General features: G+C 66.2%; 51 protein-coding genes (1 of these 51 cut by a window edge). 21 read left to right on the top strand and 30 right to left on the bottom strand.

All coding sequences use genetic code 11. The features are described from left to right. The first annotated feature begins 78 nt into the window (after positions 1-78). Positions 79-597: a hypothetical protein gene (locus ACQR1F_RS15410; protein ID WP_315800512.1), complete on the top strand. Its 519-nt coding sequence runs from the start codon at positions 79-81 to the stop codon at positions 595-597. 3 nt (positions 598-600) lie between these two features. Here the strand turns inward: ACQR1F_RS15410 and ACQR1F_RS15405 are convergent, their stop codons facing one another. Then, the gene (locus ACQR1F_RS15405; RefSeq protein WP_316183128.1) at positions 601-2394 is read right to left on the bottom strand and encodes a potassium/proton antiporter; all 1794 of its coding nucleotides are present in this window, start codon (positions 2392-2394) and stop codon (positions 601-603) included. A 209-nt stretch (positions 2395-2603) separates the two neighbouring features. On the opposite strand from ACQR1F_RS15405, the gene ACQR1F_RS15400 reads away from it, so the two are divergent. From ACQR1F_RS15400 to ACQR1F_RS15390, 3 genes are all read left to right on the top strand, one after another. Next, positions 2604-3923, top strand: coding sequence for a mechanosensitive ion channel family protein (locus ACQR1F_RS15400; protein WP_316183129.1), 1320 nt, complete (start codon positions 2604-2606; stop codon positions 3921-3923). Between the two features lie 97 nt (positions 3924-4020). After that, complete coding sequence (gene map, locus ACQR1F_RS15395; protein WP_315800515.1) at positions 4021-4845, top strand: type I methionyl aminopeptidase; 825 nt, start codon at positions 4021-4023, stop codon at positions 4843-4845. Between the two features lie 97 nt (positions 4846-4942). Further along, positions 4943-5746 (top strand): intradiol ring-cleavage dioxygenase, encoded by an 804-nt coding sequence (locus tag ACQR1F_RS15390; protein ID WP_316216875.1) that lies wholly within the window; start codon positions 4943-4945, stop codon positions 5744-5746. On the opposite strand, the gene ACQR1F_RS15385 is transcribed toward ACQR1F_RS15390, so the two are convergent. Beyond that, a complete protein-coding gene (locus ACQR1F_RS15385; protein WP_434913390.1) occupies positions 5747-6937 on the bottom strand; it encodes an MFS transporter in 1191 nt (396 codons plus the stop codon). Positions 6938-7150: 213 nt separating this feature from the next. Further along, a complete protein-coding gene (mddA, locus tag ACQR1F_RS15380; protein WP_434873446.1) occupies positions 7151-7930 on the bottom strand; it encodes a methanethiol S-methyltransferase in 780 nt (259 codons plus the stop codon). Between the two features lie 147 nt (positions 7931-8077). Between mddA and ACQR1F_RS15375 the strand changes: the two genes are divergently transcribed. From ACQR1F_RS15375 to radC, 3 genes are all read left to right on the top strand, one after another. Then, positions 8078-9628, top strand: coding sequence for an alpha/beta fold hydrolase (locus ACQR1F_RS15375; protein WP_315800518.1), 1551 nt, complete (start codon positions 8078-8080; stop codon positions 9626-9628). 36 nt (positions 9629-9664) lie between these two features. Further along, the gene (locus tag ACQR1F_RS15370) at positions 9665-10228 is read left to right on the top strand and encodes an MAPEG family protein (protein WP_434873445.1); all 564 of its coding nucleotides are present in this window, start codon (positions 9665-9667) and stop codon (positions 10226-10228) included. 70 nt (positions 10229-10298) lie between these two features. Then, positions 10299-11012: a RadC family protein gene (radC, locus tag ACQR1F_RS15365; RefSeq protein ID WP_315800904.1), complete on the top strand. Its 714-nt coding sequence runs from the start codon at positions 10299-10301 to the stop codon at positions 11010-11012. An 89-nt stretch (positions 11013-11101) separates the two neighbouring features. On the opposite strand, the gene ACQR1F_RS15360 is transcribed toward radC, so the two are convergent. Next, the gene (locus ACQR1F_RS15360) at positions 11102-11587 is read right to left on the bottom strand and encodes a Crp/Fnr family transcriptional regulator (protein ID WP_434846502.1); all 486 of its coding nucleotides are present in this window, start codon (positions 11585-11587) and stop codon (positions 11102-11104) included. 560 nt (positions 11588-12147) lie between these two features. Between ACQR1F_RS15360 and ACQR1F_RS15355 the strand changes: the two genes are divergently transcribed. Together ACQR1F_RS15355 and ACQR1F_RS15350 are read left to right on the top strand one after the other, a co-directional pair. Further along, positions 12148-13821 carry a methyl-accepting chemotaxis protein gene (locus ACQR1F_RS15355; RefSeq protein ID WP_315800905.1) on the top strand — a complete coding sequence of 558 codons (1674 nt, stop codon included), beginning with the start codon at positions 12148-12150 and terminating at the stop codon, positions 13819-13821. A 90-nt stretch (positions 13822-13911) separates the two neighbouring features. Then, positions 13912-14625 (top strand): hypothetical protein, encoded by a 714-nt coding sequence (locus ACQR1F_RS15350; RefSeq protein ID WP_434846504.1) that lies wholly within the window; start codon positions 13912-13914, stop codon positions 14623-14625. Positions 14626-14636: 11 nt separating this feature from the next. Here the strand turns inward: ACQR1F_RS15350 and ACQR1F_RS15345 are convergent, their stop codons facing one another. After that, positions 14637-15497, bottom strand: coding sequence for a DMT family transporter (locus ACQR1F_RS15345; protein WP_316183135.1), 861 nt, complete (start codon positions 15495-15497; stop codon positions 14637-14639). 85 nt (positions 15498-15582) lie between these two features. Here ACQR1F_RS15345 and ACQR1F_RS15340 point away from each other — a divergent pair, with 85 nt between their 5' ends. Beyond that, on the top strand, positions 15583-17058 hold the full coding sequence (locus ACQR1F_RS15340) for a PLP-dependent aminotransferase family protein (protein WP_434873444.1): 1476 nt from the start codon (positions 15583-15585) through the stop codon (positions 17056-17058). Positions 17059-17061: 3 nt separating this feature from the next. On the opposite strand, the gene ACQR1F_RS15335 is transcribed toward ACQR1F_RS15340, so the two are convergent. The 7 genes from ACQR1F_RS15335 to ACQR1F_RS15305 form a co-directional block, all read right to left on the bottom strand. Then, on the bottom strand, positions 17062-17391 hold the full coding sequence (locus tag ACQR1F_RS15335) for a hypothetical protein (protein WP_316183137.1): 330 nt from the start codon (positions 17389-17391) through the stop codon (positions 17062-17064). Between the two features lie 106 nt (positions 17392-17497). Beyond that, a complete protein-coding gene (locus ACQR1F_RS15330; RefSeq protein ID WP_434913389.1) occupies positions 17498-19150 on the bottom strand; it encodes a PAS-domain containing protein in 1653 nt (550 codons plus the stop codon). A 155-nt stretch (positions 19151-19305) separates the two neighbouring features. Then, positions 19306-19902: an AprI/Inh family metalloprotease inhibitor gene (locus tag ACQR1F_RS15325; RefSeq protein ID WP_315800906.1), complete on the bottom strand. Its 597-nt coding sequence runs from the start codon at positions 19900-19902 to the stop codon at positions 19306-19308. Positions 19903-19988: 86 nt separating this feature from the next. Next, on the bottom strand, positions 19989-20975 hold the full coding sequence (locus ACQR1F_RS15320) for a 2-hydroxyacid dehydrogenase (protein ID WP_315800526.1): 987 nt from the start codon (positions 20973-20975) through the stop codon (positions 19989-19991). After that, the gene (locus ACQR1F_RS15315) at positions 20975-21781 is read right to left on the bottom strand and encodes an ABC transporter permease (RefSeq protein WP_315800527.1); all 807 of its coding nucleotides are present in this window, start codon (positions 21779-21781) and stop codon (positions 20975-20977) included. Before ACQR1F_RS15315 ends, ACQR1F_RS15320 begins: the two co-directional genes overlap by 1 nt. 2 nt (positions 21782-21783) lie before the next feature. After that, positions 21784-22581: an ABC transporter ATP-binding protein gene (locus tag ACQR1F_RS15310; RefSeq protein WP_315800528.1), complete on the bottom strand. Its 798-nt coding sequence runs from the start codon at positions 22579-22581 to the stop codon at positions 21784-21786. A gap of 25 nt (positions 22582-22606) precedes the next feature. After that, positions 22607-23596: an ABC transporter substrate-binding protein gene (locus tag ACQR1F_RS15305; protein ID WP_434913449.1), complete on the bottom strand. Its 990-nt coding sequence runs from the start codon at positions 23594-23596 to the stop codon at positions 22607-22609. 109 nt (positions 23597-23705) lie between these two features. Between ACQR1F_RS15305 and ACQR1F_RS15300 the strand changes: the two genes are divergently transcribed. From ACQR1F_RS15300 to ACQR1F_RS15275, 6 genes are all read left to right on the top strand, one after another. Continuing rightward, complete coding sequence (locus tag ACQR1F_RS15300) at positions 23706-24548, top strand: creatininase family protein (protein ID WP_434913388.1); 843 nt, start codon at positions 23706-23708, stop codon at positions 24546-24548. 147 nt (positions 24549-24695) lie between these two features. Continuing rightward, positions 24696-24977: a hypothetical protein gene (locus ACQR1F_RS15295; protein WP_315752260.1), complete on the top strand. Its 282-nt coding sequence runs from the start codon at positions 24696-24698 to the stop codon at positions 24975-24977. A 349-nt stretch (positions 24978-25326) separates the two neighbouring features. Next, positions 25327-27312, top strand: a complete 1986-nt coding sequence (locus ACQR1F_RS15290; RefSeq protein WP_434913387.1) for a carbohydrate porin — start codon at positions 25327-25329, stop codon at positions 27310-27312. Positions 27313-27708: 396 nt separating this feature from the next. Then, on the top strand, positions 27709-29019 hold the full coding sequence (locus ACQR1F_RS15285; protein ID WP_315800530.1) for a hemolysin family protein: 1311 nt from the start codon (positions 27709-27711) through the stop codon (positions 29017-29019). A 459-nt stretch (positions 29020-29478) separates the two neighbouring features. Continuing rightward, positions 29479-31212 (top strand): ABC transporter permease, encoded by a 1734-nt coding sequence (locus ACQR1F_RS15280; RefSeq protein ID WP_434913448.1) that lies wholly within the window; start codon positions 29479-29481, stop codon positions 31210-31212. A gap of 14 nt (positions 31213-31226) precedes the next feature. After that, positions 31227-32528 carry an ABC transporter ATP-binding protein gene (locus ACQR1F_RS15275; RefSeq protein WP_434913386.1) on the top strand — a complete coding sequence of 434 codons (1302 nt, stop codon included), beginning with the start codon at positions 31227-31229 and terminating at the stop codon, positions 32526-32528. A gap of 11 nt (positions 32529-32539) precedes the next feature. Here the strand turns inward: ACQR1F_RS15275 and ACQR1F_RS15270 are convergent, their stop codons facing one another. The 6 genes from ACQR1F_RS15270 to ACQR1F_RS15245 form a co-directional block, all read right to left on the bottom strand. After that, positions 32540-32857 carry a cupredoxin domain-containing protein gene (locus ACQR1F_RS15270; RefSeq protein WP_316239343.1) on the bottom strand — a complete coding sequence of 106 codons (318 nt, stop codon included), beginning with the start codon at positions 32855-32857 and terminating at the stop codon, positions 32540-32542. Between the two features lie 9 nt (positions 32858-32866). Continuing rightward, positions 32867-33388: a DUF4142 domain-containing protein gene (locus tag ACQR1F_RS15265; protein WP_315800533.1), complete on the bottom strand. Its 522-nt coding sequence runs from the start codon at positions 33386-33388 to the stop codon at positions 32867-32869. A gap of 96 nt (positions 33389-33484) precedes the next feature. Then, entirely contained in the window at positions 33485-34171 is a 687-nt protein-coding gene (locus tag ACQR1F_RS15260; RefSeq protein WP_434913385.1) for an RNA polymerase sigma factor, read from the bottom strand. Positions 34172-34252: 81 nt separating this feature from the next. Next, complete coding sequence (locus ACQR1F_RS15255; RefSeq protein WP_316183146.1) at positions 34253-35878, bottom strand: FMN-binding glutamate synthase family protein; 1626 nt, start codon at positions 35876-35878, stop codon at positions 34253-34255. Between the two features lie 213 nt (positions 35879-36091). Beyond that, positions 36092-37657 (bottom strand): acyl-CoA synthetase, encoded by a 1566-nt coding sequence (locus ACQR1F_RS15250; RefSeq protein WP_434913384.1) that lies wholly within the window; start codon positions 37655-37657, stop codon positions 36092-36094. Between the two features lie 210 nt (positions 37658-37867). Next, a complete protein-coding gene (locus ACQR1F_RS15245; RefSeq protein WP_315715287.1) occupies positions 37868-38641 on the bottom strand; it encodes a ferredoxin--NADP reductase in 774 nt (257 codons plus the stop codon). A gap of 288 nt (positions 38642-38929) precedes the next feature. Between ACQR1F_RS15245 and ACQR1F_RS15240 the strand changes: the two genes are divergently transcribed. The 3 genes from ACQR1F_RS15240 (at position 38930) to ACQR1F_RS15230 (ending at position 42745) form a co-directional block, all read left to right on the top strand. Further along, the gene (locus ACQR1F_RS15240; RefSeq protein ID WP_316216794.1) at positions 38930-39883 is read left to right on the top strand and encodes an ATP-grasp domain-containing protein; all 954 of its coding nucleotides are present in this window, start codon (positions 38930-38932) and stop codon (positions 39881-39883) included. A gap of 112 nt (positions 39884-39995) precedes the next feature. Continuing rightward, positions 39996-41135 carry an FAD-dependent monooxygenase gene (locus ACQR1F_RS15235; RefSeq protein ID WP_434913383.1) on the top strand — a complete coding sequence of 380 codons (1140 nt, stop codon included), beginning with the start codon at positions 39996-39998 and terminating at the stop codon, positions 41133-41135. Next, positions 41132-42745: a benzoate-CoA ligase family protein gene (locus tag ACQR1F_RS15230; protein WP_434913382.1), complete on the top strand. Its 1614-nt coding sequence runs from the start codon at positions 41132-41134 to the stop codon at positions 42743-42745. The genes ACQR1F_RS15235 and ACQR1F_RS15230 overlap by 4 nt, the downstream gene beginning before the upstream one ends. 38 nt (positions 42746-42783) lie before the next feature. Here ACQR1F_RS15230 and ACQR1F_RS15225 read toward each other — a convergent pair whose 3' ends face one another. Next, positions 42784-43293, bottom strand: a complete 510-nt coding sequence (locus ACQR1F_RS15225; RefSeq protein WP_315800540.1) for a MarR family winged helix-turn-helix transcriptional regulator — start codon at positions 43291-43293, stop codon at positions 42784-42786. Continuing rightward, the gene (gene maiA / locus ACQR1F_RS15220) at positions 43283-43915 is read right to left on the bottom strand and encodes a maleylacetoacetate isomerase (protein WP_434913447.1); all 633 of its coding nucleotides are present in this window, start codon (positions 43913-43915) and stop codon (positions 43283-43285) included. The genes ACQR1F_RS15225 and maiA overlap by 11 nt, the downstream gene beginning before the upstream one ends. Positions 43916-44017: 102 nt before the next feature. Between maiA and gtdA the strand changes: the two genes are divergently transcribed. Further along, positions 44018-45055 carry a gentisate 1,2-dioxygenase gene (gene gtdA / locus ACQR1F_RS15215; RefSeq protein WP_434913381.1) on the top strand — a complete coding sequence of 346 codons (1038 nt, stop codon included), beginning with the start codon at positions 44018-44020 and terminating at the stop codon, positions 45053-45055. Between the two features lie 10 nt (positions 45056-45065). Here gtdA and ACQR1F_RS15210 read toward each other — a convergent pair whose 3' ends face one another. The 10 genes from ACQR1F_RS15210 to ACQR1F_RS15165 all read right to left on the bottom strand — a co-directional run bounded on the left by ACQR1F_RS15210 (position 45066) and on the right by ACQR1F_RS15165 (position 55958). Continuing rightward, complete coding sequence (locus tag ACQR1F_RS15210) at positions 45066-45893, bottom strand: ABC transporter permease (protein WP_434913380.1); 828 nt, start codon at positions 45891-45893, stop codon at positions 45066-45068. After that, complete coding sequence (locus tag ACQR1F_RS15205) at positions 45886-46659, bottom strand: ABC transporter ATP-binding protein (protein WP_316183153.1); 774 nt, start codon at positions 46657-46659, stop codon at positions 45886-45888. The genes ACQR1F_RS15210 and ACQR1F_RS15205 overlap by 8 nt, the downstream gene beginning before the upstream one ends. A 42-nt stretch (positions 46660-46701) precedes the next feature. After that, entirely contained in the window at positions 46702-47703 is a 1002-nt protein-coding gene (locus tag ACQR1F_RS15200) for an ABC transporter substrate-binding protein (RefSeq protein WP_316239352.1), read from the bottom strand. A gap of 107 nt (positions 47704-47810) precedes the next feature. Further along, positions 47811-48272, bottom strand: coding sequence for a hypothetical protein (locus ACQR1F_RS15195; protein ID WP_316183155.1), 462 nt, complete (start codon positions 48270-48272; stop codon positions 47811-47813). A gap of 25 nt (positions 48273-48297) precedes the next feature. Then, positions 48298-48780 (bottom strand): hypothetical protein, encoded by a 483-nt coding sequence (locus tag ACQR1F_RS15190; RefSeq protein ID WP_316183156.1) that lies wholly within the window; start codon positions 48778-48780, stop codon positions 48298-48300. Between the two features lie 109 nt (positions 48781-48889). Continuing rightward, on the bottom strand, positions 48890-49582 hold the full coding sequence (locus ACQR1F_RS15185) for an alpha/beta hydrolase family protein (protein ID WP_434913379.1): 693 nt from the start codon (positions 49580-49582) through the stop codon (positions 48890-48892). Positions 49583-49641: 59 nt separating this feature from the next. After that, positions 49642-51657: a methyl-accepting chemotaxis protein gene (locus tag ACQR1F_RS15180; protein ID WP_434913446.1), complete on the bottom strand. Its 2016-nt coding sequence runs from the start codon at positions 51655-51657 to the stop codon at positions 49642-49644. 35 nt (positions 51658-51692) lie between these two features. Continuing rightward, positions 51693-52586, bottom strand: coding sequence for a TRAP transporter substrate-binding protein (locus ACQR1F_RS15175; RefSeq protein WP_316216804.1), 894 nt, complete (start codon positions 52584-52586; stop codon positions 51693-51695). A gap of 264 nt (positions 52587-52850) precedes the next feature. Then, a complete protein-coding gene (locus ACQR1F_RS15170; protein WP_434913378.1) occupies positions 52851-53480 on the bottom strand; it encodes a nucleoside-diphosphate sugar epimerase in 630 nt (209 codons plus the stop codon). Positions 53481-53645: 165 nt separating this feature from the next. Beyond that, positions 53646-55958 (bottom strand): Tex family protein, encoded by a 2313-nt coding sequence (locus tag ACQR1F_RS15165; protein WP_316216806.1) that lies wholly within the window; start codon positions 55956-55958, stop codon positions 53646-53648. Positions 55959-56154: 196 nt separating this feature from the next. On the opposite strand from ACQR1F_RS15165, the gene ACQR1F_RS15160 reads away from it, so the two are divergent. Further along, positions 56155-57285 carry the 5' portion of an ATP-dependent helicase gene (locus ACQR1F_RS15160; RefSeq protein ID WP_434913377.1) on the top strand. 930 nt of this gene lie beyond the right edge of the window, so the window shows 1131 of its 2061 coding nt (coding positions 1-1131); the start codon lies at positions 56155-56157; the stop codon falls past the right edge of the window.

The following is a 57285-nucleotide window of genomic DNA, read 5'->3' as shown; positions in this document are numbered from 1 at the left end:
GACGGTCCCTCCACCTCCTGTTATCGCGGTATCGAAATGCCGCGCGCCGCTGCGCGGCGCAACAGTCGCGAGTCCGTCATGATCCTGATCCGTCCCGCCACGACTGCCTTCCTCCTCACGCTGGCCGCGAGCTCGGCTGCGGTTGCCGCCGAACCGAGCGGCTGCGACAAATTCAAATGGGACATCGCGCGCGAGCGTGCCGCTCTGACCGCGGCCAACCGCGAGAAGCTGGTATCGGGCGCCGAGATCGCCGCCATCCCGGCCACCGGCATGGTGCTGGAGCTGCGTCCGACGGCCGAGGCCAGGCTGGCGATGCCACCGGAACGCGCGCCCAAGGACGGCACCTTCGCCGGCCTCACGCGGATCACCGCAGCGCCCAAGGCGGGCGTGTACACGATCAGCCTGTCGGCCGCGGCCTGGATCGACGTCGTGCAGGACGGCAAGATCCTCAAACCCGCCGGCTTCAGCGGCGCCACCGATTGCGACGGCATCCGCAAGACCCTGAAGTACGAGCTGGGATCGCATCCCCTGGTGTTGCAGGTCAGCGGCGCGCCGGACAATGCGATTTCGATCGCGGTCCTGCCCGCGGCAGAGTGACGCTCACACTCCCGCAACCGACGACCAGACTTCGGCCAGTCTGCGCTTCATCCGCTCTTTGCGCGTCAGCACCGGCACCTCTTCTTCGTCCTCCGGCAGGCGCAGGCCGACCACGTTGACGCGGCCGCCGGAGATCGAGCGGGCGACCAGCACGATGGTGTCGAGCGCCACGGTCGCGCCTTCCTTCGGCGCGTTGTCGAGGTGAATGTCGAAATAGTCGGCCAGCGTCAGCTTGTCCTCGCCCTCGCCGAGCTTGACGCCATAGATGCCGGCGACCTCGTCGAGCGTATGCTCGGCCGAGACCATGAAGTCGCCGAGCAGATGCGGGTCGGGCGCCGCCGACGGCGGCATGTCGACGAAGAAGCGGTCGAGCGACTCGGCCTTTTCCGGCGGCGCCAGCAGATAGAGGTAGTCACCCGGCGCGATCGGCTCGGCCTCGGGCGGCGACAGGATCTGCTGGTTGCGGATCACCAGGGTCGGCTTCGACCAGGACGGGATCAGGCCGCGGCGGAAGTACAGGCTCTTGGAGCGGATCGAATAGCCGACCAATTGCTGCTCGAGCTGGCCGGGCAGATCGAGCTCGATGCGGCGCGGGCCGCGATCGGTGCGCGGCAGCGCCACGTGCAGCTTGCGCGCGGCAATGCCGAGCGTCCAGCCCTGCGCCAGCAGCGAGATGATCACCACCACGAACGCGACGTCGAAATAGAGATAGGCGTTGGACAGGCCGACCAGCAGCGGGATCGAGGCCAGGAAGATCGCGACCGCGCCGCGCAGGCCGGTCCAGGCGATGAACGCCTTCTCCCGCCAGTTGAACCGGAACGGATAGAGGCAGAGAAACACCGCGACGGGTCGCGCCACCAGCATCAGCATCAGCGCGACGGCAATCGCCGGCAGCAGGCTGTCGAGCAGCCGCTGCGGCGACACCAGCAGCCCAAGCAGCACGAACATCACGATCTGGGCAAGCCAGGTCGCGGCATCGAGGAAGGTGACGACAGAGTTGTGCGCCCGCGTCGGCCGGTTGCCGACGATCAGGCCGGCGAGATAGACCGCGAGGAAGCCGGAGCCGTGGGCGATCTGCGCCATGCCGAAGATGACCAGCGCGGCGGTGGTCACGAACGGCGCGTGCAGGCCCTGCGGCAGCGAGACCCGGTTGAGGCCGATGACGACGAGGCGGCCGCCAACGATGCCGAACAGCGTGCCCAGCACGGCCTCGCGGACCAGCTCGAACACGAAATGTCCGATGCTGCCGTGACCGACCGAGATCAGCTCGACCAGCATCAGGGTGAGGAACACCGCGAACGGATCGTTGCTGCCGGACTCCGCCTCCAGCGTGGCGCCGACGCGCGGGCGCAGCCGCAGGCCCTGGGCGTGGACCAGCAGGAACACGGCCGCCGCATCCGTCGAGGCGATGACGGCGCCGACCAGCGTCGCCTCGGTCCAGCCGAGGTCGAGGGCATATTTCGCCACCGGTGCGGTGATGAAGGCGGTCATCAGCACGCCGACGGTCGCAAGCACCATCGAGGGCGCCAGCACGGTGCGGATGCTCTGGAAACGCGTGCGCAGGCCGCCGTCGAACAGGATCAGCGCCAGCGCGACGGAGCCCACCAGATAGGTGGTACGGACGTCCTGAAACTCGATATGACCAGGGCCGGAATCGCCCGCCAGCATGCCGATCACCAGGAACACCAGCAGCAGCGGTGCGCCGAAGCGCAGCGCCAGCAGGCTCGACAGGATGCCGGCCATGACGAGGACCGCACCGAGGAGGATTGCAATGCTGACGGCGTCGAGGGATGTCATGAAAAAACGTTGATGAATCCGAGTTTTACATCCTTATCGTCGCCACACTTGCACGCCAACCGGATTTGCTCTTATCGCGGCGATATGCCCATTTTTCCATCCTTGCCCGCGTTCGGGGTATATTTCGCGGCAATCGCCCGTGACGAAAACGAACTAAATCCCGCTGATCCGGCCAACCCGCGCCCCTGTTCCCCTCCGAGACCCCGCTGATGGACCTCGACCTGAAAGACGTTCTCGAATTCCTGCAGACCGTTGGCCGCTCGATCGGCGCCGAGGTCACTTCGCCGTGGTTCTATCTTCAGCTCGGGCTGGTGCTGAGCGGCGCCGGCATCGCCTTTGCCGCCAGCGCTGCCGTGCGCGCCCGCATCGACATGACCTCGCTGGCGATGGGCTGGCCGGGCCCGCTGCGGCAGCTGCTGCGGGTGCTGCTGGAGAGCGTCACCACGGTCGTGTTCGTGATCCTGATGCGGATCGCCCGCACCGGCATGTTGCTGTGGACCTGGCCGAGCCGCAGCTACCTGCTCGCCGTCGCGCTCAAGCTGGCGCTGGCCTGGCTGGTGATCCGGCTGATCACTTCGGTGATCCGCAGCACCTTCATCGTGCAGATCGTGTCGATCTCGGCCTGGCTGGTCGCGGCGCTCAGCATCATCGGCCAGCTCGACAATGTGGTCGACGCGCTCGATTCCATCTCGGTCGTGCTCGGCGGCCTCAGGTTGACGCCGCTGCTGGTGATCAAGCTCGGCGTGCTGCTGCTCGCGGTGCTGTGGCTGACCAACGTCGCCAGCAATTTCGTCGAGAGCCGTATCACGCGTTCGACCGACCTGACACCGTCGATCCAGGTGCTCCTGATCAAGATGGTCCGCATGGGCCTGATGATCCTCGGCGTTGCGATTGCGATCAGTGCGGTCGGCATCAACCTGTCGGCGCTCGCGATCTTCTCCGGCGCCGCCGGTGTCGGTATCGGCCTCGGCCTGCAGCGCATCGTCGCCAATTTCGTCGCGGGCATCATCCTGCTGGCTGACAAATCGGTGAAGCCGGGCGATCTCGTCACCATCGGCGACAGCTCGGGGCGCATCAGCGCGATGAACACGCGCTACATCTCTGTTGCCGCCGGCGACGGCCGCGAGTTCCTGATCCCGAACGAGGATCTTGTCACCCAGAAGGTGACCAACTGGACCTACACCGACAAGAACACGCTGGTGAAGGTCAATTTCGGCACCAACTACGACGCCGATCCCCGCGTCGTCTGCAAACTCGCCACCGAGATCGCGGCCGAGACGCCGCGCACCTTGAAATCGAAGGCGCCGAACTGCCTGCTGACCGAGTTCACCGAGGCCGGCATGAAGTTCTCGCTGACCACATGGATCGCCGATCCCAGCTACATGGACAGCGTCAAGAGCGAGGTGATGCTGGCGCTGTGGGAGGCCTTCAAGCGCGAGGGCATCAGGGTGCCGTATCCGGTGCGAGAGCTTCGCGTTCGCGGCGGTGCCCTGCCGGTGGAGACCACGCTGGAAGTGCCGGCCGGCTAGGCGGCAGGTCCGGCCGCGCACACCCGGCTTGCACCGGCCGGCACGATCATTAAATTAGGCGATCACCCCGCGACACCCCTGAGAACGAAACAGGCCCATGAACTATATCGAAGCGACCGACGCTGCTGCGCGCAAGAACGGCCAGATCAAGCTGCACGGCCCGAGCGGCTTTGCCGGCATGCGCAAGGCCGGCGCGCTGGTGTCGAAGTGCCTCGATGCGCTCACCGACATCGTCAAGCCGGGCGTGCCGACCTCGCGAATCGACGATTTCGTCCGTGACTTCGCCTTCAGCCATGGCGCCTATCCGGCGACGCTGATGTATCGGGGCTATCGCTACTCGACCTGCACGTCGATCAACCACGTGGTCTGCCACGGCATGCCGAACGACCGGCCGCTGAAGGAAGGCGACATCATCAATGTCGACGTCACCTTCATCGTCGACGGCTGGTACGGCGATTCGAGCCGCATGTATGCGATCGGGCCGATCGCGCGCAAGGCCGAGCGGCTGATCGAGGTGACCTACGAATCGATGATGCGCGGCATCGCCGCGGTGAAGCCCGGCGCCACCACCGGCGATATCGGCCATGCGATCCAGAGCTTCGTCGAGCCGCAGGGCATGAGCGTGGTGCGCGACTTCTGCGGCCACGGCCTCGGCCGGCTGTTCCACGACGAGCCGAACATCATCCATGTCGGCCGTCCCGGCGAGGGCGTGCTGCTGAAGCCCGGCATGTTCTTCACCATCGAGCCGATGATCAATCTCGGCAAGCCGCATGTGAAGATCCTGTCCGACGGCTGGACCGCCGTCACGCGCGACCGCTCGCTGTCGGCACAGTTCGAGCACTCGGTCGGCGTCACCAATGACGGCGTCGAGATCTTCACGCTCTCGGAGCGCCATGGCGAGAAGCCGCTGACGCAGGTGTGAGCGGGCTGCCTGGCCCAATGGTCACCGGGCGTCCGATTGTTGCCATGCCGGGCTGATCGACTGCCGCTTCCATCGCATGCGACCGCGGGAGGCTGCACTGACCAACGCAACACGCCGTGGCGTCCTCGGCCTGCTCTCGGCGGGCGCAGCGCTGCTGACGCCGCCGGCCCGCGCAGCGTCGGAGACGGCTCCCGCGTCGGCGAATGCCGACGAGGCCTGCTTCCTGACGCCGCAGTCGGAATCCGGTCCCTACTATCTCGATCCCAAGCTGGTGCGCGCCGAGATCGCCGAGGACCGGCCGGGCGTGCCGCTCAGGCTGCGCCTTCGCGTCATCGAGGCCGGCACCTGCGCGCCGGTACCAGGCGCGCGCGTCGACATCTGGCACTGCGACGCCCGCGGCATCTATTCGGGCTATCCCGGCCAGAGCGACACCCACAAGCTCGACCAGAGCGGCAAGACGTATCTGCGCGGCACCCAGATGGCCGATGCCGCCGGCTGGGCCGGCTTCAGGACGATTTATCCCGGCTGGTATGCCGGCCGCGCCACCCACATCCACTTCAGGGTGTTTGTCGACGAGACCACGGTGCTGACCGGACAGACGTTCTTTCCCGAGGCGCTGAACGAGTTCATCTACACCAACGTGCCCGACTACACCGGACGGCCGAAGCAGCGGCTCGTCATCAATGCCAATGACCGCGTCGCGACCGAAGCCGATCCCGAACACCGCGCGCATTGCGCGGTGAAGGAGGAGCGCGACCATTATCTCGCGACCCTGACGCTCGCCGTGAGCCGCAAGCCGGCCGCCGCGGTCGAGATGCCCACCGGAAAGCTGCCGCCGGCGCCATGGATCAAGGACCGGCTCGCGGCGCTGGTGCCCGGGCTCAAGCGCAGCCCGTTCTGATCATTTCGGCTCGGTGAACTGATAGGCCAAAGCGGCGAGCGGCAGCGCCGTGCCGAGCGCGGCGGCGGCTGTCCAGCCGCCATGGGCGTATGCCCAGGCACCGAGGCCGGAGCCGGCGGCGCCGGCGACGAAGAAGGTGGCCATATAGAGCCCGTTCAGCCGGCTGCGCTGGCTGGCGCCGAGCACGAACAGCACGCGATAGCCGAGGATCAGGCTGAGCTGCGCGCCGCAATCGATCGCGATGGCGGCGATCACCAAAGTCGCCAGCGACCAAGGGGTTCCGAGCGGTGCCGCCAATGTCAGCGCGAAGCCGAGCGCGCACATCAGCATCGAGGCGATCGTCGCCGGCCGGGTCCAGCCGCGGTCGGCGATGCGGCCCGCGACCGGCGCCATGATCGCGCCGGCGACGCCGGCCAGCGCGAACAGCGCGATGCCGGTCTGCGACATCCGGAAATCGGGCCCGGCCAGCAGCAGCGGGGACGTGGTCCAGAACACGCTGAAGCCGCCGAACAGCGCGGCCTGGTACAGCGCACGGCGGCGCAGCGCCGGCGTGTCGCGATAGAGCTCGACCATCGAGCCGAGCAGCTGGCCGTAGCTCAGCCGCGCCTGCGGCTCGCGCGGCGGCAGCGCGAGGCGCAGCACGACGGCCAGGATCAGCATGGCGAGCGCCGAGGCCGCATAGATGACGTGCCAGGACGCATGCGCCGCGACGAAGCTCGCCAGCGGCCGCGCCAGCATGATGCCGAGCATCAGGCCGGTGGTGACGTTGCCGACGGTGCGGCCGCGGATCGCCTCCGGCGCCATGTGCCCGGCATAGGGGATCAGGATCTGCACCGCGACCGAGCCGAAGCCGATCAGCAGCGCCGAGAGCAGGAACGTCGACGGGCTCGTCGCCAGCGCCGCGCAGCCGAGCGCGGCCGCGCCGACGATGATGGTCGTGATGACGAGCTTGCGGTTCTCGATGAGATCGCCGAGCGGCACCACGAACAACAGACCCGCGCCGTAGCCGATCTGGCTCATCGTCACCAGCAGTCCCGCGAGCTGCGGCCGCAGCCCGAGGTCGGCGCTGATCGGCCCGATCAGCGGCTGCGCGTAATAGATGTTGGCGACGATCAGCCCGCAGGAAAAGGCCAATAGCAGCGTGATCCAGGCCGACAGCGAGTCGCCGGAATCGGACGTGATGGTGGTCAACGTGGATCTCTCTCGGGGAGGAACGGCAGGCCATAGGGCCCGATGAGCAACGGAGGCTGTCGATCTGCGATTTTGCATCGCAGCATTCAAGCCCGACATAGGTGCTGAGGTCCCCCGCTCCAATTCACGTCTGCGTGGGCGCTGCATCGAGCAAGTCCGCAATCAAAGGCGAGCGCGCTCGACGAGGCCCTGGCGACGTCGAGCCCGCGCCGGCTACTGCGCGCCGTGCGCCTCCGTCTCGGTCTCCGCGGTCCGCCGGCCGCCGATCAGCCGCGGCAGCAGCATCGGCACCTGCCGGCGGTAGCGCTGGTAGGTGTCACCGAACTGGGCGACCAGATCGCGCTCCTCGAGCTGCAGCCCGACCAGGATGTAGGCCGTGCTGAGGGCGGCGAATAGCAGGTGGCCGACCGACATCTCCGGCGTGGCCCAGAAGGCGAGCAGGAAGCCCAGCATCAGCGGGTGGCGCACCAGCCGATACAGCAGCGGCGTTCTGAAAGGCTGCGCTGTCCCGGCGCTGCCGCGGAGGGCGAGCACGGCCTGGCGCAGGCCGAACAGGTCGAAATGATCGATCATGTAGGTCGAGGACAGCGCGATGATCCAGCCGAGCCAGTGGAGGCCGGTCAGCACGCCCGCGGCGGCACCCTCGACGTGCCAGACCGGATTCGGGATCGGACGCCATTGCCAGAACAGCAGCAGCAGGATCAGGCTGGACAGCAGCACATAGGTGCTGCGCTCGGCGGCGGCCGGAATGATGCGCGTCAATGCGCGCTTGAAGGCCGGCCGCGCCATCACGCTGTGCTGGATCGCGAACAGCGCGAGCAGCAGCACGTCGACGACGACGGCCTCGGTCACGGCGCTGGACACGCCGACGTCGATCGACTTGGTCGTGAGATAGTTGTAATTGCCGACGAAACCGACCGCCCATACGAACGACCCAAGAAAGACGGCATAGCTCGTGATGGCGTAGAGCATGATGAGGAGGCGTCCGGACATGAATGTTTCCTTGTTGCATCGAGGACGGCATGGCCGTGATCGAGACGCCCGATCCTGGGATCGGTCACGTCTCGTGCGAGCCTGAGCCCTTACCAATCGACCGTCCCCCGAGCGTCCCCCGGACGCAGCCATGCAGGTCGCATCCCGATGGTTCAGTTCCGCGTCCGGACATTTGGCTTCCCCGAGCTGCATCGCGACGGTCAGCCATGCCCGCTGGCGCTGCGCAAGGGCCTCGCCCTGCTGGTCTATCTGGCGGAAGCCAAAGGCCCCGTCGCGCGGGACGTGCTGGCGACGATGCTCTGGCCCGAGAGTTCGGAAGAGGTGGCGCGCGCAAGGCTGCGCCGCCTGCTGCACCGGCTCCAGCTCACGCTCGGCGACGGCTGCCTCACCATCGATCGCGCGACGGTTCGATGGGCCGCCGCGGTCGAGCTGGAGGTCGACTCGGGGTTGTTCGAAACGGCCTGCGACCGCGGCGAATTCGAGCTGGCCTGCCGCCTCTATTCCGGCGACTTCCTGGACGGCTTCACGCCCGGCGACTGTCCGCAGTTCGAGGAATGGGCGTTCTTCCGGCGTGAAGCCCTGCGCGGCCGGGCAGTCCAGGCGCTGGAGCGCGTGGTGCAGGACCGAAGCGCGGCCGGTGATCATGGCGCCGCCACGGTCCATGCCGCACGCCTCGTCGCGTTCGATCCGCTCAGCGAGGTCTATGGCCGCGCCCTGATCCGCAGCCTGCTGCTGGCCGGCGACCGCGCCGCCGCCGAGCGCCATCTCGGCGCCCTGACACAGCGGCTGCGCGACGAGCTCGGCGTGCCCCCCGAGGCGGAGACGCTGGCGCTGCTGGCGCAGGGCGTCGCGGCCCACGGCGAAAGCGCGCCGCCGACGCGCTATGTCCTCGGCGACGGCGTTCATCTCGCCTATCAGACCTACGGCGCCGGTCCGCTGGACATTCTGCTGCTGCCCGGCTTCGTCTCGCATGTCGAACGGATCTGGGAGGAGCCGCGCTGCCGGGCCTTGCTGTCCGCGCTCGCCAGAATCGGCCGTCTGATCCTGTTCGACCGCCGCGGCATCGGGCTCTCCGACCGGGTCGGTTTCAGCCCGAGCGTCGAGGCGACCGCGCGCGACATCGCGACCGTGCTCGACGCCGCCGGCAGCCGGCGCACGGTGCTGCTCGGCGCCTCCGAGGGCGGACCGGCCTGCATCACCTTCGCGGCCGACCATCCCGAACGTGTCGCCGGGCTGATCCTGTTCGCCTCGCTCGCCAAGGGCAGCGCTGCGGCCGACTATCCGCATGCGCTGCAGGCCGGCCAGTACGGCATCTGGCTGCGGCAGCTCGTGGCCGGATGGGGCGGACCGGCCGGCATCGAGACGTTCGCGCCGAGCCTGGCCGGCGATCCCCAGGCGCGCGCCTGGTGGGCCGGACTGCTTCGCGCAGCATCCAGCCCCGGCGCCATCAAGGGCCTGCTCGAAGCCTTCAGCGATATGGACGTGCGCCACCTGCTCGCACGGATATCCGCACCGACCCTGGTGCTGCACCGTCGCCACGATCGCGCGGTGGTCGTCGGGGCCGGGCGGCATCTCGCCGGCCAGATCCGCCACGCACGTTTCGTCGAGCTCGACGGCGCCGACCATTGGATGTTCGCCGGCGACCAGAGGCCCGTCCTCGCCAGCATCGAAGCCTTCCTCCGCGGTCTGCCATTGTAAGCAGGATCGCCGGACTGGCAAAATGGACGTCGTCCGGTGCCCCAGGAGGACTCGATCGCGATGGCCGAGGATGCAGCATTCCATCGCGAGCAGACCCAGGTCGCCGCCGGCATGGCCGCAGCCGCGCTGATCGCGATCGCGGCCATCGGCGTCGCGCTGTGGCGAGGCGACGGCCCTGCGGAGCCCGCCGCAGAGCGCCTCGCCATCGCGCTGCGGCTCGATCTGTTCGTGATCGTCTGGCTGCTCGCCGCGATCGGCAATGTCGCCCGGCTGCGCTTCTTCTCGGCCCAGGACATCGCCGGCAGCGCGACCACGGTCGCGAGCGATGCGGTCCGCAGGGGAAATGCGATCCTGCAGAACACGCTGGAGCAGGCCGCGCTCGCGGTCACGGTGCATCTCGGCCTGGCGGCGACGCTGCCTCATCCCGCGCCCCTGCTGCTCACGCTCGTGATCCTGTTCGGCCTCGGGCGGCTGCTGTTCTGGCTCGGCTATGCCAGGGGCGCGGCGGGCCGCGCCTTCGGCTTTGCGCTCACCTTCTATCCCACAGCGTTTTCGCTCATCGTCGGCCTCGCCGTCGTGCTGACGGGACGCGCGGCCTAGCAAGGCGCGCCCCGTGGCGCGCGAGCACTTCGAGGTTGCAAAAATGCGGCATCACGGCATGCTGACGCCGATGCCCGAGAAAGCCCCTCCTTCCAACGATACGCCGCCGGACACGCCGCACTATCACGGCCACCGGCAGCGGCTGCGCGAGCGCTTTCACAGCGCCGGCCCCGACGCGCTCAACGACTACGAGCTGCTGGAGATGGTGCTGTTCGCCGCGCTGCCGCGGCGCGACGTCAAGCCGCTGGCGAAGGCGCTGCTGAAAACGTTCGGATCGTTCGCCGAGGTGATCCACGCGCCGGAGCCGCGGCTGCGCGAGATCGACGGCGTCGGCGACGCCTCGATCACCCAGCTCAAGCTGATCGCCGCCGCCGCGCACCGCATCGCCAGGGGCGAGGTGCGGCAGAAGCACGCGCTGGCGTCCTGGCAGGACGTCATCACCTATTGCCGCACCAGCATGGCGTTCGCCGACAAGGAGCAGTTCAGGCTGTTGTTTCTCGACAAGCGCAATCAGCTGATCGCCGACGAGGTGCAGCAGACCGGCACCGTCGATCATACGCCGGTCTATCCACGCGAGGTGATCAAGCGGGCGCTCGAATTGTCGGCCACCGCGATCATCCTGGTGCACAACCATCCCTCGGGCGATCCGACGCCGTCACAGGCCGACATCCGGATGACCAAGACGATCGTGGAGATCGCCAAGCCGCTGGGAATCACGGTTCACGACCACATCATCGTCGGCAAGAACGGCCACACCAGCCTGAAGAGCATCGGGGTGATGTGAAGGCTACGCGGATGCGATGACCTCCTGCCCGACGGCGGCGCAGCTCCGAGCGGCATTTGCGATGCCTCGTACGGCGAAGGCGGCTCAGGCTATGTCAGCGCACCCGCGTCCTCGAGCGCCGGCAGGTCGTGCACGATGATGCTGCCCTCGCTGATCGTCAGCATGCCACGATCGCGAAACTGCGCCAGGATGCGGCTGACGTGAACGGTGGTAAGGCCGACCGTGTCGGCGATGTGCTGCTGGCGCAGCGGCAGCGAATATCTTCGAGATTGATCGAGCCGGCCCGCGTTAGCCCGTCTCATCAGGCTGAGAATGAGAAAGGCGATCCGGCCTTCGGCGGGGCGCTGTCCCAGAATGCTCGCGAGCTCATACGCGTCCGACCTCTCCTGCAAGAGCAGCTCGAACCCGAGCGCCACCAGGGAGGGATCAGTCAGGCACTTCCTGCGCAAGGCGCCGGCGTGGAAAGCGCAAACTTGGACATCCGAGAGCGACTTGACGGAAAAATCCGCACGCGACGGCACGTTCGAGAAGATCATCCGGACGGACGCAAAATCTCCCGTGAACAGGAACTTCACGATCTGCCGCCTGCCGTCGCTGAACGGCAGATAGCGGAACGCCCATCCACTGCAGAGGACGATGATGTCCGAGTCGGTTCCTACGGGATGGCCGGCCGCGACCGTGAAGAAGCGTTGATCCAGCTCCTTGAAAGCCGCTCGATCGCCGCACGACGCAAAGATAGCTCCGCAAAATCCCTTGTCGCTGGCAGGACAAGAGGCACATCTCGTCGGCGGTCCGATGTCCTGTCCCCCCATCAGGGGCGCTTCTCTGTGCGCATCACGGCAGCATTAAATCAGGAACGATCCCGAGCACAAGTGCATAACATTCGTTAAACGCCGAAGCGCAAATCTTAAGAAGATTTCGCCACTTTCGTCGATGTTAGCTGGCTCGCGAACGACGCGAATCTCCCCTGCTAAGAGCCGAGATGCTGTCGGCTGAATTAGTTCAGTGTACCGGAAGGTTCGACGGCAGGTCGTTCGTTCGAGCCGTCCCCTTCTCTGCCGCCGGTAGATGCGTACAGCTAACAACCCGCAAATACCATCATCGAATTCGCTCCCATCTGGAAGGACTCCGCTCGATGTTCGCTCGCAAGACCGCTGGAGGCGCAGAGGCTCAACTCGCTGCCATCAGCCGCTCCCAAGCCATGATCGAATTCGACATGGACGGCACTATCCGAACGGCGAACAAGAACTTTCTCGACGCACTTGGCTACCGTCTCGAGGAGATTCAGGGCAAGCATCATTCGATGTTCGTGCCCGCGGATCAGCGCGAGAGCGCGGACTATCGCGCGTTCTGGGCCGCGTTGAACAAGGGAGACTTCCAGGCTGCGGAATTCAAGCGGATCGGCAAGGGCGGCCGCGAGGTTTGGATCGAAGCCTCGTACAATCCGGTTCTCGACGCCAAGGGCAAGCCCTGCAAGATCGTCAAGATCGCCATCGACATCACGGCCAAGAAGATCGCCCACCTCAAGGACAGTGGCAAGATCGCCGCGCTCGACCGCTCTCAGGCCGTGATCGAGTTCAACATGGACGGCACGGTCACCACGGCCAACGAAAACTTCCTGAAAGTCATGGGTTATGAGTTACGGGAAATCCAGGGCAAGCACCACAGCATGTTCGTCGAGCCCGCCGAGCGCGACAGCGCGGCCTATCGCGACTTCTGGGCCAAGCTCAATCGCGGCGAATACCAGGCGGCCGAGTACAAACGGCTCGGCAAGAACGGCAAGGAGGTCTGGATTCTCGCGTCCTACAATCCGATCCTCGACGAGCGGGGCAAGCCGTTCGCGGTGGTCAAGTTCGCGACTGACGTCACGGCCGCAAAGCTGAAGACCGCCGATCTGGCCGGCCAGATTGCGGCGATCGGAAAGTCGCAGGCGGTGATCGAGTTCAACATGGACGGCACGGTGATCACGGCGAACGACAATTTCCTGGCCGCGCTCGGCTATACACTCGGCGAAATCAGCGGCAAGCACCACAGCATGTTCGTCGAGCCAATCGAGCGCGACGGCGCCGGCTATCGCGACTTCTGGGCCAAGCTCAACCGAGGCGAATATCAGGCCGGCGAATACAAGCGGATCGGAAAGGGCGGCAGGGAGGTCTACATCCAGGCGTCGTACAATCCGATCCTCGATCTGAACGGCAGGCCGTTCAAGGTCGTCAAATACGCGACCGACGTCACGAAGCAGGTTCTGGTGCGAATGGGCAACGAGCGCGTGCGCGGCATGATGGAATCGGTTGCGGCCGGCGCCGAGGAGCTCAACGCCTCCGTGCGCGAGATCTCCGAGGCCATGACCAAGTCGCGGGAAACCGCGATGGGCGCAGTCGATCGCGTCGGGGCGGCGGACACCCAGGCGCAGCATCTCTCCGCCGCGACGCAAGCGATGAGCGGCATCGTCGAGATGATCGACAACATCACCGGGCAGATCAATCTGCTGGCACTGAACGCGACGATCGAATCCGCCCGCGCCGGCGAGGCCGGACGCGGCTTCGCCGTCGTGGCCTCCGAGGTGAAGAGCCTCGCCAATCAGGCCAAGCACGCCACCGACAAGATCGGGCAGGAGATCGAAGGTCTCAACAACATCTCGGGCGAGGTGGTGCTGGCGCTCGGCGAGATCAAGCAGGCCATTCACAATGTGAGCGAGTATGTGACCTCGACGGCGGCAGCCGTCGAGGAGCAGAGCACGGTGACGACCGAGATGTCGAACAGCATGCAGCGCGCGGCGAGCGAAGCCGCCAAGATCGCCGCGGGATAGACGAGCGGGATAGACGAAACGTCGGGCCGGTTTGAACCGGCCGTCTTCCCGCGCCGGCTAATGCTGGCGAAGCGTGGAGAGGAACGACGGATGCGCGCGGCCTTCATCGGACTGATCCTGGGCGTCCTGCCCCTCACGGCGGCCGCCGCCTACGACGCCAACGATCCCGCCAATTGCAATGGCGTCGGCTGGGATGATGCGCGGCCGCTCGTCGTGGCCAAAGTGAGCGGCCAGCCGCGGGTGAACTTCGTCAAGAGCCCCTATGACGACGACTTCAAGGCCGCCAGCTGTCCCGCTGCGACCGACGCCTGCCGGAAGAAGGCTTACCTCGTCCGCGACGACCTCGTGCTGGTCGACAGGACCCGCGGCGCTTTCGTCTGCGTCAGCTACCAGCAGCCGCATGCGAAGGCACAGATCTGGACCACCGGCTGGTTGCCGCGCGCGGCCCTCACCGCCGTCGAGCCGATGGCCGCGCCGACGACAGCCGACTGGACCGGAAGCTGGGAGCACCCTGGAGGGGGGCTGACGATCAGGAAAGAGGCCGGCAACCGGCTCCGGATCGAAGGCGATCAGGTGCTGCCGGCCGGGCGCGAGTTGCGCAACGGATCGCTCGGCGCCACGGCAGAGCCGAAGGGCGGCCTCATTGCCTTTGTCGACGACGGCAGCACGCCGTTCGAGCGGCCGAATGCCGGCGACGAGTGCCGCGTGCGCCTGCAGCGAATCGGCGCGCTTCTGCTGGTCGAGGACAACAATGATTGCGGCGGCGCCGGCGTCAGCTTCACCGGACTCTATCATCGCAAATAGCCGCCGACGGCTTACGCCCAGCGGCGCGCCATCGCCACGCAGACGACGACGATTCCGGCTGCGGCAATCATCGTTGCCGACACCGGCTCATGCAGCAGCAGGCTCGCGAAACCGAGGCCAAGGAAGGGCTGCAGCAGTTGCAGTTGGCCCACCGTCGCAGTGCCGCCACGGGCGAGCCCGCGGTACCAGAAGGCGAAGCCGACGAACATGCTGAAGACGGAGACATAGGCGAGGCCCAGCCACGCCGCGGCCGTGATGTCACGGGATGCGGCGGGCAGCGTCAGCACCGCCATCAGCAGCATCAGCGGCGCGGACAACAGCAGCGCCCACGAGATCACCTGCCAGCCGCCGAGCCTGCGCGTGAGCATGGCGCCCTCGGCATAGCCCAGGCCGCAGACGATGATCGCGGCGATCATCGCGAGATCGCCGATCGGCGACGCGACGCCATCCTGCGACAGGGCGAAGCCCGAGACCGCCGCAGCCCCGAGCGCAGCGAACAGCCAGAACAACGGCCGCGGCCGCTCGCCGCCGCGCAGCACGCCGAACAAGGCGGTTGACAGCGGCAGCAGACCGACGAACACGATCGCGTGGGCCGAGGTGATGTGCTGGAGCGCCAGGGCGGTGAGCAGCGGAAAACCGATGACGACACCGAGCGACACGACTGCCAGCGACACCAGATCGCGCCGGCCGGGGAGCGGCTGACGCAGCAGCATGAGACAAAGCGCGGCCAGCACGGCCGCGAGCGTCGCGCGTGCGCCCGTCAGGAACAGCGGCGAAAAACCCTCCAGTGCCGCCCGCGTCGCCGGCAGCGAGCCGCTGAAGATCGTCATGCCGACGATGCCGCTCCCCCAGCCTTCGATCGATCCCTTCATGCACGGCTCCTCCTCGCAGATCCCATAGCCCGACCAGGCTTGTTGCGGCAGCGACAGACCGATACAATTTCCACAATCTGTATTGATGCAAAGGGCGACACACTTGGGAGAAGTGACGCGCGATTCCCGCCGGGGCGGCACGCGGACCATCGCCGTGGTCGATGCGATCCGGCAGCGCTTGGCGACGCGCGCGCTCAGCGCCGGCCAGCGTCTGCCCTCGATCCGCGCCTTCGCCGCGGCGATGGGGGTCTCGCCAGCCACCGTCGTCGAGGCCTATGACCGACTTGCCGCGGAAGGCGTGATCCGCGCCCGGCGCGGCTCCGGCTTCTATGTCGCCGATACGGCGCTGCCGCCGCTGGCCCTCGGCGATCGCGAGCCGCGCCGTCCGCGCGCGGTCGACCCGTTTTGGGTGTCGCGGCAGTCGCTCGACGCCGGGCCGGGAACGCTGACGCCCGGCTGCGGCTGGCTGCCGGCCGAGTGGATGCCGCAGGACGCGCTGCGGCGCGCGGTCCGCGCGCTGGCGCGCGGCGGCGGGCGGGTGCTGAGCGACTACGGCGCTGCACGCGGATCGGCGGCGCTACGGCGGTTGCTGCAGGGCCGCCTTGCCGCTATCGGCATCGACGCGTTCAGCGAGCAACTGGTGCTGACCTCGTCCGGTACGCAGGCGATCGACCTGATCTGCCGCATGCTGCTGCGTCCCGGCGACGCCGTGCTGGTCGACGATCCCTGCTACTTCAACTTCCTCGCCCTGCTGCGCGCGCATCAGGCGCGGATCGTCAGCGTGCCGATGACGCCGGGCGGACCCGACATCGCCCGGTTCGAGGCAGTGCTCGCGGCCGAGCGCCCGCGGCTCTACATCACCAATTCCGGTCTGCACAATCCGACCGGGGCGACGCTGTCGCTGCAGACGGCGCACCGGCTGCTCAACGCCGCGTCAGCGCATGACACGATCATCGTCGAGGACGACATCTACGGCGATTTCGAACCCGCGCCGTCGCCGCGGCTCGCCGCGCTCGACGGGCTTGCGCGGGTGATCCTGGTCGGCAGCTTCTCCAAGACACTGTCGGCCTCGGTGCGCTGCGGCTACATCGCGGCGCGCGCGGACTGGATCGAGCCGCTGATCGACCTGCAGATCGCGACCGGCTTCGGCGGTCCCGGACAATTCGCCGCGGAGACGTTGACCCAGGTGCTGACCAGCGGCAGCTACCGCAGGCACGTCGAGGACCTGCGGGCACGGCTTGCGCGAGCGCGGCCGCGGGTGGCGGCACGGCTGCAGCGCATCGGTATCGCCCCATGGCTGATGCCACGCGGCGGCTTTCATCTGTGGTGCAGGTTGCCGGACGGCTGTACGGCGATCGAGGTGGCCCAGGCCGCGCTCGAGGAGCACGTGGTGCTCGCGCCCGGCGACGTCTTCAGCGCGGCGCAATCCGCCGCGACGATGATGCGCTTCAACGTCGCGCATTGCGAGGATCCGCGCGTCATCCAGGTGCTGGAGCGCGCAACCAAGTCGCCGGCCGCGCGTTCATCGCGCGGCCAAGCGGCCAATTCGGCCGACGGATAAGGCTTAGTAGCAGTAGCGCGGATGCGCGCGAACCCAGGAGCCGTCGCCGCGTTGCAGATAGCAGCCGTTGCGATAGGAATAATAACCGCCACGACGGCGCTCGCCGTCGGCCGCGATGGCAGCTCCGGTGCCGGCCCCGATCACCGCGCCGATCGCAGCACCACGGCCGCCGCCGATCGCGCCGCCCAGAATCGCGCCGCCGGCGCCGCCGAGGATGGCGCCACCCAGCGCGTCCTGCGCGGCAGCCTGATGCAGCGGCGCTGCGACCGAAAGCATGAGCAGCGCGGCAGCGCCAAGGCGGGTGGCGAAAGGAATCCCCAGACGTCGGATCATGAACAGGTCTCCGTTTCGGGCACGCTATTCCACCCGGCGAGGCCGTTCTTGATGCAGATCAAGGCGACGTCAAGGCAGCAGGATCCCGGACTGCTGCGACAAGGCGTCAGGCCGCGGCGCGTTGTTCCGGCGTGCGATCCTCGATGATATTGAGAAGATATTTCGGCGCCCCCTCGCCGATCGAGACCGGCAGCCGGCGCACCACCACGTCGCGGCGGCGGTTGCCGGGCATCTCGACGCTGTGCGCCTTCGGAGTTTCATCGGACACGTCGGCCAGCAGCTGGCGATCGAAATCCTCGATGAGGGTGCATGTCGGCTCTGGAAACAGGTCGCGCGCGGCGCGGCCGATGATCTCCGACCGCGGCAGACCGAACAGGACCTCGGTGGCGCGATTGACGAAGACGTAACGCAGCGATTCCGCATCCTTTGCCACCACCGCCTGTGGGATGTTCTCGAGCAGGGCGGCGAGGAAGTATTCGGCGCGCGCCAGGATACGCTCGTTGCGGCGCTGGGCGGTGAAATCCTCATGCGTTGCGACCCAGCCGCCGCCATCCATCGGACGCTCCGACACACGAATGATGCGGCCGTCAGCGAGCGCGACCTCGACGATCTCGGCTCTTCGCTCCTTCATGCGCTCGCGCAGCGCGGCGAGGAATTCCGACGGCTTCTCACGCATCAGGCCGAGCTTGGCGCGATGCGCGAGGATTTCGCGCATGTGCGCGCCGGGCTTGGCGATCGACGCCGGAACACCGTAGAGCTTGCGGTACTGATCGTTGACCATCAGCACATAGCCGAAGCCGTCGAGCATGATCAGGCCCTGGGCCATGTTGGCAACCGCCGCATCGAGCCGCTGCTGGCTGCTGATCGCACCCTGCTCCAGCTGCTCGTGCTGGCGCAGGATGTCGGTGTACTGGCGTTCGATCTCGACCTCGTGCTGCTCGAGCTCCTGCAGGCGGAACGCACCGTCCTGATAGGTCGCGACGGCCTGCGCGACCCGTCCGATCTCGTCATGACGCCGCGCATGCGGAATCTTGAGCTTGATGCGGCCGGCGGCGATGCGGTCGGTGACGCGGGCGATGTCGAGCAGCGGCATCAGCACGCCGCGGCGCAGCGCCAGCGCGGCGGCCGCGATCAGCGTGATGATCACCGCTCCGAGCGCCCCCAGATAGAACGCGGCCATGCCGCGCGCATCGGCCGCCTCGCCGAGCTCGCGAGTGCGGTCGGCATAGAGCCGCGACAACTTCTCGAGGTCCTCGTTGAGCGCGGTGCGCACCGCGCGATTCTCGTCATTGTCGCCGAGCTCGCGCGCCGCCGACGATCCGACCGAAATCGTCTGCCGCGCCATCTCGGTGCGGAATGCGACGAACTGTTCGATCCGCTTCTTGAATGGGGCGAACAGCGCGGCGTCACCGTCGGCGACCTGGGCTTCCCACTCCTCCACCACCTTGCTCAGCTGCGCCAGCTTCACGAGCTGCGCATCGGCATAGCGCCGCGCGACGGTGCGGTCCGCCGACATGTAGATGCCGCGCGATTCCATCACGACCGCGTAGATCAGCGCGTTGGTCCGCTCGGTGTTGCGGGACGCCGCGGCAAGCGCTTCGAGCCGATCGTAGAACAGGCGCTGCTCGCGCAGCGCCGACAGCGCGCCCAAAGTGGACAGCATCACCAGGACGGCGAATGCGGCCGCAGCCGCGGAGATCTTGTCGTTCAGGCTGAACGACGGCAGCGACCTGTTGAACCGGCGCAATAGCTCACGCATGGCGGGCTCCCTGGGTGGAGTACAACCATCAGACGCACAATGCGTAAACAACAAGTTCCGATGCGTGGAACCAGCGCGCAACCAGTCGTTAACCAAACGGTGCCGGAACAGACGTGCCCGCCGCGCAGCAGGGCCTCAGCGGCGCGCGGCTCGCCTTACTGCCTGAGCATGATCAGCGGATTGGCGCTGTCGGGCACGAGCCGCCACTGCGCATTGTCGTCCGCTTCGAACCGCCAGGTCTCGCCACGGTCCGACATCAGCATCATCTGGCCATGCTCGAGCCGCCATTGGCTCGGTGCGAACGCCGCGACGGCGGGATCGCATTTCGGCTTCACGAACACCTGGAAATTATCATTGCCGGCGTCGTTGTTGGTCAGCACCAGGCTGCAGATCGTGGCGCCGTTGCCGCGGACCATGGCCCAGTCGCCGATCATCTGGTCCATGGATTTCGCCAGCGACCGCGCCGCCGCCAGATTCTGCAGGATGTAGACGCCCTCGCCCTGACGCAGGCCTTCGAAGATGCCGGCCTCGACCTCGGTGAAATCGATCACCGCCTCGCCATTGGCGGCCTGGAGGCTGACGATGTCGAGGCCCTTCACGTTCCACCCGGCGATGTCCTTGGTGAAGGGCAGCGCCGTGGCGCAGCTCGGCTCCAGCTCGAGCTTCTGCCCGCGCGGCGCGACGTCCGGCTTCAGGGTCACGACGCAGGTCTTGCTGCGCTCGGTGGTCGCGAGCTCCCACTGCCCGATCATCGCCTTCTTCAGGCTGGCGGCGTCTTGTGCGACGACAGGGACGCCCGCCACCGACAGCAGCGCGATCAGCAATGGGAGCGGACGTTTCATCGGCGACCTTTCACCGGCGTTTCCGGAACGGGCGTCAGCGGCGGCTTGCCGGCAAACCAGACCTTGAGGTTGTCGACCACCAGCTGATCCATTGCGTTGCGGGTTACGATGGCAGCCGAGCCGATGTGTGGCAGCAGCACGACATTGTCCATCGCCTTGAGCGCGTCCGGCACCGCCGGCTCCTTCTCGAACACGTCGAGGCCGGCGGCGAGAATCGTGCCGGACTTCAGCGCTTCGACCAGAGCCTGCTCGTCGATGACCGAGCCGCGGGCGACGTTGACGACGACGCCGCGCGGTCCGAGCGCCTTCAGCACCTCGGCGTTGACGATTTTGTTGGTGCCGGCACCGCCAGGCACGATGACGACCAGCGTGTCGACGTCCTTGGCCATCGCGAGCAGGTCGGGATAGTGTTTGTTGGCGACGCCCGCCGCCGGGTTGCGCGAGTGATAGACGACGGGGACGAGCGACGCTTCGAGCCGGCGCGCGATCGCCTGGCCGATGCGGCCCATGCCGACCATGCCAACGGTGCGGTCGCGCAGCGAGCCGACGCTGAGCGGATAGGGCTTCTCGCTCCACTCCCCCGAACGAACGAAGCGATCGGCCTTGATGAATTCGCGGCACGTCGCGATCAGGAGCCCGAGCGCCACGTCGGCGACCTCCTCGGTCAGCACGTCCGGTGTGTTGGTGACGATGATGCCGTGCTGTCCGGCGTGCGCGGCTGCGATGTGGTCGTAGCCGACGCCGAAGCTTGCGATCATCTCGAGCTTCGGCAGCATCGCCATCACGGCGGCGTCGGTCTTCACGGTGTGGAAGGTCACGGCGATGCCGCGGATCCGGCCCTTCACGTCCGCCGGCAGCGCTTCGAGATCGGCCTGCGTCGTCGCATGGTGCACGTTGAAGCTGTCCGGGAATCCTTTTTCCAGGATCGGCCGCAGCGGCCCATAGACCAGAACATCGATCTTGTCAGACGAAGTCGCCGCCATCAGTTGTCCTTTCCAAGCGCGCTCTCATGCCAGCGCCGTAAAACGAGGTGCGAAACTAGCGCCAGCAAGCCATAAATGACAATCCCGGCGACCGACAGCAGCACCAGCGCTGCGAACATGCGGGGTATGTTGAGACGATAGCCGGATTCCGCGATGCGATAGGCGAGACCGGATCCGGCACCAGCGCTGCCCGCCGCGATCTCGGCGACGACCGCGCCGATCAGCGACAGGCCGCCGGCGATGCGCAGGCCGCCGAGAATGTAAGGCAGCGCCGCCGGCAGCTTCAGATAGCGCAAGGTCTGCCAGCGCGAGGCGCCATAGAGCTGGAACAGCCCGGCGAGATTGCGATCGACCGAGTTGAGGCCGAGCGCGGTGTTGGACAGCACCGGGAAGAAGCCGACGATCCAGGCGCACACGACCACCGCCGTCTGCTGCGGCAGATAGATCAGGAGCATCGGCGCAATCGCGATGACCGGTGTCACCTGCAGCACGACGGCATAGGGAAACAACGCCCATTCCAGCCATTTCGACTGGTTGAACAACAGCGCCAGCGCGATGCCGCCGAGCGCTGCGGCGATGAAGCCTTCGAATGTCGTGATCAGGGTCGTCAGCAGCGATTGCGCGAGAATGTCCCAATCGGCGACAAGCGTCTTCAGCACCAGCAGCGGCCCGGGCAACACATAGGGCTGGATGCCGTTGAGGCGCACAACCAGCTCCCACGCCGTCATCGCAGCGACGAACACGATCGCAGGAAAGGCGAGGCTCGCAAGCCGCGCGCCCGAGAGGGACGATTCTCGACCCTGCATGCTCACAGCGCATGCACTCCGGTATAGGCCGGTGCGAGCGCGTCAGAGACCCGGCGGCAATCATCGGCATAAGCCGGCGAGGCACGGAACGCATCATCGCGCTGGTCAGCGTCGATCCTGATCTCGGCACTGAGCCGGCCGGGTCGCGCCGTCATCACCAGCACGCGCTGCGACAGATAGACCGACTCGAACACCGAATGGGTGACGAACACGACCGTCATGTTCAGCCTGCGCCACAGCTCCAGCAGATCATTGTTGAGGCGGAAGCGCGTGATCTCGTCGAGGGCAGCGAACGGCTCGTCCATCAGCAGGATGCCGGGGTGCGTGACGAGCGCGCGCGCCAGCGAGGCGCGCATCTTCATGCCGCCGGATAGTTCGCGCGGAAAGGCGTCGGCAAAATCAGCGAGACCGACCTGCTCGAGCGCCGCATCGATCCTTGGACGCGCCTGGCTCGCCGGCACCCGCGCAAGCTTCAACGGCAGGCCGACATTGTCGCGCACGCTGGTCCAGGGCATCAGGGTCGGCTCCTGGAACACGAAGCCGACGCGATCGCCGGGATGCGCCTCTGACGAGGCGGCGACATCCACCGTCCCGGCGCTTGGCGCCACCAGACCCGCAATCAGGCGCAGCGCCGTCGACTTGCCACAGCCGGAGGGGCCGAGCAGCGAGACGAATTCGCCTTTGGCGATGGTCAGATCGATCGGCCCCAGCGCGGCGACGCCGGACTCGTACACCTTGGTGACGCCGCGCAGGCATACCGCGGTCGCAACGGCGCGCTCGGACGAAGGGGGTGAGCTCATTTGCTGAAAGCGCCGCTCGAGCGTCCTACTTCTTCGGCCGGAGATCGATGCCGACGCCCTTGTTGACGAAACGCAGCGTATACGACTTGCGATAGTCGATCGTCGACTTGACGACGCCGGCCCGCACCATCTTGTCGAAGAAGCTGGCGACGCGCTCGTCCGTCATGGCGCCGATGCCCTTCTCCACGCTGTCGCCGGAATCGACGATGCCGTACTCCTTCATCTTGGCGACCGAATAGGCAAGGAGATCATCGGTCATCTCCGGGTTCATCTTCTTGATCAGCGCGTTGCCCGCGGAATTGTCGCCGTAGATGTAATTGTACCAGCCGATGATCGAAGCATCGACGAAACGCTGCACCAGGTCCGGCTTGCTCTCGATGAGGTCGCGCCGCGTCTCGATCAGGGTCGAATAGGTGTTGAAGCCGTTGTCCGCGAGCAGGATCACGCCGGGCTTGAAGCCGGCGGCGCGCTCGACCGCGAACGGCTCCGACGTGACATACCCCTGCATTGCGCTCTGCGGCGTAGCGATGAAGGGCTGCGGATTGAACGTGTAGGGGCGGACATTCTTCTCGGAGAAGCCGTATTCCGATTTCAGCCATTGATAGTAGCTGGAGATGCCTTCCTTGGAGACGAACAGGGTCAGCGGCTTCAGCTCCTCGAGCTTGGTGATCCTGGACTCCGGATGGGTCAGGAACACCTGCGGATCCTTCTGGAACATCGCCGCGATCGACACCACCGGCACGTTGTTAGCGACGGCGTCGAACGACATCAGCGTATTTGCGGCCATGAAGAACTCGATCTTGCCGGAGATCAGCAGCATGCGGTTGTTCTCGTTCGGACCGCCCGGCACGATCGTCACGTCCAGTCCGTAGCGCTTGTAGGTGCCGTCGGCGACCGCCTGGAAGAAGCCGCCATGCTCGGCCTCGGCAACCCAGTTGGTGCCGAACGAGACCTTGTCCAGGATCTGGGCCTGAGCCGCCGACATCAGTCCGGCTACGACCAGCGATGCCGCCATTAACGTTCGCGACAGAAGCGCCTGCGCCATGTCTGGTCTCCCCGGTTCTTTCTGGCTGAACATGCTAAGATCAATCGGTGATAACTACCCTGCCCGACGGACGAAGGAAATGGCCCGCGCGATGACCGTGCCGCCCCGCGACTGGACCGAGCTGCACTGGCCGGATTTTGGAGCGCCCGACTCGGGAACGCCCGAGACCGCGCGCTGGATCGCGGTGCTGCCGCTCGCCGCCACCGAGCAGCATGGGCCGCACCTGCCTCTCGGCACTGACGTCTACATTGCCGAGGCTTATCTCGCGCGCGTCCGCGCGCTGCTGCCGCCGGCGCTGCCGGTGACGGTGCTGCCGGTGCAGCCCGTGGGGATCTCGACCGAGCATATCGACTATCCGGGCACGCTGACCGTGCCGACGGAGGTCGCGCTGCGGAGCTGGCGTGCTCTCGGCGACAGCGTCGCGCGCGCTGGACTCAGGAAGCTCGTGATCGTCACCAGCCATGGCGGCAACAGCGCTGCGATGACCCTGGTCGCGCAGGATCTGCGCGCTGATCACCGCATGCTGGTGGTGACGACGTCATGGTCGCGCTTCGGTGCGCCCGATGGGTTGTTCTCGGCCGATGAGCTGCGGCACGGCATCCACGGCGGCGCCGTCGAGACCTCGATCATGCTGGCCTGCCATCCCGCGCTGGTGCGCAGCGATGCCATCGCCGCTTTCCCCTCGCGCGGCGCTGAAATGGAAACCACCTGCAAGGTGCTCTCGACGCAGCGGCCGGCGCCGATGGCCTGGCAGACGCAGGACCTGAATGCGAGCGGTGCGGTCGGCGATGCCACGCAGGCGTCGGCGGAGAAGGGCGAGCGCGTGCTGGACCACGGCGCGCGGGCGTTCTGCGCGCTGCTGGAGGACGTCGATAACTTCGACGTGAACACGCTTCGCCGCGGCCCGTTGCCGGGCTGCTGAACCGAGGCCAAGCCCCTGTATCAACAAACGAATTTTCAGGGCGCCGGGCACCTCATCCGGCGATTCGAACCGGTTTCGAAAAGGCTCCGTCCAATTTGGCAAGCGGCCGACGCCGGCCGCCCCAATAGCAAACAGGAGCCTTCGACCATGTCGATCAAGACCAAGATTGCCGCCCTCGCACTGACCGCGCTCGCCGTCACCGGCAGCATCGCGGCGACGTCGACGCCCGCTGCGGCCAACGGCTTCCACCATCATCACTGGGGCTGGGGCGTCGGTGCCGGCCTCGTCGGAGCCGCCGTCGTCGGCAGCGCCATCGCCGCCAGCAACGACGGCTACTATTACGGCGGTGGCTATCGGTACTGCCGCTGGGTGCCGCAGTACAACGTCTACGGCCAGTATGTCGGCCGCGTCAGGGCCTGCGGCTATTGATGCTGGGCGCTCGCCTCGCCCCGCCCAATCACGGCCAAGGCCCGCCTCGCCCCATCCGCCACGGCCGGGCTTCCACCTGCCCCGATCCGCGATCTCGACAACCCGCCCGGCCGCCCCGGGCGGGTTTTTTGTTGCGCAGGCGCCACACCCGCAATCAGAAACCGAATGAACCAGCCCTGCGCTTGCTGTTGCGAATTAATCGCAATATAAATCATCCCTAAATCGCCGCAGCTCATCCACACTTCCGATCGAACATCATCTACTCCGTAATCTTCTCGTGACTGTGCGCGGGCAATCAGGTGTGACGTTGCCGGTGTCGTCGTTTGCCTCGCCTTGGGAATCTGCTGCCATGATCCGTTCGAACTGCACCCGGGAGACGATCGCGACCGCCGCCATGATCGCCGCGCTCGCCGCCCCCGCTGCTGCCGCCGACCTGCCGGTCAAGGCCCGGATGGCACAGACGGTGTTCGACTGGACCGGCCTCTATGTCGGCGTCCATGCCGGCTATACCCGTGACCATGCCCGGGCGACCCTGACCGACCCGAGCGGGACGGCCAGCGCCGGCAGCCCGTTCAGCGGCCTCACCGGTGGCGCGCAGGCCGGCTACAACTGGGTCACCCGCTCCGGCCTGCTGCTCGGGCTCGAGGGCGATTTCAGCTTTCCGAACTATCTCACCTCCAACCACACCGTCGCGATGCTGGGCACACCCGGCTCGAACGTCTCCGAGCTGTGGGACTATGTCGCCACCGCCCGCGGCCGGGTCGGCTACGTCAGGGGCGACTGGCTGGTCTATGCCACCGGCGGCCTGGCCTGGACCGGCGGCCGCTTCATCAACACCACTGCGGCCGGCGACACCGAGAAGCTGCTGACGACGCGGCTCGGCTGGGCCGCCGGCGCCGGCATCGAGCGCAGCTTTGCGCCGCATTGGAGCTGGCGCCTCGAATATCTCTACAGCCATTTCGAGAACGCCGGCGTCCGCTTCTCCAACGGCGCCAGCTACAATTCGCAGCTCGACTTCCAGACCCTGCGGGTCGGGCTCAACCGGAAGCTGGACTTCGCCGGCGGTCCCGACCTGAAGCTCAAGAGCGATCCGTCCGATCCCGAATCCGACCGCTGGGAGATCCACGGCCAGGCGACCGTGATCGGCCAGGGCTATCCGGCGTTCCGCGCCGCCTACACCGGCGCCAACAGCCTGACGCCCGCGCGCCAGTTCCAGGAGACCTGGAGCAACAGCCTGTACATCAACGCGCGGCTGTGGGATGGCGGCGAGGTCTATTACAATCCCGAGCTGCTGCAAGGCTTCGGCCTCAGCAACACCGTCGGCCTTGCCGGCTTCTCCAACGGCGAGGCGCAGAAGTCGGACTTCCCCTATCCCCATTACAACACCTCGCGCCTGTTCCTGCGCCAGACCTTCGGCTTCGGCGGCGAGCAGGAGCAGCTCGGCAGCGGCCAGTTGCAGCTATCGGGCAAGCAGGACGTCTCGCGGCTCACCGTGCAGGTCGGAAAATTCCCCGTGCTCGACGTGTTCGACGGCAACGCCTACGCCAAGGACGCGCGCAAGGACTTCATGAACTGGTCGGTGTGGGCGCCCGGCGCCTTCGACTACGCCGCCGACAAGCTCGGCCTGACCTACGGCGCGACAGCCGAGCTCAACCAGAAGAGCTGGGCGCTGCGCGCCGGTTATTTCCTCATGGACGCCGTATCGAACTCGAACAATTTCGACATGAACGTCTTCCGCCGCGGCAGCTACGTCGTCGAACTGGAAACGCGCTACCAGTTGTTCTCGCAGCCAGGTCACCTACGCACCATCGGCTGGTTCAACAGCGTGTTTTCCGGCAGCTATCGCGAGACGCTCGACGATGCTGCGCTCAATCTCGACATCAGCCAGACGCGGCGCGGCCGCAGCAAATACGGCTATGTCGTCTCTTTCGACCAGGCGCTGACGGACGATGTCGGCCTGTTCGGGCGCTGGAGTTGGAACGACGGCAAGACCGAGATCATGGCGTTCACCGACATCGATAACAGCCTGTCGCTGGGCACCTCGATCAAGGGCAACCGCTGGGGCCGTCCCGACGACACGATCGGCCTCGCCGGCGTGACCAACGGGCTGTCGCGCGACCACCGCGCCTTCCTCGCCGCCGGCGGCCTCGGCCCCTTGATCGGCGACGGCGCGCTGAACTACCGGCGCGAGAACATCATCGAGGCCTACTACGCCTATTCCATCAACAAATACCTGACCTTCACCGCCGACTACCAGTTCGTCAACAACCCCGCCTACAACGCCGACCGCGGCCCGGTGTCGATCTTCTCGGGGCGCTTGCACGGGGATTTCTGAGGAGCGGTCGCGCAGGCGTTGCGCCCTGCGGCCTGACGCCAGTGAGAGCCGAAACTGGCGCTCCACAAAAGGTGTCGTCCCGGCGAACGCCGGGACCCATACCGCGGACGCCATCGAGGGACCTCGCTGGCAGTTGTCCTGCCTGATCGTCAGCGCCCGTGGTGGCGGCAATTCGTCGCCGTTCCGAGTGCCTTCGATAGATCACGCGGTATGGGTCCCGGCGTTCGCCGGGACCACACCGGAGGTTCAGGAGCTGCCCGTGCCTCAAGCGAACCAGCCTCCCACTTTCAGCCCTCCCATGCACGCCGCCTCCGCACACCGGCATTGGGCGCTTGCCGTCCCCATATGCTAGGACCTGTCCCCATCCTGCCCCTCCGGGCGCCAGACAAGGTCGAAATGCTCTCCGTCGAACTCGCCATCATCGTCGTCCTCATCGTCGTCAACGGACTGTTATCCATGTCCGAGCTCGCGATCGTGTCGTCGCGTCCCGCGCGGCTGGCGCTGCTGGCGGAAAAGGGCGTTTCCGGCGCCCGTCGGGCGCTCGCGCTGGCGTCCGATCCCGGCCGGTTCCTCTCGACGGTGCAAATCGGCATCACCCTGGTCGGGGTGCTCTCCGGCGCATTCTCCGGCGCCACGCTCGGCCAGCGCCTGACGCAGTCGCTGCTGGAGCTCGGCCTGTCGGCTTCCGTCGCCGACATCGTCGGCGTCGGCCTCGTCGTCACGATCATCACCTATGCCACCCTGATCGTCGGCGAGCTGGTGCCGAAACAGCTCGCGCTACGTGATCCCGAGGCGATTGCTGTCCGCGTCGCGCCGGCCATGCAGCTGCTCGCCAAGGTATCGCTGCCGCTGGTGGTGCTGCTCGACCTTTCCGGCAAGCTGATCCTGACGCTGCTCGGCCGCTCCGGCGAGGCCGAGGAGAAAGTTTCCGAAGAGGAGATCCACCATCTGGTGCGCGAGGCCGAGACCGCCGGCGTGCTCGAGCCAGGCGAGAAGGAGATGATCGCCGGCGTGATGCGGCTCGGCGACCGTCCGGTCGGCGCCATCATGACGCCGCGGCCCGAGGTCGACGTCGTCGACCTCAACGACGACCCCAAGGCCATTCGCGAACTGCTCGCCAAGAGCCCGCATTCGCGCCTGCCGGTGTCGGACGGCGAGCGCGACCGTCCGATCGGCGTGCTGCAGGCCAAGGACCTGCTGGCGGCGTATCTGCGCGATGAGACGCCGGACCTGCGCAGCCTGGTGCGCGAGGTGCCGATCATTCCGTCCACCGTCGATGCGCGCGACGTGATCGCCATCCTGAAGGTGGCGCCCGTGCATATGGGGCTGGTGCACGACGAATACGGCGCGTTCGAAGGCGTGGTGACCGCGGCGGATATCCTGGAGTCGATCGTTGGCGCGTTCTCCTCCGAGGAGGGCCCGCCCGAGCCGGCCTGCGTCCGCCGTGACGACGGCTCGCTGCTGGTCTCCGGCTGGATGCAACTCGACGAGTTCGCCGACGTGCTGGCGATCGAGGTGCCGCCGCATCGCGGCTATCACACCGTCGCAGGCCTCGTGCTGCAGCACTTCGGCAGCGTGCCCGAGGTCGGCCAGAGCTTCGAGCTGCAAGGCTGGCGCTTCGAGATCATCGACCTCGACGGCCGCCGCATCGACAAGATCCTGGCGACGAGGCTCGCGCCGGACGGCGGCGAGCCGAACGTGGGGTGATTGAGCCCCACTGCTGCGGCCCGACCAGTGCGCTCCCTCTCCCGCTTGCGGGGCAGGGTTGGGGTGGGGGCGCCACAGCGGCAGTCGCTTCCGGAGCATTCCCTACCCGCGTCGCACCTGACGATGCGATGCGACCTCCCCCGCAAGCGGGGGAGGCGCTGACCGTCGTCGGCGCGACAGATGTGACCCGGCGTCTCCGTACCGATGGAGCCCCAAGCCAAGCCGCATCTGCGTTCGACTAGCCTCGTCGCGGGAACGTGAAGAGGCTGCCTGCGTATCCTTTGATAGGCCGGACCGAGAGGCCGGATCCCGACCGCTCCGCTTGATATCAAACCATCACACAGGGCACTTAGGGTGCGGATTCGGCCGGCACTGTCCGGCCGACCAGCCCTCAAGCCATGACACGGCCACGTCCGCAGCCTCCGCCGATGGTTGCGGCCGACCAGACGAGACATGCCGATGCTGCTCCGGGACATCAGGACGACCGTGCTGCGCGAAACCGTGCGCCCCAATATCTGGGACGTCGTCGCGCTGATCATCGTGGTCGGCGCGATGGTGCTGATCGTCTATGGCGGCGAGCAGACCACCCAGCCCTTGTCCGCGCTCGACACCGCCCCTGTCTCGCTCGATCCGTCCAACCTGCCGCTCTACGCGCTGCGCACCACCTTGCGCATGCTGCTCGCCATCGCGTGCTCGCTCGTCTTCACCTTCGTCTATGCGGCGCTCGCGGCCAAGAGCCGGCGCGCCGAGATCGTGCTGATCCCGCTGCTCGACATCCTGCAGTCGGTACCGATCCTCGGCTTCCTGACCTTCACCGTCGTGTTCTTCATGAACCTGTTTCCGGGCCAGGTGCTGGGCGCCGAGCTCGCCTGCGTGTTCGCGATCTTCACCAGCCAGGCCTGGAACATGACCTTCAGCATGTACCAATCGATGCGCAACGTGCCGAAGGACCTGGAGGAGGCGACGCGCAGCTTCCACCTCTCCGGCTGGCAGCGCTTCTGGCGGCTCGACGTGCCCTATGCGATGCCCGGCCTGATCTGGAATGCGATGATGTCGATGTCCGGCGGCTGGTTCTTCGTCGTGGCGTCGGAGGCGATCACGGTCGGCAACACCACCGTCACCCTGCCCGGCATCGGCTCCTATGTCGCGCTCGCCATTCAGCAGAAGGATCTGGCGGCGATCGGCGCCGCGCTGCTGACCATGCTGCTCGTCATCACCGCCTATGACCAGCTGCTGTTCCGCCCGATCGTGGCCTGGGCCGACAAATTCCGTTTCGAGCAGACCGCCTCCGGCAATCCGCCCACCTCCTGGATGCTCGATCTGTTCCGGCGCACCCGCGCCCTGCGCTCGCTGTCGATGCCGTTCGCTGCGCTCAACCGCACCTTCTCGAACCTGCGGATCAACTGGCCGAAAGCCTGGAGCGGCCCCGTGCGCCACGCGCCGCCGTCGCAGATGGTCGACGGTCTCTGGCTTGCCGTGGTCATCCTCGGCTGCGTCTATGCCGGCTGGAAGACCTATCTCTATCTCTCGGCGACGCTGGCGCTCACCGACGTCCTCACCGCGATCGGCTACGGCCTGATCACGCTGATCCGCGTCGCGGTGCTGATCGCGCTGGCGTCGCTGATGTGGGTGCCCGTCGGCGTCTGGATCGGGCTGCGGCCGAAGCTCGCCGAGCGCATCCAGCCGCTGGCGCAATTCCTCGCCGCCTTCCCGGCCAACCTCGCCTTCCCGGTGTTCGTCGTGCTCATCGTGCGCTTTCGCCTCGACGCCAATGTCTGGTTGAGCCCGCTGATGATCCTGGGCACGCAGTGGTACATCCTGTTCAACGTCATCGCCGGGGCCAGCGCCTTCCCGACCGACCTGCGCGAGGCCGCCGCGAGCCTGCATCTCGCCGGCTGGCGCTGGTGGTTCAAGGTCGTGCTGCCCGGAATCTTCCCCTATTACATCACCGGCGCCATTACCGCCTCCGGCGGCTCGTGGAACGCGGCGATCGTCGCCGAGGTCGCGAGCTGGGGTGATACCCATCTCACCGCAAGCGGGCTCGGCGCCTACATCGCTGCGGCCACCGAGCACGGCGACTTTCCGCGCGTCGTGCTCGGCATTGCCGTGATGTGCATTCTCGTCACTCTGTTCAACCGGCTGCTGTGGCGGCCGCTCTATGCCTTCGGCGAACGCCGGCTGCGGCTCGGCTGACCGGGAGAATTGTCATGCGCGACCAGGTCAAGGACTCATCGCTGATCGAGATCAAGAGCGTCAGCCGGCTGTTTCCCAAGGGCAGCGGCGAGGATCTCGTCGTGCTGGAGAAGGTTGACCTCACGATCTGCGCCGGCGAGATCGTCGGCCTGCTCGGACGCTCCGGCTCCGGCAAGTCGACGCTTCTGCGGATCATCGCCGGCCTGGTGTCGCCATCCTCGGGCGAAGCGCGCTGCCGCGGCGAGATCATCGCCGGCGCGCCCGTTGGTGTCGCCATGGTGTTCCAGTCGTTCGCACTGTTTCCCTGGCTGACCGTGCTGCAGAACGTCGAGCTCGGCCTCGAGGCGCTCGGTGTCGACAGCGCCGAGCGGCGCAAGCGCGCGCTGGCCGCGATCGACCTGATCGGTCTCGACGGTTTCGAATCCGCTTTTCCAAAGGAGCTCTCCGGCGGCATGCGCCAGCGCGTCGGCTTCGCCCGCGCGCTGGTGGTGCATCCCGACCTGCTGCTGATGGACGAGCCGTTCTCGGCCCTGGACGTGCTGACCGCCGAGACACTTCGTACCGACCTCGTCGATCTCTGGACCGACGGGCGGCTGCCGATCAAGTCGGTGCTGATGGTGACGCACAACATCGAGGAAGCGGTGCTGATGTGCGACCGCATCCTGGTGTTCTCGTCCAATCCCGGCCGCGTCGCCGCCGAGTTCAAGGTCGACCTGCCGCATCCGCGCAACCGGCTCGATCCGGCGTTCCGCCAGCTCGTCGACAGTCTCTATGCCCGCATGACGCAGCGGCCCGAGCCGAAGCTGCCGAGCACCGCCAGCGCCGGCGTCGGCATGGTGCTCAGCCACGTGTCGTCGAACTCGATCTCGGGCCTGATCGAGACGCTCGCCGGCGAACCTTATAATGGGCATGCCGACCTGCCGGTGCTGGCGGGCCATCTGCAGCTCGAGGTCGACGAGATCTTTCCCTTGGCCGAGGCGCTGCAGCTCCTGCGCTTCGCCCAGCTCAGCGAAGGCGATCTGACCCTGACCGAGGCCGGACGGCGGTTCGCGCATCAAGAGACCGACGAGCGCAAGAAGCTGTTCGCGCAGCATCTGATGGAGAACGTGCCGCTGATGGGGCTGATCCGCCGCGTGCTCGACGACCGCCCCTCGCACGCCGCGCCGGCCGCGCGCTTCCGCATCGAGCTCGAGGACTACATGTCCGAGCACTATGCCGACGAGACGCTGCACACCATCGTATCATGGGGCCGCTACGCCGAGCTGTTTGCCTATGACGAGCAATCCGAGACCTTCAGCCTGGAAAACCCGCATTGAGGCCAGCGGCGTCACGGCGCGATCGTCAGGGTCGCCTTCATGTTGGGGTGAAAGCGGCAGTAGTAGTCGACCGTGCCCGCCTTCTTGAGGACCGAACTCACCGTCTTGCTCGGCGGCAAAATGACATCGAATGCGCCATCCCGCGCCGTCGCCGTATGAGCCAGCGCATCCTTGTTGACCCATTCGACGGTGTCGCCGACCTTGGCCGAAGCCGCGGCCGGCGAGAATTCGAGCTTGTCCACCACGATCCGGATCGTGGCCGCGCGCGCCGGAACGCTCACGGCGGCGAGCACAACCATGCTCACGAGAGTGATGCGTCCCGACAGCATCGGATCGTCCTACTTCAGATCCGCCGCGACATGCTCGGCGTGCTGCTCGTGGCCCTGGAACAGCTTCAGGCCGGTCTGCAGCAACTCCTTCAGCTCGGCGTTGGTTGCGGACGGAATGAGCTGCGTCTCCAGCGCGCCGTTCACCGTCTTGTGGTAGGCGACCTCGTTGGCGATATAGGCCTTGTCGAAGGCCGCGCCCTTGAGCTTGCCGAGCTCGTCGAGCTTCTCGCTCGCCTGCTTCGACAGTGCGCGGCTGGTGTCGTTATCCTCAGGCGTGACTTTCAACTTCTTGACGAGGGCGAGGGCCTGCTTGTTGACCGCCTCGTGGTCACGCACCATGCCTTGGGCGAACTCCTTGACTTCCTTGCTCCCGGATTTGTCCAAGGCCTGCTTCGCCGCCTTGATGTCGATTTCGCCGGCTGTGTAGGCGATATGCGCGATCTGCGGATCGCTGAGCTTGGCGCCCTGCGACAGGGCGGCGCTGCTCGTGACGCAGAGCGCGACGGCGATCGTGCCGATATGCTTGAACATGGTTCTCATCTCCTGTGGCGCCGGACCTCGTGGCCGGCGGGTGAATGGCTGCACAGGGATTGGATGAAAAGCGGGAGCCGACGTTCCCGGGAATCTTCACGCCGGACGTCGAAGACGATCGAGCACGGCGTCGGTCAGCCGCTCGCAACGCAGGCCGGCGAAGGGAAACGCGTCCAGAAGGACGGGACCGATCTGCTTTTCGACGTTCTCGCGCAACATGCCGCGGGCGCGATGCAAGCGCGTCTTCACGGTCTCGGGCTTCAATCCGAGCAAGTCCGCCGTCTCGTCGATGCTCATCTCCTCGATCACGCGGGCGATGAACACCAGGCGAAACGGCTCGGACAGGTCATCGATCGCCCGTTCGACGACGGCCTGGATCTGGCGCTGCGCCACAGACTTCTCCGGATCGCTCGACGTAGCGGGAAATTGGATCACCTCGGCCCCTGGCCTGTCTTGGTGCTGCACATCCAGTTGCAGTGCGGGCCGTTGTCCGCGCAGGCGTCCCATCGCCTCGTTCATTGCGATGCGGACCAACCAGGTCGACAGGCTGGACTGGCCGCGAAACTCGTCGAGATGGGTGAGCGCCCGGACATAGGTCTCCTGCACGACGTCCTCCGCCTCACTGTCATTGCGCAGGATGCCGCGGGCGATCCGGAACAGGCGACGGTTGTTGGCCTGGAGGATGGCCCGGATGGCGGTCTCGTCCCGGGCTTTTGCCCGTCGGATCAGGTCATCCTCGCCGCTCGTCGCCGCGGAGACTGTGGTCGCTGTGGTCCAAGGCATTGTCGATCATCCAAGCTGAGCACGCGTGGCTTAGATGGAATTGGAGCCGGAAGGTTCCCAAGAACAATCACGCAAGGCGTTTTACTGCACCGCCGCGAACGTATCGGCTCGCGCCATCGCCCAGGCGTCGCGGAAGCGGACGTCCTGGGTGCCGTCGAGCAGCTCGCCAGGACGCAGCGCCGGATACAGCTTGGCAAACGAGGACACCTCAGTGGTCGACGTCCGCTGTGAGAAGTGGATCGGCCGCAGGTCCTGCGGATGTTCGAGACCGGCGGCGGCGAGCAGCTCGGCCAGCGCATGCAGGGTCGCGTGATGATAGTTGTAGACGCGGTCGAGCTTGTGCGGGACGACCAGCGCGCGAGCGCGCGTCGGATCCTGGGTGGCGACACCGGTCGGGCATCTGTCGGTATGGCAGCTCAAGGACTGGATGCAGCCGAGCGAGAACATGAAGCCGCGCGCCGCGTTGCACCAGTCGGCGCCGATCGACATCGCGCGCGCCATGTCGAACGCGGTGGCGATTTTGCCGGAGGCGCCGATCTTGATGCGGTCGCGGATGCCAAGGCCGACCAGCGCATTGTGCACGAAGCTGACGCCCTCGCGCATCGGCATGCCCAGATGGTCCATGAACTCGAGCGGCGCGGCACCGGTGCCGCCTTCATTGCCGTCGACCACGATGAAGTCGGGATAGATGCCGGTCTCCAGCATGGCCTTGCAGATCGCGAGGAATTCCCAGGGGTGGCCGATGCACAGCTTGAAGCCGGCCGGCTTGCCGCCCGACAGTCGCCGCATCTCGCTGATGAACTGCATCATGCCGATGGGCGTCGAGAACGCGCGATGCGCCGGCGGCGAGATGCAATCCTCGCCCATTGAGACACCGCGGATCTTCGAGATCTCCTCGGACACCTTGGCGGCCGGCAGCACCCCGCCATGGCCGGGCTTGGCGCCCTGGCTGATCTTGAGCTCCACCATCTTGATCTGGTCGTGGCTCGCGACCCGCGTGAACGCCTCGGGATCGAACGTGCCATCATGACGCCGGCAGCCGAAATAGCCGGAGCCGATCTCCCAGATGATGTCGCCGCCCATTTCGGCGTGATAGGGACTGAAGCCACCTTCGCCGGTGTCGTGGGCGAAGCCGCCCTTCTTCGCCCCGCCATTGAGGGCACGCACCGCATTCGGGCTCAGCGCGCCGAAGCTCATGGCGGAGATGTTGAACACCGAGGCCGAATACGGCTTGGTGCAATCCGGACCACCAATGGTGATGCGGAACTTCTCCTCCGCTTGCGGCTTGGGAGCGATCGAATGGTGCATCCATTCGTAGCCCTCGCGGTAGACGTCCTCCTGGGTGCCGAACGGGCGCTTGTCGAGCTCCATCTTGGCGCGCTGATAGACCACCGCGCGGGTGTCGCGCGAGAACGGCATGCCGTCCTTTTCGCTCTCGAAGAAATACTGCCGCATCTCGGGCCGGATCTCTTCGAGCAAGAACCGCATATGTGCCGAGATCGGATAATTGCGGAGCACTGCGTGGCTCTTCTGCACGAGATCGCGGATGCCGAGCAGGGTGAGCGCACCGAAGATCAGCAGCGGGATCAGGACGAGATCGAAGATCTTGCGGTCGTAGATGCCGAGGATCAGCAGCAAAGCGGTCGCCGTGGCGCAGATCGTCAGCACGATGAAGCGCGGCGAAAACGGGAGCAGCAGCGTATCCATGGGAGGCCTCGGGGCAGCTCGTGGAAGATCCGGTGTCACGATAGTACTGATATCGCGAAGCAATCGTTACACAAGCGCGCGCAATCGGCCATCGATGATATCACAACGTCGATAGCCCTAGGCTATCGGCTGCGGCACTGCGAGATCGGTCCGCAGCGCCGTAGCGGCCTCGGCGCCTCCCCGCCGAGACACGCGATCGCCAAAGGCAGCTGCTTACCCCTCCGCAAACAGCCCCGAATGCGCCTCGCGCAACTGACGCTTCAAGAGCTTGCCGCTGGGATTCTTGGGCAGCGCATCGACAAACACGATCCGCTTCGGCGTCTTGAAGGTGGCGAGCCGTGCCGAGGCCTGCTTGAGCACCGCCTCCTCGGTCAGCTCGCAGCCGGACTTGACCACAACCATCGCCACGACCGCCTCGACCCAGCGTGGATGCGGCAGGCCGACGACGGCGACCTCCGACACTTCCGGAATCAGATACAGCGCCTCCTCGACCTCGCGGCTGGCGACGTTCTCACCGCCGGTCTTGATCATGTCCTTCTTGCGGTCGACGATGGTGATGTAGCCTTCGTCGTCGATGGTCGCGAGATCGCCGGAATGAAACCAGTCGCCCTGGAAGGCGGCGGCGGTGCGCTCGTCGTCGTGGAAGTAGCCGAGCATCAGATGCGGCGAGCGGTGCACGACCTCGCCGACCTGTCCCGGCGCAACATCATTCATCTCATCATCGACGACCCGGGTCTCGACGTTGAGCACGGCGCGGCCGCAACTGCCCGGCTTGCGCAATTGATCGTCGGGTCCGAGCATCGTCGCCAGCGGCGCGATCTCGGTCTGGCCATACAGATTCCACAGACGCACCTTCGGCAGCCGCTGCGCCAGCTCGCGCAGCACCTCGACCGGCATGATCGAGGCGCCGTAATAGCCCTTGCGCAAAGTGGACACGTCGGTGGTCTCGAACAGCGGCGAGCGCAGAATCGAGATCCACACCGTCGGCGGCGCGAAGAATGAGGTGATGCGATATTTCGCGATCAGCGGCAGCAGATTGTCCGGCGTCGGAAACGCGGTGATGATGTTGGTGGCGCCGACATAGATCGACGGCCCGAAGAACACGTCGAGCTGCGCGCAGTGATACAGCGGCAGCGCGTGGAGGGTGACATCGTCGGCGGAAATGCCGGCATCGACGATACAGCTGACATACTGCCAAATGACGGCGTCATGGGTCAGCATCGCGCCCTTCGGCAGCGACTCCGTGCCGGAGGTGTAGACGATCTGCGCGACGTCGCCTCCGGCGATCTCGGCGGCAGGCACCGTCGCCGTCGAGGCCGCGAGCTCGGCAAAATCGATCATGTCGGCCTGCCGCTCGCTCGAACCTTCCGACGGCAGCCAGATCAATTGCTCGACCGCCGGCACCAGCGCCTTGGCAGCACGTGCCACGCCGGCAAAGCCGCTGTCGGTCGCGAGCAGCCGCGCGCCCGCATGCTTGAGGATGTAGGCGACCTCCTCCGGCTTGAGCATGAAATTGATCGGCACCAGGACAGCGCCGAGCCGCGCCAGCGCGAAGCGCAGGGCGGCAAAGGCATGAGAGTTGCGCGCGAGGATGGCGACCCGCTCGCCCTTGCCGACGCCGCGCGCGGCGAGGCCGGCCGCGAGGCGGTCGACGATGGCGTTGAACTCGGCGTAGGTCCAACGCGTATCGCCGCAGATCACCGCCGTCTTGCCTGGTGTGCGCGCCGCGCTCCGCCGCAGGAGGTCACCGAGCGTCTGTCTGCGAACGATGGAATCCATGGCCGTACCCCTCATTGTATCGGGGATGGCCGCCGCTCGGGCAATCCAAGTCCCCTCCCTGTGTCGCGCCGGACGTCTGCAGGTCCGGTCTTGCTGCCGAAAATCGCACGGCCGCTTCGAAACGCGCAAGGAGGATATTGCCAACGAAAAGAGCGCCCCGATTGCGTCGAGGCGCTCTTTCGAAAGTGTCAAAGTCGGAAGCTTGGCGGCTCAGCGCTCGACGAACGCTTTCTCGATCACGAAATGGCCGGGTTCGTTGCCGCTGCCTTCGAGGAAGCCGCGGGATTCGAACATGGTCTTGAGCTCCTCCAGCATCGCCGGGCTGCCGCACATCATGATGCGGTCCTTGGCGATATCGAGCTCATGCTGGCCGATATCGTTGAACAGCTGCTGCGACGAGATCAGGTCGGTGATGCGGCCGCGGTTGCGGAACGGCTCGCGGGTGACGGTCGGATAATACTGCAGCTTGCCGTCGAGCAGCTCTCCGAACAGCTCGTCCTCACGCAGCTTCGCGACGACGCTCTCGCCATAGGCAAGCTCGGCGACCTGGCGGCAGCCGTGGACCAGCACGATGCTCTCGAACCGCTCGTAGACGTCGGGGTCCTTGATCAGGCTGGCGAACGGGGCAAGGCCGGTGCCGGTCGACAGCAGCAGCAGCCGGCTGCCGGGCAGCAGGTTGTCGGGGATCAGCGTCCCGGTCGCCTTGCGGCCGACCAGGATGGTGTCGCCTTCCTTGATCTTCTGCAGCCGGGAGGTCAGCGGACCGTCCTGCACCTTGATGCTGAAGAACTCGAGTTCCTCCTCGTGATTGGCGCTCGCCATGCTGTAGGCGCGCAGCAGCGGCCGGCCCTCGACCTCAAGGCCGATCATCGCGAACTGACCATTCTGGAAGCGGAAGCCCGCATCGCGGGTGGCTCGGAAGGAGAACAGGGTGTCCGTCCAGTGGTGAACGGAAAGAACTTTCTCTTTATAGAACGCGCTCATGTCGTTTGTTTTTTCACGTGGGCTGAAGTTGGAAGAAACAAGTCGTGACGGAGGCAGGACCGCAAAAACCCTATAGATCCAGCGATTTCGGCGCCTGATGTACGTGAAAACAGCGAATAATCAACCCGCGTGGACGCACCATTGATCACGATCAAATGCATGCCGGCTGATGCCCGGAATCGCCTCGATCGGCCGTTCATTCGTACACAAACGATGTGGGTAATTTACTTGCCGAGATTCCGATTTTCCAGCACTTTAATTCCGCATCTCCGGCCCAATCCTTGAGCAATGATTAACCATCCGCAGACCCAGCTCGCCGCCATCACCCGCTATTGCGTCGAACGAGGCATCGCGCTCGACGTGCGGGAGGACGGCTGGTTGCTGGTGCTCGAGGATGCCACCCGGCGTCACCTGATCTTCGGCTATGATCTCGGCCTGAACAGTGCGGTGGCGCACAGACTGGCCTGTGACAAGGCGGCGACCTCGGCGCTGCTGAGAGCCGACGGGATTGCCGCGGTTCCACACGCATTCTTTCTGGCGCCGGTCCTTGGCGGCCAGTCCGGCCAGACGGCCGAGGCCGTGCTGGCGCTGCTCGAAACGCATCCGCGCGGGCTGGTGGTCAAGCCCAACGAGGGCACCTCGGGGCGGTCGGTGGTCCGCGTCACGGCGAAGGATGACCTGCTGCGCGCAGTGAACGGCATCTTCGAGACCGACGCGAACGTCGCGATCGCGCCGCTCATGGACATCATCGACGAAGTCCGGGTCGTGCAGCTCGATGACGCAGCCATGATCGTCTATCGCAAGCAGCGCCCCATCGTGATGGGCGATGGCGTCAAGTCGCTCCGCGACCTCGCGCTGGCGGCCACTCCGGCCGCGGGACACGCGCAACTCCTGCGGCGCCTCGACGCGGAATTCGACGCGTCTGCGCTGCGCGCCGTCGTGCCGCGTGGCGAGCAGCGCCTGCTGAGCTGGCGCCACAATCTCGAATTCGGGGCTCAACCCGAGCTGCTCGAACCCGGCGCGCAACGGGACCTCTGTGCTGCCCTCGCCACCGCGGCGGCGCGCGTCATCGGCATCCGCTACGCATCGGTCGACCTCGTGCTGGCCGATGGACGCTGGCAGGTGCTCGAAATCAATTCGGGCGTGAAGATGGAGGCGCTCGGCCGGCATGCGCCGGAGCTGGTCGAGAGCACTTATTTCGCCGCGCTCGACACCATCTTCGGCAGAGGCCCACCGAAATGACGCGCGGCCGGCGGCCCGATCTCCAGCAATAAGATTTCTCTGGCCTCGATCAGGATGAGGGATTAGTCTCCGGTCCAAAATAAACAGTATACTGTCAATATGGAGGACGTCCTTGCGCATCGCCGTGCTCGGCGGCGGCCCTGGCGGGCTGTATTTCGCCTATCTCTGGAAGAAGCGGCACCCCGCCGCCGTGGTCGATCTGTTCGAGCAGAATCCGGCTGGAGCGACCTGGGGCTTTGGCGTCGTGTTCTCCGACCAGGCGCTTGAATTCCTGCGCGCCGACGATCCCGACACCGTGGACGCGATCGCGCCGCGCATGGAGAGCTGGCGCAACATCACGCTCAATCTGCGCGGCGAGACCGTCGAGATCGACGGCGTCGGCTTTTCCGCGATCGGCCGGCTCGAGCTGTTGAAGCTGCTGCAGGCCCGCGCCGAGAGCGTCGGCGTCGTCGCCCGCTACGGCACGACCGTCCAGTCGCTGGACCAGCTCGCAGGCTACGATCTGATCGTCGCTGCCGACGGGCTGAACTCGCTGGTCCGCCGCAGCTTCGAAGGCGATTTCGGCTTCTCCGTGTCCTACTCCAGCAACAAGTTCGCCTGGTACGGCACGTCGAAGACATTCGCGACGCTGTCGCAGACCTTCGTCGCGACCGACCACGGCAGCTTCAACGCGCACCATTATCGCTATGCGCCGGACATGAGCACGTTCCTGGTGGAATGCGATCGCGCCACCTGGCACGCCTATGGCTTCGCCGAGATGTCGGTCGATGAATCCCGGCGCGTCTGCGCGCAGGTGTTTGCCGCCACGCTCGATGGTCACGCGCTGGTCTCCAACCGATCGGTATGGCGCAATTTCCCCTGGGTCTGGAACGAGCACTGGTGGCACCGGAACATGGTGCTGATCGGCGACGCGCTGCATACCGCGCACTTCTCGATCGGCTCCGGGACGCGGCTGGCGATCGAGGACGCGATCGCGCTCGCCAAGGCGCTCGATGCCGAGAGGAGTCTCTCCGACGGCCTCGCCCGCTATCAGGCCGAGCGGCAGCCAATCGTGAAGAAGCTGGTGACGGCGGCCCGGACCAGCAGCGACTGGTATGAATCCTTCCCGGCCCACATGACGCTCGGCCTGTTGGATTTCGCCTACAGCTATATCACCCGGTCCGGGCGCATCGATGATTCCAGGCTGCGGGCGATGGCCCCGCAATTCATGGCCCGCTACGAGGCAGCTCGGCGCACGGGAGCGCACGGATGACGAACGAGATCGCCGACAAGGTTCCGCGCGACAGCGCCGGCGCGCGCGAGATCGGCTTCGCGATTCCCGCCCGCTACAATGCCAGCCGTGTGCTGTTCGACAATCTCGCCAGAGGCAACGCCGACAAGGCTGCGCTGATCGGTCCCGCCGGCCAGCGCAGCTATGCCGAGCTGTGTGCCGACGCCTGCCGTTGGGGCAACGGCTTCGCCGCGCTCGGGCTCAGCCGCGGCGATCGTGTCCTGCTGTTCCTCGACGATACACCGGCCTATCCGGCCGCGTTCTTCGGCGCAGTGCGCGCCGGCTTCGTGCCGCTGCTGATCAACACGCTGACGCCGCCGGATCTGCTGCAATTCTATCTGGCTGATTCCGGCGCCAAGGTCGCGGTCGCCGACGCCGAGTTTGCCGCACGGTTCGACGCCCAGGCCTGCGCCGAGACCGCGCTGCGCACGCTGGTCGTCGTCAATGGCGAGGCGCCGGCCACCGCCGTCGCGACGACGGTCGCGGCCGATGCCTGGCTGCCCGACTTCACCGATGAGCTGGCGGAGGCCGACACCCACCGCGACGAGATGGCGTTCTGGATGTACTCGTCCGGCTCCACCGGTCGCCCCAAGGGCATCGTCCATCTGCAGCACGACATGGCCTATAGCGAGCAGGCGTTCGCGCGCAACGTGCTGCAGCTGACGCCGGACGACATCTGCTTCTCGGTGCCCAAGATCTTTTTCGCCTACGGTTTCGGCAACGCGATCACCTTTCCATTCTCGGCCGGAGCGACGACGCTGCTGCTGCCCGGCCAGCCGAAACCCGCCGCCATCTTCGATGCGATCAGCCGCTTCCGTCCCACCGTGTTCTTCGGCCTGCCGACGCTCTACACCGCGCTCACCAAGGCCGAGGGTGCGAAGGAGGCGGACTTCTCGTCACTGCGGCTCGCGGTCTCCGCGGCCGAGGTGCTCTCGGCCGAGGTCTTCAACGGCTGGAAGAGCCTGACCGGCCTGGAGATCGTCGAAGGCCTCGGCTCGACCGAGGTGCTGCACGTCTATCTCTCGAACCGCGAGGACCGCAAGAAGCTCGGCGCCGCCGGACTGCGCGTCCCCGGCTACGAGATCGCGCTGCGCGACGGCGAAGGACGCGAGGTCGCCACCGGCGAAGAGGGCATTCTCTGGGTACGCGGCGACTCGAACACGCCGCTCTACTGGAACCGTCCGGACAAGACCGCGGAGACGATCCGCGATGGCGGCTGGATCTACACCGGCGACCGTTTCGTGCGTGATGCCGACGGCTTCCATTTCTTCCGCGGCCGCGCCGACGATCTGGTCAAGATCTCCGGACAATGGGTCTATCCGCTCGAAGTCGAGCTCTGCCTCGCCGAGCATCCCGATATCCGGGAGTGCGCCGTGTTTGCGCACGAGTTGCCGGATCGTCGCATGAGCCTGAAGGCCGTGGTGGTCACCAACGGCAGATCCAGGGACGAGCCCGCAACCGTCAAGGCGCTGCAGGATTACGTGAAAACGAAGCTGCTGCCTTACAAATATCCGCGCGAGATCGTGTTCCTCGACGAGTTGCCGAAGACAGGCACGGGCAAGATCGATCGCCAGGCGGTGATGCGGCTGTGAATCGACGCCGTCCGCCCGAGAGCCGCGGAGCTCCGCGATCAGCCGGCCTTGCCAAGATGCTCCAGTGCATCCTCGGCGCGCAGCGGCACCCGCGAGACCTCGTTGTTGAGATCGACGAGCTGCGCCAGCAGGGCCATCAGCATCTTGCGATCCGCGGCCTTCAGCGGCGCCAGCATGCGGGCCTGGGCGCGATCAACCGCCGGCATGATCGCACGGAGCAGTGCGCCACCCGTTCTGGTCAGGTAAAGGAGCTTGACGCGCTTGTCCTCGGCCGACGGTTTGCGCTCGATATGGCCCTTACTCTCCAGCCGCTCGATCACGCTGCCGAGCGTCGAACGGTCGAAGGCGATCACCGCCGACAACCGGGTGGCATCGATGCCCGGGTGCGTCTGGATCGCGACCAGCGCCGCGTATTGCACCGGCGTCAGGTCGAACTCCCGACACTCCTCGACGAAGATCGACACCGCAATCTGCTGCATTCGCCGGAACAGATAGCCCGGCTTGGTGTAGACTGCGTCCATCGTGATGTCGGGCGGCCTACTCGGCATCGGGCTGACGCTCCGGAGCAGCATCGGCGAAGGCCGGCAGCGCCTTCGCCGCGGCTTCGGCCTGCAGCAGGCGCGGGAACGCTGCGACATCGACGCCGAAGCGGCGTGCATTGCCGAGCTGCGGCACGAGACACAGATCCGCCAGGGTCGGCGCGGCACCGAAGCAGAATGGTCCGGGCTCATGCTTGATCAGCGCTTCGCAGGCAGCGAGCCCCTCGCGATTGGCCCAGCCGGCCCAGGCCGTGACCTTGTCCTCGGGCAGGCCGAGCTCCCGGAGCCGCGCCAGCACCTTCAGGTTCTGCACCGGATGGGTGTCGCAGGCGAGCACCTGCGCGAAGGCGCGGACCTGGGCGCGTCGCAACGGATCCTTCGGCAGCAGCGGCGGCTCGGGATGGGTCTCGTCGAGCCATTCGATGATCGCAAGCGACTGGATCAACGTGGCGCCGCTGTCGTCCTCGAGCGCCGGAACCAAACCCTGCGGGTTGAGCGCGAGATAGGCGGGCGCGCGCTGCTCGCCCTTGCGGAGGTGATGCGGCAGGTGCTCGACCGTGAGACCCTTGAGGTTGAGCGCGATCCTGACGCGATAGGATGCGCTGCTGCGGAAATAGCCGTGCAGCTTCATCATGGCAGTCCTCCCGATGCGATAGCTCTGGTTGTATTTGACGGTAATCAAATTGGCAGTATACTGTCAATCAAGAACGACATCTGATCACGGGAGGCGCGCATGGCCGCGGTTTCGACACCGGAGCGCGAGGCGTTCTACAAGAAGATCGACGGCGAAAACATGACGGCGCTGTGGACCGTGATGAGCGATCTCATCACGCCCGAGCCGAAGAGCGCCTGTCGGCCGCATCTGTGGCAGTTCGCGGCGATCCGCGACTATATGATCGAGGCCGGGCGGCTGATCACGGCGAAGGAAGCCGAGCGCCGGGTGCTGATCCTGGAAAATCCCGGCCTGCGCGGGCAATCCAAGGTCACCACCTCGCTCTATGCGGGCGTTCAGATGGTGATCCCGGGCGACGTCGCCCCCGCCCATCGGCACAGCCAGTCGGCATTGCGCTTCGTACTGGAAGGCAAGGGCGCCTTCACCACCGTCGAGGGCGAGCGCACCCTGATGGAACCGGGCGACTTCATCATCACCCCCTCGATGACCTGGCACGATCACGGCAATGAGACCACCGAGCCGATGTTCTGGCTGGACGGCCTCGACATTCCGCTGGTGCAGTTTCTCGACGCGTCGTTCGCGCAAGGCGCGCAGGAGGACCAGCAGAAGGTCGCGCGCCCTGCGGGCGACAGCTTCGCGCGCTACGGACATAACCTCCTGCCGGTCGACGCCAAGCGCAGATCCAGGACATCACCGATCTTCAACTATCCCTACATCTATACGCGCGAGGCGCTGGAGAGCGCGAAGCGGAGCGAGGAATGGGACGCCTGCCACGGGTTGAAGCTGAAATTCTCAAATCCCGAGACCGGCGATTTCGCGATGCCGACGATCGGCACGTTCATCCAGCTGCTGCCCAAGGGCTTCAAGACCGCGCGCTATCGCTCGACCGACGCGACCGTGTTCACCGCGATCGAGGGCAAGGGCCGCAGCCGCATCGGCGACCAGACCTTCGAATGGGGCCCGCGCGATCTGTTCGTCGTTCCGAGCTGGCAATGGGTCAGCCATGAGCCGGACGAGGATGCCGTGCTGTTCTCGTTCTCGGATCGCCCGGTGCAGGAGAAGCTCGACCTGTTCCGCGAGGATCGCGGCAACGCGTGACGCCGGTCCGTCACCGCCAGCGCAGCAGCCGCGCTTCGAGCATGCTGATCAACCGGCCGACGGCGAGACCGAACAGCGACAGGATCAGGATCCCCGCCATCAGCTGATCGGTCTGCATCAGATTGCCGGCCTGCAGCACGAAAGTGCCGATGCCGGTCTCGGCGCCGATCATCTCCGCCGAAACCACCAGCATCAGCGCCACCGACGCGGTGATGCGGAAACCGGCGAGGATCGATGGCAGCGCCCCGGGCCAGATCACGCGGCGGACGATGGTCGGGAACGGCACGTCGAAGCTCTGCGCCATGCGGATCAAATTGCGCGGCACCGCATCGACGCCGCTATAGACCGAGATCGTGGTCGAGAAGAACACGCCGAGCGCGATCGTCGCGATCTTCGGCTGCTCGCCGATGCCGAGCCAGAGAATCAGCAGCGGCAGCACGGCGATCTTCGGAATCGGAAACAGCGCAGAGACGAACGTGATGCCGATGCTGCGCGCGATGCGCCAGAGGCCGATCGCGAAGCCGACGACGATGCCTGTGGCGGTGCCGAGCGCCCAGCCGGATACGATGCGCACGAACGACGCCGAGACATGCTGCCAGAGCGCGCCGCTTTCGGCCAATCGATACAGCGCGCCCAGGATCGTCAGCGGCGCCGGCAGGAACAGGGGATTGACCAGCCCGAGGCTGCCGACCAGTTGCCACAGGCCGAGAACCGCCGCGAGCGCCAGCCAGCCGGCCCAGCGGCTTGCGGCCGGCGTGAAGCCGCCGCCGCGGAACGGCACCTTCTTGCCCTGCTTGCCGGCGACCTCGGGCGGTTCGGCCGGGGACCGTTCAAGCATTCTGAACCTCGCGCTCGGCATCGATCGCCTCGCTCCGGATCAGCCCCCAGAGCTCGTTCTGCAGGTCCAGCAGTTGCGCGCGCACTCCGGCATCACCGCGGCTGCGCCGCGTCGCCGGGACGCTGACGACCCTCCGGATGCGGCCAGGACGGCGCGACAGCACGACGATGCGATCGGCGAGCCGCACCGCCTCCTCGAGATTATGCGTGACATAGATCGCCCCCATGGTGCCGTCGGCCAGCAGATCGACGAAATCCTCCATCAAGAGCTCGCGGGTCTGCGAGTCCAGCGCCGACAACGGCTCATCCATCAGCAGGATCGCCGGGCGGACCGCCAGCGCCCGGGCAATGCCGACCCGCTGGCGCATGCCGCCCGACAACTGCTTGGGATAGACGGTCCGGAAGTCGGCCAGCCCGGTCCGCTGCAACGCATCGTCGACGGCGGCGGCGCGCTGCTGCGTCGACAGCGATGTATGGAGGAGCGGAAACGCGACGTTATCGGCGACGCTCGCCCACGGCAGCAGCGCGAAGTCTTGGAACACGAACGTCAAGGGATTGAGGCTGCCGGGCGGCGGGGCTCCGCGCAGCAGCGCCTGCCCCTTGCTCGGCTGCAACAACCCGCCGAGGATCGACAGCAGCGTGCTCTTGCCGCAGCCGGACGGTCCAACGATGGCCACCACCTCGCCGGCTCCCACCGTGAACGACACGCCATCGAGCACTTCGAGCGCGTCGAAACGGTGGCTGATGGCCTCGGCGATCAGGTCCATGTCAGACGATCCCGCTGCAGGTCCGCACCGTGCCTGCCTTCATCAATCCGGCTTCACGAGGTCTTTGGCGATGATCGCAGCCGCATCATAGCCCTGGTCCGCGAAACCCTGCGCCTGAAGCCATTTGATCTGGCTGTCGATGTTCTTCACGTCGAGCTTGCCGTCGGGATCGATATAGGCGCAATTGCCCACCACCTGCTCGACCGGCAGGTTGGTGTACTTGCCGATGATCTCCAGCAATGGCCTGGTTTTGTCGTCGATGGCGGCAGTGCCGTCCTTGACCGAGGCGAGCACGACATCATGATACTCGCGCTCGGCGCGCTGAAGCGATGCCAGCAACTTGCCGACCAGGGCCGTGTTGGCCAGCGTCTTCGGCCCGGCGAACACGCCGGAGACCTGCCACGGCGTCTCGTCGCCGACCCAGCCGAGATGTTTGACGGCACCCTCCTCCATCAGCTTGCGCGCGACGGAAACCGGCATCAGCGCCGCGTCGACGGTTTCGCCCTTGATCGCGGCCGACATGTTGGACATCGACTGAAGCGGCACGATCTTCACGTCGCCGAGCTTGAAGCCGTATTTGTCGGCCAGCAGCCCCACCGAGTAGTGAAAGCTCGACCCGACCTGGGTCATCGCCACGCGCTTGCCGGCAATGTCCTTCGGCGTCTTGAGACCTGCCTCATAGGCCTTGTTGCTGGCAAAGTAGCCGATCAGCGGAAAGCCCGGGCGGTCGCGGCTCATGCCGGCGATGATCTTCAACGCGCCCTTGCCTGCAAGGTTGTACAATCCCGCGGTGAAGGCGGTCACCCCGACATCGACGTCGCCCGTGGCCGTCGCCACGGCGATCGGTTGCGCTGCATCGAAAAACTTCAGCTCGACGTCGAGGCCGGCGTCGCGGAAGTAGCCCTTGTCCAGCGCGATGAACACCGGCGCGGACGAGGATAGCCGGAGAACGCCGATCCGGAGCTTGGCGTCGTCGGCCAGCGCAGTGCCGATTGCTACGAGGCTCCAGAGCAGCCCCAGGACGAAGCCAACGCATCGGAACATCACACTCTCCAAGATCTGGCGACCCGCACACCCGGCCCAACGATGACGCCGACTTGTTGCAATATTTCGAGCCTGATGTCGCGCCAAATTTTCAGGGGATCGCAGCCTCAGAGGCCGGGCATCTTGCTCCCAGCCGCCTTGGTGCCGGCTGCCTTGGACTCGGTTGGCGTGGTCTCGACTGCCTTGGTCTCAGCGGAAAACCCATCTTCGAACCGCCCAGCTTCACTGCCCGCCCGACAGGTCAAGCCCGACAGAGCGCCGGCCATATTTTTCGCGCGGCACATCCCCTTGGCCGTGAGCTTGCGGATGTCACCATCCACCTTGAAGATGATCATATCGACGGGATAGGCGCGCGCGTTCGCGGGCTGCCGTTGTTCGACATCGCCGGGGCTCGAGACGGTCATCATCCCTCCGTCGAGCATCACGAAATAGAAGCCGGCTCGTCCATCACTGTAGCGCGTATTGAGCAAGGCACCCTTGCAGTCGGCGGTCCGGTCCTTTGCCGCGAGTACCACACGGTGGCCGAATGACGATGGGCGACGTCGCGACGAAGCCTCCCGCTGGTTCATCCTGCTTGTGCACAGGGTGACGGCCTCAGAACGTCTGCATCACCGGCTTCTCGCCATTGGACAGAAACAGCCCTTCAAAGCGGCCGATCTCGCTGTCAGCCGCGCATTCGATCAGGTCGGGTCCCTTGAATGGATTGCCGTGGCGGCACTGCCCCTTGGCCATCACCCTGTTGATCGCCGTCCGACTTTGGCCAAAGATCATCATGTCGACCGGTGTGACGAACTTGTCGGGGCCAGGTTGCTCCTGCAGATCGCCACGATTCGAGAACGTGACGATGCTGCCGTCGAGCAAGGTGAAGTAGAAGCCGGTGCGCTGATCGTCATAGTCGGTATTGAGCAGCGCGCCCTTGCATTCCGAGCTGCGATCCTTTCCAGCGACGATGAGCTTCTGGCAAGTTCCCTTCACGGTCACCATGGCGGTCAACCGGGCATCGGCGAACGATGGAGTTGCAGATTGCATCAGCACGCCGAGCGCACACACCGACACTGCCAACACCGCTGACTTCATCGGACTCCCCTCCCATGCCCTTGAGTACGACTATGCCTCAACCTCTGACGACATGGAAGTTCTATTTTTGTTCTCATATCACTTTTTCAGAAACGGCCGCTGCGGGGCGTCAGCCGGCACGGGCTTCGAGCGCCTGAAGCCACACCGCAAATGCCCCCGTCAATTCGTCCATGACGGCCTGATAATTCCGGCCGGAGCGCGCAGGCACGTGGAAGGCGTGGTCGGCCTGATCGAGCCAATGCAACGTCGCGCGCGGTCCCAGCCGCCTCACGACGGGCGCGAGCAGCTCCATCTCCGCAAGCTTGTCGCGCGTCCCCTGCAGGAACAGCATCGGGACCTCGATCGCGTCGAGATGATCGGCGCGCGCGATGGAGGGCTTGCCGGCGGGGTGAAGTGGAAAGCCGAGAAAGGCGAGCCCGGCCACGCCCGGCAACGGCGCTGCACTCTGCGCCTGCGACGTCATGCGCGCCCCGAACGACTTGCCGCCCGCGACGAGCGGCAGCCCCGGACAGAGCCGCGCGGCCTCCGCCACGGCCGCCCGCACCGCGGCGTGGGCGAGCGCGGGCGGATCAGGGCGCTTGCTTCCCTTCTCCATGTAGGGAAACTGAAAGCGCAGCGTCGCGATGCCGCGTGCGGCAAGGCTTGCGGCGGTCTGGCTCATGAAGACGTGGCTCATGCCGGCGCCCGCGCCGTGGGCGAACACGAAACAGGCGCGCGGCCGAGGCGGGGCCATGAACAGCGCGGACACGACGCCCGCGCCGTCGACGGGAAGCGCAAGGGAGCGCGGCTGGTGCTCGGTCATGCCCCAGAGTGCGAGCCGGCGTCCCCTGCGTCAACTCCAGTGACCACCGGCTTTGCGGCTCAGGCCGCGGTCCGGATCGTCTGCAGGAAGTCGGCGACATTGCTCCTCAGCGAAGCGGCCTGCTGCTGCAGCGCGGCGGCCGCCGCCAGCGCAGCTTCAGCGCCGGCATCGGTCTGCCCGGCCACGTTGCGCACGTCGCCGATCTCCTGCGTCACCGCCGCCGTGCCGCTGGCCGCCTGTTCGACGTTGCGGGCGATCTCGCTGGTTGCGGCCCCCTGCTGCTCCACCGCGGCGGCGATCGCATTGGAGATCTCGGCGATCTCCCGCACCGTCGTTCCGAACTGGGCGATCGCGCCGACCGTCTCCTGCGTCGCGCTCTGGATGGTCGCGATCTGGCTCGAGATCTGCTCCGTCGCCTGCGCGGTCTGCGACGCCAAATTCTTCACCTCGCTCGCGACGATCGCAAAGCCGCGGCCGGCCTCGCCGGCACGCGCCGCCTCGATGGTGGCGTTGAGCGCCAGCAGGTTGGTCTGGCTCGCGATCGCCTGAATCAGTTGCACGATGGTGCCGATCCTCTCCGCCGCGCTGGACAGCCCGTCGATCAGTTCGGACGTCCGCTGGGTCTCGTGCGTCGCCCGGGTCGACACCGTGACCGAGCGCTGCACCTGGGAGGATATCTCCCTGATCGAGGCCGCGAGCTCCTGGGTCGCCGAGGCCACGGTCTGCACATTGACGGACGCCTGCTCGGCCCGGCTGGCGACCGCTTCCGCAAGGCCGCGGCCGCGTTCGGCGACGCGTGCCAGCTCGCTGGCGCTCTCGCCCATCTCGGTCGCACGCCCGCCGACGCCGGTGATGACACCCTGCATGCCCTGCTCGAACCGGCCAGCCAGATCGGACATCATGCGGGCGCGCTCGGCCTCCGCAGCTTCACGCTGTGCCGCCGCTTCCTGCTCCATGCGGCGGACAGCAAGCGCATTGTCACGGAAAATCTCCACGGCGCGCGCCATCCGGCCGATCTCGTCGCGCTGTTCACCACCGGGAATCGGCTGATCCAATTCGCCGGCCGCCAGCGACTGCATGCGGTCGGTCATGCCGCGGATCGGCGCCGACACGCTGGCGCCGATCAGCCAGGCCAGCACCGCTCCGAATATCACCGCTGCGGCTGCCGTCACGACGACGGTCTGCTTGGTATCTTCGACCGCGACGCCGGTCCTCGCGGCCTGCTCTGCACGCGCGGTCCCAAGCTGCCGGTTGATCTGGCTGACCTGGGTATCGATCGAGGCGCTCGCCTTGGCGAGTTCCGCCTGCTTGGCGCGCAGGTCCGCGGCCACCTTGATCACCTCCTCGAGCGCAGCGGCATCGGCCGTCAGAGCCTCTTTCAGCGCAGCAACCAGCGCCTTCAGCTTGGCATCATCGACACCTGCGATCTCGACTTCCGTATCGGCAATCGCGAGCTTCGCATAGACGAAGGTGAGCCTGGCATCGTCGGCATCGCCATTCGACAACGTGTTGGTATAGCGCATCACCGCGATGCGAACCGCGTCGACGACGCTGGCCAGACGCAACGGATTCATCAGCGGCTCGCTGCCAGCGCGATTGGCGAGGGCCACCTGGATGCCGCCGATGTTGATGCCGGCAACGGCGCCCAATGCGTCGGTCTTGGTGGTCGCCGCGCGCAGCCGGTCCACGGCCTCGGCCGCGGCAACGAACGATGCGCGATAGGCCGCCAGCGCGCTTCGCACCGGGCCCACGCCGTCAGCCAGCACCTTCAGACGGCCGGACTGCTTCTCGACCTGATCGGCGAGACCGCCGACGGCGTCGATCGCCTTGCTGGCCGCATCCTTGTCACCGACGTTCCAGGTGCGGATGAATCTCTCGACCGCGCCGTTGGCACCGAGCAGCGCGGCGCGCACCTGCGACATGCCGGCGTCCCCGGCCGCGCTGGTGACGAGCTCATCCACGGTGCCGCCGATGCGCCCGACCTGGATCATGGCGAAACCGCCGAGCAACACCAGGAAGCTCAGGATCAGGGCGAAGCCGCCGAAGATTCGCGGGCGGACACCGATCCAAGACATCAGAGAAGACAGTTTCATCGATTTGCCCGGCTGTTTCACGGAGTGGACCTGATGGTGGCGAGCAGCTCCTTGCCGAAGCGCTTCTCGAAGTCGGCATCGAGCGGCTTGACCGCGTCGACGAAGGTCTTGCGGTCGAACGTCTCGATCACCTCCATGCCGGCCTTGCGCAACTCATCGAGCTTCTGCGCATCGAGCTGGGCCTGCCAGGTGACCTCCGCAGCCGCCTTGGCGGCGGCAACCAGCGCATCACGGTCCGCCGCATCGAGATGGTCGAACATCGCACGGTTGGCGACGAAAGCGATCGGCGCGAAGAAATGCCCGGTGAGCGTCAGATATTTCTGCACCTCGTCGAAGCGATTGGCCGCGATGGTGGCGACCGGATTTTCCTGACCGTCGAGCCGGCCGTCCTTGAGCGCGGCATAGACCAGTGGGAAATCCATCGGCATCACGTCGGCGCCCAGCGCCTTGAAGGTCATCTGGTAGACCGGATTGGGGATGACGCGGATCTTGAGGCCCTTGACGTCATCGACGGTACGGACCGGACGCTTTGAGTTGGTGAGATTGCGAAAGCCCTGCTTGCCGAGCGCCAGCAGCACCAGTCCCTTGTCGGCGAACTTGGCGCCGATCGCGGCGGCGACAGGCCCTTGCGCAACCGCCTTGGCATGCGCGGTGTCACGAAACAGGAACGGGATGTCGAAGACGCCGAGCTCGGGCACCACCGCGCTGGCGATGCCGCCGGACACCACGGCCACGTCCACCGCGCCGCTCCGGGTTGCAGCCAGCACCGCCGCCTCGCTGCCGAATGCGTTGCCCGCACGCTCATCGATGATGAGCCGCTTGCCGGCCAGCGCCTGCAGCTTCACGCGAAATTCGTCCGACCCGACCTGCTGCGGATTCTGAACCTGCGAGTTGAAGACCAGCGACACCATTCGCGGAGACGCCGTCGCCGCTTGGGATCCGAGCAGGGTTCCCACCAATGCCAAGAAACAAAATTCAAGCAGCTGTCTGCGCATGAAACACCGGGCTCGTTTTTCCTCGATGCACAACTAACAGCCAGATATGGTTAAGATGTTAAGACCCCGACAGTCGCAGGCGATGAGCCGTATAACTACGGAGATCGCCGAACCCACCAATCGAATTCGATTTTTCATAAATGGCGAGACCAAGCCGCTACGCAAGAGCGGCAGGCTCGATCATCGGCGCATGGCCCCTGACAGCATCACTCGCTTGCCGGCAACTGTAGGAACAGCCATGAGCAGCGCGTTGGCGACGTCCGCCGCGGCGATGGGCTTGTAGTTCGCCGGGATCAGGAAGCCGATGATGTTGTTCAGCCTGTTGCCCCATTCCTCGCCCGGCCGGCTCGGCTGTCCCAGCTCCGTCCGCGCGCCGACCAGCAGCGAAGGCCGCGCGATCACCAGTCCCTCGAAGGGCAGCGCGGTGAGCTCATCCTCGAGCTCACCCTTCACCCGGCTGTAGAAGACGGGCGACGTGCTATCTGCCCCCATCGCGCTGACCAGACCGACGCGCCTGGTGCCGCTCGCGAGCGCGGCCCTGGCGACGGCGAGGTTTGCGTCGTGATCGATGGCGCGGAAGGCGGCCTGGCTCCCGGCCACCTTGATCGTGGTCCCGAGAGCCAGATAGAGTTCGTCGGCCGGCGGCAGGGACGGCAGCGCGGTGAAATCCACGACATGCGCCGTCAGCTTGGGCGAATGGTCAGGCGGCGCGCGGCGGCCGACGACGTGCACATGACTCACGGTCGGGTCGGCAAGCAGACCGCGAAGCAACTCCCGTCCCACCAGCCCGGTCGCGCCGGCAATGATCACGGTCCGGTTCGTCATGCGCGGTCCCCACTCACAACCCGCCGACCAATGTACGCGTGGCCGCGGAGATAGGGAAGGCGGCAACGACACGACGCCGAATGCCATGGCGCCGCAGAGATGGCGCCGCAGACGAGACATGCCCTCCGCGGCGCCTCATCACCATCCGCCTCAGGCGCCCTTGCGCCGCTCCGCGGCCTTGGCCATCGCCGCGGCGAACGCGCCGCCGCCGGACGGCTTCTCCTCACGCGTGGTCATGCGCCCCGCAGGCGGCCGTGCGCTGGTCCGCTTCTCGCCCTTCGCCGGCAGCGGATCGGACAGCCGAAGCGTCAGCGAGATGCGGTTACGCGGCACATCGACGTCGAGCACCTTGACCTTGACGACCTGCCCCGGCTTCACCACCTCGCGCGGATCGTTGATGCGCTTCTCGGACATCGCCGAGATGTGGATCAGGCCGTCCTGGTGCACGCCGATATCGGCAAAGGCGCCGAACGCGGCGACGTTGGTGATGGTCGCCTCCAGGATCATGCCCGGCTTGAGATGGGTGATCTTCTCGACGCCCTCCTGGAAGGTCGCGGTCTTGAACTCCGGACGCGGATCGCGGCCCGGCTTCTCCAGCTCCTTGATGATGTCGGTGACCGTCGGCACGCCGAAGCGCTCGTCGGCGAACTTCGCCGGATTGAGCGTCTTCAAGGTCTTGGTGTCGCCGATCAGCACCTTGATGTCGCTCTTTGTCGTCTCCAGGATCTTCTTCACGACCGGATAGGATTCCGGGTGCACGCCGGAGGCATCGAGCGGGTTGTCACCGTCGCGGATGCGCAAAAAGCCGGCGCACTGCTCGAACGCCTTCGGACCCAACCGCGGCACCTCCTTAAGCTTGTCGCGGGTCGGGAACGGACCGTTGGCATCGCGATGCGCGACGATGTTCTGCGCCAGGCTCTCGCCGATGCCCGACACCCGCGCCAGCAGCGGCGCCGAGGCGGTGTTGAGATCGACGCCGACGGCGTTCACGCAGTCCTCGACGGTGGCATCGAGCGCGCGGGCCAGCTCATACTGGTTGAGATCGTGCTGATACTGGCCGACGCCGATCGAGGCCGGCGGCACCTTGACGAGTTCGCCGAGCGGATCCTGCAGGCGGCGCGCGATCGAGACCGCGCCGCGGATCGAGACGTCGAGATTGGGGAATTCCTTGGCGGCGAACTCCGAGGCCGAATAGACCGACGCGCCGGCTTCCGACACGATCGCCTTGGTCAGCTTGAGATCCGGCTTGAGCTTCATCAAATCGTTGACCAGCTTCTCCGTCTCGCGCGACGCCGTGCCGTTGCCGATGGCGACGAGATCGATGCCGTGCTTCACGCAGAGTTGCGCCAGTGTCAGCATGCTCTCGTTCCACTGCCGCTGCGGCTCGTGCGGATAGATCGTGGCGTGATCGACGAACTTGCCGGTGCGGTCGATGACCGCGACCTTGACGCCGGTGCGGAAGCCGGGATCGAGCCCGAGCGTGGCGCGGCCGCCGGCGGGGGCGGCGAGCAGCAGATCGCGCAGGTTCGCCGCGAACACGCGCACCGCCTCCTTCTCCGCCTCCTGCCAAAGACGCATGCGGATATCGAGCGCCAGCGAGGTCTTGATGCGCGTGCGCCAGGCCCAGCGCACGGAGTCCGACAGGAACTGATCGGCGGGGCGGCCCTGGCGCGAGATGCCGAACGTCACCGCGATGCGGTTCTCGTACAGCGACGGATCCTTCGAATCCTCCGGCTCCCCATCGCCGAAATCGAGCTGCAGCACCTCTTCCTTCTCGCCGCGCAGCATCGCCAGGATGCGGTGCGACGGCAGCTTGGTGAAGGGCTCGGCGAAATCGAAGTAGTCGGCGAACTTGGCGCCCTCGGTCTTCTTGCCGTGCCGCACGGACGATTTCACCGCGCCGCGAGTCCACATCTCCTCGCGCAGCGAGCCGACGAGGTCGGCGTGCTCGGCGAAGCGTTCGACCAGGATCGCGCGGGCGCCGTCGAGCGCGGCCTTGACGTCCTTGACCGGATTGTCGCCGTCCTTCTTGATGAATGCCTTCGCCTCGTCTTCCGGATTTTTCATGGGATCGCCGATCAGCATGTCGGCAAGCGGCTCGAGCCCGGCTTCCTTCGCGATCTGCGCCTTGGTGCGGCGCTTCTCCTTGAACGGCAGATAGATGTCCTCGAGCCGGGCCTTGGTGTCGGCGGTCGCGAGCGCCAGCTCGATCTCCGGCGTCATCTTGCCCTGCGACTTGATGCTCTCGATGATCGCGGTGCGCCGTGCATCCATCTCGCGCAGATATCGCAGCCGTTCCTCCAAGGTGCGCAACTGCGTGTCGTCCAGCATGCCGGTCGCCTCCTTGCGGTAGCGCGCGATGAACGGCACGGTCGCGCCGCCGTCGAGCAGGTCGATCGCGGCCTGGACCTGGGCATCCCTGACGGCGAGCTCAGCGGCAATGATGGAGGCAAAATTCGACACGGTGTTCTTCCGAGATTCGTGACGGGGCTGATTGGATAGGAGTGCACGCGCGCCAGCGCAAGCGGCTGGCGGACGCTCTGTGGGCAACCGTGGCAAAAAAGACCGGTTGCGAATCATGTAAAACGCTGCCGCGACCGGGCCATCGCGTTGCACATGCGGCGCAAATCACTGATTCTTGCAGGCTGAGGGACGATTCGTGCAGGCCACGGCTGCGACATATCTCGACGATCTCAATCCGGAGCAGCGCCGCGCCGTCGAGCATGGCGGTGCCTGCGCCGCGCCGGGCCCGCCGCTGCTGATCATTGCCGGCGCGGGCTCGGGCAAGACCAACACGCTCGCGCATCGCGTCGCGCATCTGCTCGTCAATGGCGCCGATCCGCGCCGCATCCTGCTGATGACGTTCTCGCGCCGGGCGGCGAGCGAAATGAGCCGCAGGGTCGAGCGCATCGCCCGCAAGGTGCTGGGCGGCCAGGCCGAGGCCGTTACCGCGGGCCTGACCTGGGCCGGCACGTTTCATGGCCTCGGCGCGCGGATGCTGCGCGACTACGCCGAGCGCGTCGGCCTCGACCCTGTGTTCACGATCCATGATCGCGAGGATTCCGCCGACCTGATGAATTTGGTGCGGCATGAGCGCGGCCTGTCCAACACGCAGCGGCGCTTCCCGACCAAAGGCACTTGCCTTGCGATCTACTCGCGTTGCGTCAACGCCGACATGCCGCTGGAGGAAGCGCTGGTGCGGCACTTTCCGTGGTGCGCGGAATGGGCCGGCGAGCTGAAGGGCCTGTTCGCCGCTTACGTCGAGGCCAAGCAGGCCAATGCCGTGCTCGACTACGACGATCTGCTGCTGTACTGGGCGCAGATGATGGCGGACGACACGATCGCGCGGGAGATCGGCGATCGATTCGATCACGTGCTGGTCGACGAATATCAGGACACGAACCGGCTGCAGTCGCAGATCCTGCTCGGCTTGAAGCCGACTGGGGCGGGCCTCACCGTGGTCGGCGACGATGCGCAGTCGATCTACGCCTTCCGCGCCGCCACGGTGCGCAACATCCTGGACTTTCCCGATCAGTTCAGCCCGCGCGCCGACATCGTCACGCTCGACCGCAACTACCGCTCGACCCAGCCGATCCTCACGGCGGCCAATGGCGTGATCGGGCTGGCGCGCGAGCGCTTCACCAAGAATCTGTGGACCGACCGCACGAGCTCGCGCAAGCCGCAGCTCGTGACCGTCGGCGACGAGACCGACCAGGCGCGCTACATCGTCGAGCAGGTGCTGGCGAAGCGCGAGGAAGGCATCGTGCTGAAACAGCAGGCCGTGCTGTTC

Origin of the sequence: Bradyrhizobium sp. HKCCYLS3013, from assembly GCF_051167615.1 — a bacterium.
GTDB lineage: Bacteria > Pseudomonadota > Alphaproteobacteria > Rhizobiales > Xanthobacteraceae > Bradyrhizobium.
This window is presented reverse-complemented; position numbering and strand designations above follow the sequence as displayed.

Coding starts and splice junctions, on each gene's coding strand:
- ACQR1F_RS15410 (WP_315800512.1), top strand. CDS start 79: ATGATCCTGATCCGTCCCGCCACGACTGCCTTCCTCCTCACGCTGGCC.
- ACQR1F_RS15405 (WP_316183128.1), bottom strand. CDS start 2,394: ATGACATCCCTCGACGCCGTCAGCATTGCAATCCTCCTCGGTGCGGTC.
- ACQR1F_RS15400 (WP_316183129.1), top strand. CDS start 2,604: ATGGACCTCGACCTGAAAGACGTTCTCGAATTCCTGCAGACCGTTGGC.
- map (WP_315800515.1), top strand. CDS start 4,021: ATGAACTATATCGAAGCGACCGACGCTGCTGCGCGCAAGAACGGCCAG.
- mddA (WP_434873446.1), bottom strand. CDS start 7,930: ATGTCCGGACGCCTCCTCATCATGCTCTACGCCATCACGAGCTATGCC.
- ACQR1F_RS15375 (WP_315800518.1), top strand. CDS start 8,078: ATGGTTCAGTTCCGCGTCCGGACATTTGGCTTCCCCGAGCTGCATCGC.
- radC (WP_315800904.1), top strand. CDS start 10,299: ATGCCCGAGAAAGCCCCTCCTTCCAACGATACGCCGCCGGACACGCCG.
- ACQR1F_RS15355 (WP_315800905.1), top strand. CDS start 12,148: ATGTTCGCTCGCAAGACCGCTGGAGGCGCAGAGGCTCAACTCGCTGCC.
- ACQR1F_RS15350 (WP_434846504.1), top strand. CDS start 13,912: ATGCGCGCGGCCTTCATCGGACTGATCCTGGGCGTCCTGCCCCTCACG.
- ACQR1F_RS15345 (WP_316183135.1), bottom strand. CDS start 15,497: ATGAAGGGATCGATCGAAGGCTGGGGGAGCGGCATCGTCGGCATGACG.
- ACQR1F_RS15340 (WP_434873444.1), top strand. CDS start 15,583: ATGCAAAGGGCGACACACTTGGGAGAAGTGACGCGCGATTCCCGCCGG.
- ACQR1F_RS15335 (WP_316183137.1), bottom strand. CDS start 17,391: ATGATCCGACGTCTGGGGATTCCTTTCGCCACCCGCCTTGGCGCTGCC.
- ACQR1F_RS15330 (WP_434913389.1), bottom strand. CDS start 19,150: ATGCGTGAGCTATTGCGCCGGTTCAACAGGTCGCTGCCGTCGTTCAGC.
- ACQR1F_RS15325 (WP_315800906.1), bottom strand. CDS start 19,902: ATGATCGGGCAGTGGGAGCTCGCGACCACCGAGCGCAGCAAGACCTGC.
- ACQR1F_RS15320 (WP_315800526.1), bottom strand. CDS start 20,975: ATGGCGGCGACTTCGTCTGACAAGATCGATGTTCTGGTCTATGGGCCG.
- ACQR1F_RS15315 (WP_315800527.1), bottom strand. CDS start 21,781: ATGCAGGGTCGAGAATCGTCCCTCTCGGGCGCGCGGCTTGCGAGCCTC.
- ACQR1F_RS15310 (WP_315800528.1), bottom strand. CDS start 22,581: ATGAGCTCACCCCCTTCGTCCGAGCGCGCCGTTGCGACCGCGGTATGC.
- ACQR1F_RS15305 (WP_434913449.1), bottom strand. CDS start 23,596: ATGGCGGCATCGCTGGTCGTAGCCGGACTGATGTCGGCGGCTCAGGCC.
- ACQR1F_RS15300 (WP_434913388.1), top strand. CDS start 23,706: ATGGCCCGCGCGATGACCGTGCCGCCCCGCGACTGGACCGAGCTGCAC.
- ACQR1F_RS15295 (WP_315752260.1), top strand. CDS start 24,696: ATGTCGATCAAGACCAAGATTGCCGCCCTCGCACTGACCGCGCTCGCC.
- ACQR1F_RS15290 (WP_434913387.1), top strand. CDS start 25,327: ATGATCCGTTCGAACTGCACCCGGGAGACGATCGCGACCGCCGCCATG.
- ACQR1F_RS15285 (WP_315800530.1), top strand. CDS start 27,709: ATGCTCTCCGTCGAACTCGCCATCATCGTCGTCCTCATCGTCGTCAAC.
- ACQR1F_RS15280 (WP_434913448.1), top strand. CDS start 29,479: ATGCTGCTCCGGGACATCAGGACGACCGTGCTGCGCGAAACCGTGCGC.
- ACQR1F_RS15275 (WP_434913386.1), top strand. CDS start 31,227: ATGCGCGACCAGGTCAAGGACTCATCGCTGATCGAGATCAAGAGCGTC.
- ACQR1F_RS15270 (WP_316239343.1), bottom strand. CDS start 32,857: ATGCTGTCGGGACGCATCACTCTCGTGAGCATGGTTGTGCTCGCCGCC.
- ACQR1F_RS15265 (WP_315800533.1), bottom strand. CDS start 33,388: ATGTTCAAGCATATCGGCACGATCGCCGTCGCGCTCTGCGTCACGAGC.
- ACQR1F_RS15260 (WP_434913385.1), bottom strand. CDS start 34,171: ATGCCTTGGACCACAGCGACCACAGTCTCCGCGGCGACGAGCGGCGAG.
- ACQR1F_RS15255 (WP_316183146.1), bottom strand. CDS start 35,878: ATGGATACGCTGCTGCTCCCGTTTTCGCCGCGCTTCATCGTGCTGACG.
- ACQR1F_RS15250 (WP_434913384.1), bottom strand. CDS start 37,657: ATGGATTCCATCGTTCGCAGACAGACGCTCGGTGACCTCCTGCGGCGG.
- ACQR1F_RS15245 (WP_315715287.1), bottom strand. CDS start 38,641: ATGAGCGCGTTCTATAAAGAGAAAGTTCTTTCCGTTCACCACTGGACG.
- ACQR1F_RS15240 (WP_316216794.1), top strand. CDS start 38,930: ATGATTAACCATCCGCAGACCCAGCTCGCCGCCATCACCCGCTATTGC.
- ACQR1F_RS15230 (WP_434913382.1), top strand. CDS start 41,132: ATGACGAACGAGATCGCCGACAAGGTTCCGCGCGACAGCGCCGGCGCG.
- ACQR1F_RS15225 (WP_315800540.1), bottom strand. CDS start 43,293: ATGCCGAGTAGGCCGCCCGACATCACGATGGACGCAGTCTACACCAAG.
- maiA (WP_434913447.1), bottom strand. CDS start 43,915: ATGAAGCTGCACGGCTATTTCCGCAGCAGCGCATCCTATCGCGTCAGG.
- gtdA (WP_434913381.1), top strand. CDS start 44,018: ATGGCCGCGGTTTCGACACCGGAGCGCGAGGCGTTCTACAAGAAGATC.
- ACQR1F_RS15210 (WP_434913380.1), bottom strand. CDS start 45,893: ATGCTTGAACGGTCCCCGGCCGAACCGCCCGAGGTCGCCGGCAAGCAG.
- ACQR1F_RS15205 (WP_316183153.1), bottom strand. CDS start 46,659: ATGGACCTGATCGCCGAGGCCATCAGCCACCGTTTCGACGCGCTCGAA.
- ACQR1F_RS15200 (WP_316239352.1), bottom strand. CDS start 47,703: ATGTTCCGATGCGTTGGCTTCGTCCTGGGGCTGCTCTGGAGCCTCGTA.
- ACQR1F_RS15195 (WP_316183155.1), bottom strand. CDS start 48,272: ATGAACCAGCGGGAGGCTTCGTCGCGACGTCGCCCATCGTCATTCGGC.
- ACQR1F_RS15190 (WP_316183156.1), bottom strand. CDS start 48,780: ATGAAGTCAGCGGTGTTGGCAGTGTCGGTGTGTGCGCTCGGCGTGCTG.
- ACQR1F_RS15185 (WP_434913379.1), bottom strand. CDS start 49,582: ATGACCGAGCACCAGCCGCGCTCCCTTGCGCTTCCCGTCGACGGCGCG.
- ACQR1F_RS15180 (WP_434913446.1), bottom strand. CDS start 51,657: ATGTCTTGGATCGGTGTCCGCCCGCGAATCTTCGGCGGCTTCGCCCTG.
- ACQR1F_RS15175 (WP_316216804.1), bottom strand. CDS start 52,586: ATGGTGTCGCTGGTCTTCAACTCGCAGGTTCAGAATCCGCAGCAGGTC.